This is a genomic window from uncultured Metabacillus sp., assembly GCF_947503125.1.
Taxonomy (GTDB): Bacteria; Bacillota; Bacilli; order Bacillales; family Bacillaceae; genus Metabacillus.
The window spans coordinates 1-57,671 of sequence record NZ_CANNCR010000021.1; the positions used below are offsets into that span (position 1 = coordinate 1).

Here is a 57,671-nt window from a genome sequence, read left to right on the forward strand (position 1 = left end):
TGAGATTACTATTTGGTGTTAGTGAAATTTGGAGAATACACGAGTATTAGCGAGAAAATTAAACTTTATTGAGGGAGGAGATAGAAATGATGTATTTAGACCGAAAAAACTTGCCGCCAACTTTCGGTGAATTGATCAAATTAGAAAGAGAAGAAGGATTAAAAGAAGGACTAAAAAATGGCCTGAGAAAAATCGCAAAAAACATGCTTAAAGAGGGGTTCCCAATTGAAATGATAGCGAGGTTGACGGAGCTATCAGAAGAAGAGATTCGGAAGTTGTGAGGAGAGGGTGCGGGGAGAGAACCGATTTCATGATCAAGTAAAAATAACTTCTACAATCAAGCAACCCATTCGCCAACACCGCGTTATACACTAGAAATATTCTTATGTCACTGTACATCATCTACAATTTCAATTTTCCTAAAGCTCCTATTACTTTACATATAGACACCTCTAACTTTACCTTATTCACTATAAAAATAGTTCACTCAACCCCTAAACATTCCCAAACAAAAACCGATAAAAAAAGTAGACAACTACCCAATAGGAGTGTTACCCATGACTGTTGAAAACCTTTCTTCACAGCCTACACTTCATCGTAAAGACAAAAACCATAAAATCGGCTCCATGGAGACCTTAAACAAACGTTTAATTGAAAATCAACAAGCAGCAAATCAGCCGTCTAAAGAAGAACTTGAAAAGGTAGTTAAAAGCTTAAACGACTTTATCGATTCCTCAAGGACACATATTCAATTCAAATTACATGAAAAGCTAAACGAATACTATGTCACAATTGTAGACGACCAAACGCAGGAAGTTGTCCGCGAAATTCCATCAAAGAAGCTTCTTGATGTCTATGCAGCGGTGACAGAGTTTATCACAATCTTAACGGGCAGTAAAGCCCCCACGTCAAGATTCAAGAGAAGCTCAAAGAAGATAAGTGGAGGCTAACTGCCCGTAAAGATCTGATAAGTCTCGCTAACCATCAGTGGGAGATGGAGAAACCCCCCTGATGGAAGTCTCGCTTTATCGGATTAATCGTAGATAAAAAAATATAGGAGGTGCTTGCGGACATGGCAATTCGAATCGGCGGTTTAGCCAGTGGCATGGACATTGACACCATTGTGAGTGATTTAATGAAAGCGGAGCGTATGCCATTGGATAAGCTCACCCAAAGAAAACAGATTTTAGAATGGCAGCGAGATGATTACAGAGACATGAATAAGCTGTTAAAAGAGCTGGATGACATGCTGTTCATTAATCAAAACAGTGTTGGCAGGGAAGCGACTTTTTTAAAGAAGTCTGTTACAAGCTCTGATGAATCAAAGGTAACGGCAAAAGCAGTTAATGCGCAAACCAATGTTTCTGCCACGATTGACGTCTTAAGTTTGGCCAGTTCTTCTACATGGAAAACATCAGGCGATATTAACTACACCGCACAGGACATTGAATTAAAGTTTAAGGTAAAAGATCCTGGTGCGAATGAATATCGTTATACCTCGGTCAAACTTTCAGCAACCGATACATTAGATAATGTGATCAATAAAATTAATGCTTCGGGTCTTGGCGTAACCGCGATGAAGGAAAACATCAAAGTACCGAATACAGACCCTGCAGTCTACCAAGATACCATTGTTTTTACGAATAATAAAACAGGGGCTGGAGTAGAAATTGCAGTAGATGAACGTGATGCAGCTTTTGCGACCGCGACGAAAGACTTTATGAGCAGTCTTGGTTTTTCTTGGGGAGGAACCTCAGGCAATTTGTTAATAACCGACCAAAATGGACAAGACGCTACGATCAAAGTAAACGGCTACGAAATGCAAAAAAGCTTAAATACCTTTACCATCAATGGCATTGAATACACTGCTAAAGGAGTCACAACACAAACAGTGGATGGTGTAACGACTTCAAGCCCTGTATCCGTCTCATCATCCACTGATGTCGATAGTATTTTTGATTCCATTGTCCAATTTGTTAATAAATACAATGAAGTCATTGAAAAAATAAACAATGAGCTATCGGAAGAACGCTATCGCGATTATCATCCCCTTACCGATGAACAAAGGGAGGCAATGGATGAGAAAACCATTGAGCTTTGGGAAGAAAAAGCCAAAAGTGGTTTGTTGAAAAATGATTCCATCCTTTCCAGCGGGTTAAATCAAATGCGAATGGACTTTTATACACCAGTTACCAATTCAACCAATATCGAAGGATTCACACAGTTAGCCGAAATCGGAATCAGTACGTCCTCTAACTATTTAGAAAAAGGGAAATTAATCATCGATGAAGCCAAATTGCGGGAGAAGATTCAGGAAAACCCTTCTGCCATTTATCAATTATTCAATGCGGCTGGAGGGACAGAAGAGACGACCGGAATTGCTAAACGACTCCGTGAAACAATTGATGGAACGATCAAAAACATTGAAGAAAAAGCGGGTAATTCGTTAAAAGTGAACAACCAGTTTACCATCGGACGAACTCTTAACTCGATCGAAGACCAAATCGACCGTTTCGAAGACCGTCTCATCCAAATCGAAGACCGTTACTGGCGTCAATTCACTGCAATGGAAAAGGCGATACAGCAATCAAACTCGCAAATGTCATATCTGATGCAGCAATTCTCAATGTAGGAAAAAGGAGTGTCAACTATGGCCATGAATAACCCATACGCAGCCTACCAGCAAAATGCCGTCACAACCGCTTCTCCAGGTGAGGTAACACTCATGCTGTACAATGGCTGTCTAAAATTTATTAAGCTTGCGGGTCAAGCGATGGAACATAAACAAATTGAAGTGAAAAACACAAATATCCAAAAGGCGCAAAAAATTATTACAGAACTGATGGTCACGTTAAATATGGATCTTGAAATCTCGAAAAATATGCAATTGATGTATGATTACATCAATTACCGTTTAACCGAAGCGAATGTAAAGAATGATCTGTCCATCCTGCAAGAGGTTGAGGGGCTTGTTGTTGAGTTCCGTGATACGTGGAAGCAGGTTATTCAATTGGCGCGTGCGCAGCAGCATGCTCAAGGTGGACAAGCGTAGTGAGCTCTATAGAAAAGGTATACGGCATAACCAAACAGTTATTTGAACTCATGTCTCATCCGGTCATAAAAGATACAAGAGATGACGTGATTCAACGGATCACATCCATGCTTGATCACCGTGAAGAGCTTTTAAAAGAGGTTCAACCTCCTTTTACAGAAAACGATAAGCGAGCTTTCGAGCAAATCGTAGCGTGGAATAAAGTGATCAACACCAAATTTACCGATCTTAAACAGCAAATTCAGCTCGACATGGTGCAATTAAAAAGGGCAAAGTCATCGAAGCAGCAATATGTTAATCCATATCAGCATGTCTCCACATCTGACGGCATGTTCTATGATAAGCGAAAATAGGTGAAAACCCATGGTATCCTTAACAAATGATCAATATGAAATGCTTCACTACTATTACACTCTATTGAATACCATTGAAGAAGGCTTTGATTATGTCATTGAAAGCTTTACGAATTTAGAGTTAACAGAGGGTGATAGTCTATTTAAAGATATCCTATCGGCCTTTTATCATATCGACTTATCACACCTGACATTATATGCTTTTTTAGAGGAAGAAACCGGGATGATTGAGGAAATGCAGAAGTTCGATCAGGTGATTTTAACATTAGATCGGGAGGCTGCCATCTTTACAACGATTGAACAGCACCATGATTTTGTAAAAAATCAATTATTTCCTGCATTTTTAGCCTGGAAGGAAATGGTCCAAGCCAAGCTGCAGCCATATATTGTTCATTAAAAAACTCGTCATTACCGTGGCGAGTTTTTTCATATCCATTCATGTAGGCGCATATATTATTACACTTAATCCTGTATTTACAAAAATTAAACAAATCTCAACAATTTTCACAAAAAAAATATGAAAATTTTACGTTTAAGCAGGAGACGAGCAAGGGAATATAGAATTAAGTATACATAGCTTTATCATAAAGGAGGAGTTCAATCATGAGATATAACGTCAGAGGGGAAAACATTGAAATAACTCCAGCATTACGAGAGTATGCAGAAAAGAAAATTGGTAAGCTTGAGAAATACTTTGAAGAGTCAGTTGAGGCAAATGTGAATGTCAATCTTAAATTTTATAATGATCAAGAGTCTAAAATAGAGGTAACGATCCCTATGACAGATCTTGTGCTACGTGCAGAGGAGCACCATGAGGATATGTACGCAGCCATCGATCTTGTTGTCAATAAATTAGAACGTCAAATTCGTAAGCATAAAACAAAGGTCAACCGCAAGCTGCGCGAGCAAGGTGCTCCAAAGTTTGTGTTTAGCAATAATCAATCAGAGGAAGAAAGTGCAGCTGTCTTAGACTTGGAAGAGCCACAAGAGGTTGTCCGGACAAAGCGATTTAACTTAAAGCCGATGGACAGTGAGGAAGCGATTCTGCAAATGGACATGCTTGGACATAACTTCTTCGTCTATACAGACTCAAAAACAAATAAAACAAATGTAGTTTATAAACGAAAAGACGGGAAATACGGCTTAATTGAGCCTTACGTATAAAAAGCGACAGCGCCTAACGGGCGCTGTTCTTCGTTTAGAAAGGAGAAAAGATGAACAAACCAAAAATTACCGTTATCGGAAGCATCAATATGGATTTGGTAACGAAAACAAATAAGATTCCAAAGATCGGGGAGACCGTTATAGGCGACTCCTTTTTCACCATACCAGGCGGGAAAGGTGCGAACCAGGCAGTCGCCGCAGCAAGACTGGGTGCTGAGGTTACGATGCTTGGATATGTAGGAGAGGACGCCTTTGGCCAAGAATTAAAGCAGCATCTTTCTGCCGAAGGAATCAATAGCGAGCATATCCAAACTATCCCTGCCACCTCAACAGGCATTGCCGCGATCACATTATCAGAAGGGGATAACAGCATAATCGTCGTTCCCGGTGCTAATTCTCACGTAACATCTGAATTCGTTCGCCAGTCTGAAAGTCTAATTGCCAAAAGTGATATCATCATCCTCCAGCTTGAAATTCCTTTGACATCAGTTATCGAGGCTATAACAATCGCGAAAAAACATCATGTGTCCGTGATCTTAAACCCAGCACCGATTCAACAACTGCCGAAAAGCCTTGTGCTACAAGCTGACTACATAACCCCTAATGAGCATGAAGAAGAGCAGCTTTTATCAGCCAATGATTTAACGAAAGAAGAGATAAGGGAACTCAAGCAAAAATGCATCGTCACAAAGGGTGCAAAAGGCGTCCAGCTTTATCAGGATGGTAAAGAACTAATCCCGGGCTTTCAAGTAAATGCAATTGACTCAACTGGCGCCGGCGACTGCTTCAACGGAGCATTAGCCGTTTCCATCAGCAAAGGTGCAACTCTAAAAGCAGCCTGCCAATTTGCCAATGCCGCCGCAGCACTTTCCGTAACAAAGCTCGGCGCACAATCAGGCTTGCCAACTTTAGAAGAAGTTGAGTCGTTTTTGGGTGAAAGTCTCCGACAGGTTTAATAGCTGAAAATAAGAAGGTTCGGTAAATGACGGACAGCCTCAAAAAATTGGGGACTGTCCCCATCTATAGATGTCCTCCTCCTTAGACACTTGCCATTGTTGTACCTCCCCATAAATAGTGCTAAAATAAAGAAGAGTTTATTTTAATTAACGTAGGAAATGAATTATTCACTCTACACACAGAGGAGCGTTATGAATGCTTGGAATTTTAAATAAGGTGTTTGATTTTAACAAACGAGTGTTAAATCGTTATGAAAAGATGGCTGATCAGATTGATGCCTTAAGCGGTAAGATGAGCAGCTTATCAGATGAAGAGCTTAAAGCAAAAACAGAAGAATTTAAAGGTCGTTTAGCGAAAGGCGAAACGCTTGATGATCTATTAATAGAGGCTTTTGCTGTTGTGCGTGAAGCAGCGAAGCGTGTGCTAGGCTTATATCCTTACAAGGTTCAGCTTATGGGGGGAATTTCCCTTCATGAAGGAAATATATCGGAGATGAAAACAGGGGAAGGGAAAACCTTAACTTCTACAATGCCTGTTTATTTAAACGCGCTTTCTGGCGAAGGTGTGCATGTTGTAACTGTCAATGAATACTTAGCAGGCCGTGATGCACGTGAAATGGGACAAATTTTTGAATTCCTTGGCATTACTGTTGGTCTTAACTTAAATTCCTTAAACAAGGATGAAAAGCGTGAAGCCTATGCAGCAGATGTTACCTACTCAACAAATAATGAGCTTGGCTTCGATTATCTTCGTGACAATATGGTGCTTTACCGTGAGCAAATGGTACAGCGTCCGCTCAACTTCGCCATCATTGATGAGGTTGACTCGATCTTAGTCGATGAAGCGAGAACACCGCTTATCATTTCGGGACAAGCTGCAAAATCCACTAAGCTTTATCTTCAAGCAAATGGATTTGTCCGTCAACTTAAGCAAGAAGAGGACTATACGTACGATGTAAAAACAAAGGCCGTTCAGCTGACAGAGGACGGAATTACAAAGGCTGAAAAGGCGTTTGGCATTGATAATCTATTTGATATTTCTCATGTAGCATTAAATCACCATATCAACCAAGCATTAAAAGCCCACTTCGTTATGCAGCGCGACGTGGATTATGTTGTGGAAGAAGAGCAGGTTGTCATCGTTGATTCCTTTACGGGTCGTCTCATGAAGGGCCGCCGCTACAGTGATGGTCTCCACCAAGCGATTGAAGCAAAAGAGGGTCTTGAAATTCAAAACGAAAGCATGACACTTGCAACAATTACATTCCAAAACTACTTCCGGATGTATAAAAAGCTTGCCGGTATGACCGGTACAGCGAAAACAGAGGAAGAAGAGTTCCGCAATATTTATAATATGCAGGTTGTTGCAATCCCGACGAACAAGCCGGTTACCCGTGATGACCGACCTGATTTAGTTTACCGTACAATGGAAGGGAAATTCCGTGCGGTTGTTGAGGATGTTAAGCAGCGACATGACCTTGGTCAGCCTGTATTAGTTGGTACGGTTGCTGTTGAAACCTCTGAATTAATTTCCCAGCTTCTGAAGAAAAAGGGTGTACCGCATCATGTATTGAATGCGAAAAACCATGAAAAAGAAGCGGAGATCATCGAAAATGCCGGTCAGCTTGGTGCTGTAACTATTGCTACCAATATGGCAGGCCGTGGTACTGATATTAAGCTTGGCGACGGTGTTCGTGAAAAAGGCGGTCTTGCCGTTATCGGGACAGAGCGCCATGAATCACGCCGGATTGACAACCAGCTCCGCGGACGTTCTGGACGTCAAGGAGATCCTGGTGTGACGCAATTCTACCTTTCAATGGAAGATGAGCTGATGCGCCGCTTCGGTTCAGAAAATATGATGAATATGATGGACCGTCTTGGCATGGATGATACTCAGCCAATTCAAAGCAAAATCGTTTCACGTGCGGTTGAATCTGCGCAAAAACGTGTTGAAGGAAACAACTTTGATGCCCGTAAGCAGCTTCTCCAATATGACGATGTCTTGCGTCAGCAGCGTGAGGTTATTTATAAGCAGCGCTTTGAGGTTCTTGACTCTGAAAACCTGCGTGATATTGTCGAAAAAATGCTTGTGTCAACAATTGAGCGTACCGTAGCTTCCTATATGCCGCAGGATGAGGATGAGGAAAACTGGAACTTAGATGGCATTGTTGATTATATGAATGCTAATATTCTTCAAGAGGGCGACCTTGAGTTAAATGACCTTCGCGGCCAGGACCCTGAAGAAATCATTGAGATGATCACCAAAAAGGCAAAAGACTATTACGATCAAAAAGAAGAGGATTTTGGTCCTGAGCAAATGCGTGAGTTTGAAAAGGTTATTCTTCTTCGCGCGGTTGATTCAAAATGGATGGATCACATCGATGCGATGGATCAGCTTCGCCAAGGGATTCATTTACGTGCTTACGGGCAGACTGATCCGTTGCGTGAATACCAAATGGAAGGATTTGCGATGTTTGAAAACATGATTGCCGCAATTGAGGAAGATGTGGCGAAATACATCATGAAGGCGCAAATCCGCAATAACCTTGAGCGTCAAGAAGTGGCAAAAGGCCAGACAGCCGTCCATCCAAAAGAAGGCGATGAAAAGCCAAAGAAAAAGCCGGCTCGCAAGGTCGTTGAAATTGGCCGAAATGAGCCATGCATCTGCGGCAGCGGCAAAAAATACAAAAACTGCTGCGGCCAATAAAAGCAAATAGAGATGAAAAAATGAGAGAGGTGACCACCGCCTCTCTCTTGTTTGCGAAATATAAGAATAAAAAGTAGTCGGTGCTCATCGGTCGCACCGATTCTGGCATCTGACCTCTGACTTCAGCACGAGAGTTATCTCAAAGTGAGAGGTTATGTTGATGCGAAATAAATTATACAATTTAATCCTGAGGTGACGGAAATGGAATTAGTAGAAATTCGACAAGAGTTAGAAAAAACAGCTAAACGTTTAGCGGACTTTAGGGGGTCTCTTTGACCTCGATATTAAGGAAGCACGCATTCAGCAGCTTGAAGGACAAATGACTGCCCCGGATTTCTGGGACAACCAAAATGCCGCACAAGCTGTGATTAATGAAACAAATGCGTTAAAAGAGATGGTAGATCAGTTCCATAACTTAAATGAAACCTATGAAAACCTGCAATTAACCTATGACCTGGTAAAAGAAGAGCAAGATGAGGACCTGCAAGCAGAGCTTGTTTCTGAATTAAAGGACCTGGTCGATCAGTTAAATGACTTTGAGCTTCAGCTTTTACTAAGTGAGCCATATGATAAAAATAATGCGATTTTAGAGCTGCATCCAGGTGCCGGCGGTACGGAATCTCAAGATTGGGGCTCCATGCTGCTTCGCATGTACACACGCTGGGCTGAGAAAAAAGGCTTCAAGGTTGAGACCCTTGATTACTTGCCAGGTGACGAAGCAGGGATAAAGAGCGTTACCCTTTTGATCAAAGGGCATAATGCTTACGGCTATTTAAAGGCAGAAAAAGGTGTTCACCGTCTCGTCCGGATCTCACCGTTCGACTCATCAGGCCGCCGTCATACTTCATTCGTATCATGTGAGGTTATGCCGGAATTTAATGAAGAAATCGATATTGAGATCCGCACAGAGGATTTAAAAATTGATACGTACCGTGCAAGCGGAGCTGGCGGCCAGCATATTAACACAACCGACTCGGCCGTACGGATTACTCACATCCCAACGAATATCGTGGTAACGTGTCAAACAGAGCGCTCACAAATTAAAAACCGTGAACGTGCGATGAAAATGCTTCAAGCAAAGCTATATCAAAAACGAATTGAAGAACAAGAAGCAGAGCTTGCCGAAATCCGAGGCGAACAAAAGGACATTGGCTGGGGAAGCCAAATCCGTTCCTACGTGTTCCACCCATATTCAATGGTAAAGGACCACCGCACAAACACCGAAATCGGCAACGTTCATGCCGTCATGGATGGCGAATTAGACCCATTCATCGACGCCTTCCTACGTTCAAAATTATCATAAAATCAAAAAAACAACCTGAGATGGGTTGTTTTTTTGTGCTGCAAAATAAATATCTAAAAGAAGTTGCTAGAAAATCACTTAAAGTTGCAAAATAACGGTCATAAGTCTCGAATTACGTAAGAAGTGAAAAGACACTTGCAATAATTCTTCCCAACAAGCAAACACTAAACAAAAAAACATTTACTTTACCTCATTACCACGTTATTTTGCTGTTATTCACAGATGAAATAACGAATGCTATACTCATTTTTGGCATCTTGAGAAATCATATAAATAGCACAAATGGAGGTACACATATTTATGAATGTTAGAAGGAAAAATCATCTCTCCCATCTTAAACAGGGACATCTGATTGAATACATATATATCTTGATCGGCTCATCATTCGTTGCCCTCGGTTTCAATTTATTTTTGCTGCCGAATCGGATTGCTTCAGGAGGGGTGAGTGGGATCAGCACGATTTTTGCTGTACTCTTTGGTTTTGAACCCGCCTATGTGCAGTGGTCTTTTAATATTCCATTGTTTATCGCTGGAGTGATTTTATTGGGCAAACAATTTGGCATCAAAACCCTAATTGGCACGATTTTTGTTCCGTTTGTTGTGTTCTTAACGAGAAATTGGGAGCCGGCGACAATGGATCCATTGCTGGGCTCATTATTTGGCGGAATTGCGATTGGGCTTGGATTAGGGATCGTGTTTAGAGGCAAGGCGTCAACAGGGGGAACAGATCTGGCTGCGCAAATTATTCATAAGTTTACAGGACTTTCCCTTGGGACATGCGTTGCCTTAATTGACGGATTAATTGTGTTTGCAGCAGCGTTTGTATTTGATGTGGAACGTGCCCTTTATGCACTGATAGGTTTGTATGTGACAAGCAAAACCATTGATATTGTCCAAATTGGCTTGGGACGGTCGAAGATGACAATGATCATTACAAATAAACAGCAGGAGATCCAAGAAGCAATTCTTCAAGAAATCGATCGCGGAGTAACAAGATTAACCGCACATGGAGGCTTTACAAACAATGAACGACCTGTATTAATGTGTGTGGTCGATCAAACAGAATTCACAAAGTTGAAACAACTAGTTAGAGGCATTGATCCACAAGCATTTGTTACGGTAACTGACACATCAGAAGTTCTTGGAGAAGGTTTCAAACGGGCGTAGTTAGGTTATAATATCCTTGACTTTAGAAATTTGGCCTACATAATCGATTAAAAGGAGGATGTTCATCGTGAAGGGAAAATTACTTGCACTATTACTTGGAACATCAGTAATTCTCGGAGCCTGCGGCGGTGCAGAGGAGCCGCAAGATGATGCTGCAAATACAAATCAAGGTGCGGAAGGTGAAACAGCTGCCGGTGATGCAGAACAAATCGTCCAGCAAAACTGCATCAGCTGCCATGGTGAAAACCTTGAAGGCGGAGCAGGTCCTAATTTAACAGAGGTTGGGGCAAAGTACGATAAAGAAGAAATTAAAAATATCATTATTAATGGACAAGGAACCATGCCAAAGGGCATTTTAAATGAATCAGATGCTGATGTCGTTGCAACATGGCTTGCAGAGAAAAAATAACGGCTGTACTTCGTAAACTTATTTAAGCAGCAATGAAAACGAGGCTGTCTCAAAAGTACTGAGATAACCTCGTTTATTATTTTAAGTGCATGACATTTGTCTTTAATTTATCTTGCAAATTTAGTCAGAAAGTTCTAAAATTTTCATAGATAAGTAAAGCGCTTTCAAAAAATGTATACAATTTTGTCACATTATGCCAAGATCCTTCTTAAAACCCTTTTTAAAACAGGGCTTTTCCTCCACTTAATATTACTGAAATAAAATTGTAATATAAATTTAGTCACCTTTTGCCGAAATTTGATGGTATAATGAGTTTTGTAATTTAGAAGATACGGTATTTTTCTGTCTGTTCTGTCGACAATTTACGACAACGACTGACAATTTTTCGAAAAAACACAACTATTAGGTGGGTTTTTATGATTGAAATGTCCGAAGTATATAAAACATACCCAAATGGTGTATTAGCCATAAATGGGATTGATATTAAAATAGAGCAAGGTGAGTTTGTCTATGTCGTTGGACCTAGTGGCGCCGGTAAATCAACCTTTATTAAAATGATGTACCGCGAGGAAAAACCTTCAAGCGGTAAAATCATTATAAATGGTGTTGACTTATCTACTTTAAAGGAATCGAAAGTGCCTATGTTAAGACGTAATATTGGCGTTGTATTCCAGGATTTCAAGTTGCTGTCAAAGCTAACAGTGTTTGAAAATGTGGCATTTGCCTTAGAAGTTATTGGTGAAAATCCAAAAAATATAAAAAAGAGAGTACTAGACGTACTAGATTTAGTTCAGCTCAAACATAAAGCACGTTTCTTCCCTGATGAGCTTTCAGGCGGGGAGCAGCAGCGTGTTTCTATTGCACGTTCAATTGTGAACAATCCCGCGGTTATGATTGCTGATGAGCCGACAGGTAACCTTGACCCTGATACATCTTGGGAAATTATGAACCTATTTGAGGAAATTAATAATCGCGGAACAACGATCGTTATGGCAACACATAATAAGGAAATCGTCAATACGTTGAAAAAGCGTGTCATCGCAGTCGAGGATGGAAAGATTGTACGTGACGAAGCAAGAGGGGAGTACGGTTTATATGATTAATACTCTTGCTCGTCATTTTCGTGAAAGCTTAAAAAGTTTAGCTAGAAATACGTGGATGACGTTTGCATCAATTAGTGCAGTAACTGTGACTTTGATTTTAGTTGGTACATTTTTAGTTATCATGATGAACTTGAACAATGTAGCGGATAATCTAGAAAACGATGTAGAAATCCGCGTTCTGATCGATGTAACGGCAAATGAGGATGCACAAGCAAAGCTTAAGAGCGAGATACAAAAAATAGAAGAGGTCGATTCGATCACCTATTCGTCTAAGGAACAAGAGCTTGATAATTTAATAGAGAGTTTAGGAGAAGAAGGTGAATCCTTCGAGCTCTTTGAACAGAACAATCCATTAAACGATGTATTTATTGTAAAAGCAGCGGACCCGCAAGATACAAAAGTCGTTGCAGATAAAATTGCCAAGCTTGAAAATGCATCAAAAGTAAAATATGGACAAGAAGAAGTAGAGAAGCTATTTGATGTCATCTCTATTTCAAGAAACATTGGAATTGCTCTTATTATTGGACTTCTCTTTACAGCGATGTTCTTAATTTCCAATACGATTAAAATTACGATTTTTGCTCGTCGACGTGAAATTGAGATCATGAAGCTTGTCGGAGCTACAAATGGGTTTATCCGCTGGCCGTTCTTCCTTGAAGGATTATTCCTTGGAGTTCTTGGAGCGGTGATTCCGATTACGCTCATTATCTCCGTCTACCAATCACTATATAAATGGGCATTGCCAAAGCTTCAAGGCTCGTTTGTCGAGTTCCTGCCATTCAACCCATTTGTTTTCCAAGTATCAGCGATCCTTCTATTGATCGGTGCATTAATCGGTGTATGGGGAAGCTTAATGTCTGTCCGTAAATTCTTAAAAGTGTAAACTAGCAATCTTTTGATTGCTAGTTTGCTAGCTTTTTTTACATATAAACAAGAGTCTGGCTCAGGCTCCTTATCAAAAAGAAAAATGCTTACATAATGTATGGGAGGAGACATGATGAAAAGAAGATTAGTATCGTATAGCCTGGCCGCAGTCATTGGGACAAGCGGGTTGTTGCTTCCGTATAACAATCTTGTCTCTGCTGAATCGTTAGAGGAGAAGAAGCAGGAGATTCAAGAAAAGCAATCAAGCGTTTCGTCAAGTATTGAGAAAAAAGAAGGTGAAATTGCGAATTTAGAAGCGGAAAAAGCAAAGCTTGATGAAGAAATCAAAAATTTGGACTTCAAGGTTTCGGATACGAACGAAAAAATTAGCGAAAAGGAAGCCAGCATTGAAGAAACAAAGAAAAACATTGAAGAGTTAAAGGCAAAGATTGAAGAAGTAAAAGCTAGAATTGAAGAGAGAATGAAATTACTAGAAGAACGTGCCCGTTCCTTGCAGGAGAGCGGAGGAATGGTCAGCTATTTAGATGTGCTTCTAGGTGCTCAGGATTTTGGTGACTTAGTGAGTCGCGTAAGTGCCGTTACAACGATTGTTGAGGCTGACCAAGAGATTATGAGAGCCCATGAAGAAGATAAAAAACTGCTAGAGCAAGCAGAGGCAGATCTAAAAAGCGAGCTTAAAAAGCTGGAGGACTCTTTATCTGAATTAGAAACGCTCAAGCAGCAGTTGAATGTCCAAGTTAAACAAAAGCAAGATCTCTTGAAGGAAGTAGAGGGCAATCATAATGAAGCTGTTCACGAAATGCATGAGCTTGAAGATGAACAAGCATTTTTGGCTGAACAGAAAAAGGCGATTGAACTAGAAGAACAACGACAAAAGGAGGCAGCAGCAAGAGCGGCAGCAGAAGCAGCAGAGGCTGCAAAAAGAAAAGCTGAAGCGGCTGCAAGTTCATCGAGTTCATCAAGTTCGTCAAGCTCATCTAGCTCTTCAGACTCATCAAGCTCTACTAGCGCTGCTTCATCAGAAACACCAGCTGTTACAAGCGGAGGCTTCATGTGGCCTGCATCAGGTACCTTTACATCTGGATATGGTACTCGTGTCCACCCTGTTACAGGACAAACAAAGCTGCATGCAGGTATAGATATTGCCAATAGTACAGGTACTCCAATTGTTGCGGCAGCAAGCGGAACAGTCATTCGTTCTTCTTATTCAAGCAGCTATGGAAATGTAGTGTACATTTCTCATAAAATTGATGGACAAGTTTATACCACGGTATATGCACATATGAATTCTCGTCTTGTAGGTTCAGGTCAATCAGTGTCTAAAGGCCAGCAAATAGGAACTTTGGGGACTACTGGCCGTTCGACAGGTCCGCATTTGCATTTTGAAATTCACAAAGGTGGATGGAATGGTTCAGCAAATGCAGTGAATCCTTTAAACTATTTACCATAACGATACCCATTAAAAAACCTCTGAAACATTTGTTTTTAGGGGTTTTTTGACGTTTTTTATATATCTTCTTAGTACCGTTCTAGCCCAGACGCTTTCGCTTTTACTTTTTTACATGATTTGTACAAGCTCCGCATATACTAAAAAAAGTCGAATCTGTTTTTGCATAAACCTGGCTACGCTGGAAAGAGGAGGTACATGATGAATCAGAAATTAACCGCATTGTTAGTCGCACTAGGCTTAGTAGTTGGCGCAGGTGGAATGTATGTAGGGATGGAGTACATAGAAATTGGTCATGATGCTCCTCAACAACAAGCTGAAGCCGTCCCGACAATGGGCGATATGTTCCGTGTAGAGGATGATGCTTCCGAAATTGAGGGGTTTGATAAATTTAAGCAGGCGCTCGAGCTGATTTCTACCAAGTATGTCGAAGAGGTTGATGAGAAAGAGCTGTTAGAAGGTGCGATTCAAGGGATGCTATCAACCTTGGATGATCCATATTCTGTGTATATGGACAAAGAAACCGCACAGCAATTCTCCCAGTCCCTTGATTCTTCCTTTGAGGGAATCGGGGCAGAGGTTGGGATGAAAAACGATCACGTCACCATTGTTGCTCCATTTAAAGGCTCTCCTGCTGAAAAGGCAGGGCTTCAACCGAATGATCAGATTGTCAGCATAAATGGTGAAAGTGTTGAAGGTCTTGATCTGCATCAAACTGTGTTAAAAATCCGCGGCAAAAAAGGTACAAAAGTCGCGATCGAGGTTGTTCGTCCGAATTCCCGTGAAAAGCTCACCTTTACTGTCGTTCGTGATGAAATTCCGCTTGAAACGGTTTTTGGCTCGATGAAGGAGTATAAAGGGAAAAAGGTCGGGTATATTCAAATCACCTCGTTTTCTGAAAACACTGCAAAGGACTTTGAAAAGACTTTAGTAAAGCTTGAAAACGATGAAATGGATGGTCTCGTTTTAGATGTCCGGGGAAATCCCGGGGGGTATCTCCAAAGTGTTGAGGAGATCCTCAAGCAATTTGTGACAAAGGATCATCCATATATTCAAATTGAAGAGCGCAGCGGTGATAAAAAGCGTTATTTTTCCACTTTATCGAAGAAAAAAAACTATCCAGTATCTGTGCTAATCGATAAAGGCAGCGCATCTGCTTCGGAAATCCTTGCTGGCGCTTTAAAAGAGGCTTCCGGCTATGATATTGTCGGTGTGACCTCATTTGGTAAAGGAACTGTTCAGCAGGCGGTGCCAATGGGTGATGGCAGCAACATTAAATTAACACTTTACAAATGGTTAACACCAGATGGGAATTGGATCCACAAAAAAGGTGTTGAGCCGACCGTAAAAGTAGAGCAGCCAGAGGTCTTTCAGGCAAGCCCGGTTCAAGTGAAGGAAAGCCTTGAGCCTGATATGAATAACGAACAGGTGAAAACTGCTCAAGTTATCTTAAAGGGGCTTGGCTTTGAGCCTGGCCGAGAAGATGGCTATTATAGCAAGGAGACAGCAGCCGCGATAAAGGAATTCCAAGAAGAAAATGAACTGCCGATAAGCGGAAAAATCGATCTGCAAACAGCAGATACACTCAATCAAAAAATCAAAGAATACAAAGAAAACGAAAAAAATGATCTTCAATTAAAAACGGCCATAAAGGCATTGTTTACTAAATGAAATGATGGGAAAGTCCCTCACTGTTATTAAGCGGTGGGTGACTTTCCTTATTTTGTTTTGTGTTAGGGACGTAAAATCCCACACAATTCCGAATTAGTATAATGGTAAGAGATATGAGATGACGTACTGCCTGGAATGATGATAGGTAGAGAGGCCTAAGTAAATAGAAGAAACATATACAGATTAGAGGAGAAGAACGGGGGGTTACAGCATGAAAAAGTCCAGTTACCAAAAGGAACAGGTTTATCAAGGCTTACTATCTGAATTGAGCGAAAAACATCTAGAAGCTCAATCCTATGCAAGCTTTAGCAAATGGATTCGATTATTCTGTATGTACCTGGCAAATTATACATCCATAAAAGAAATTGACCAGGTCGATGAAGCATGTGTTCAAGAGTACTTTTCCTATTTAATTAATAATCATAAGCGGTTGTCGCTTAGTTTAACAGATATAAAGAAGTCGATGCAAATGATCGAAGAGCTTTTACAAATAGAAGTAGACAGTTCATTAAGTGATTTTTCTCTATCAAATACGAGTCTATGGAACAACTTAAAATAAGCATACTCAATTCCTCATTGAGATGGTAAAATATGAGTAACTTATAGATATGCGTAGAAACAGTAAGGTGGGGTTCTGTTTTGATTGATAATTGGTTGCTTGAGTTGCTTTGGGCTGTTGGACGCTTCTTTATTCATCCACTCTTTTATTTGTTCTTCCTCTTAACACTAGCATACGGTTCGATTCGTATAAAACGGGAAAGGAAGTCTTTTCATATACGTGTTCATGACATCTATGATGAAATGAAATTCACCTATACAAAGGGTTTGATTGCAGGGGGCATCGCATCACTCGTCCTGTTTGGGATCGGCTTAATCTTGCCCTTTGGCACCATAGTTTTATTAACGATTGTGACAGCTGTTTTAGGGTTAACGTGTCGGATGCGGTGGCTTTCCCCTGCATTTTCAATCGGTATCACCCTTTTTGCAGTCGCGATCATCACAAGTGGACAAGTTGATACGCTTGAAGCGTTTTTTGTAGGAATAGCGGAAACAAACTATGCTTCACTAAGCCTATTAGCAGGTCTTATGATCATTGCAGAAGGCATTTTAATTCAGCGTACGGCACATAAACATACATCACCATTTATAAAAACAAGTACAAGGGGTTTACCAATAGGTACCCATGAAGCAAATCGCACATGGATGTTGCCGTTGCTATTTCTTGTACCAGGTGGCCAGCTTACCTCATCATTGCCATGGTGGCCTGTCCTAACGATAAATGGAGAAACATTCCTATTAATGTTTGTTCCATTTTTCATCGGCTTTCAACAGCGAGTACAAGGTTCGCTTCCACAGGAAAGTATTCAAGTTACGGGAAAACGTGTGATTTGGCTCGGAGTTGTAACATTAGTTGTTTCGGTTATCAGCATTTGGTTTACAGTTGCTGCTTTTCTTGCACTCATTATGGCCATCGCCGGGCGTGAATTTATTACCATTCGTCAACGGATCAATGACGATTCCGCTGCATTTTTCTTTTCAAAACGAGATAAAGGCTTAATGATCCTGGGAATCCTTCCACAATCTCCGGCAGAAAAAATGAATCTTCAGGTCGGTGAAATGGTAATGAAGGTAAATGGCGATAGTGTAAAAACTGTTGAGGAATTTTACCAATCTCTTCAAAAAAATGGCGCGTATTGCAAGCTTGAAGTCATCGCCCTTAACGGAGAAATCCGCTTTGTGCAACGGGCACTTTATGAGGATGAGCATCATGAGCTTGGGATTCTGTTTGTTCAGGATGAGAAGAAATGGGAGACGGAAGCGGTTTAGTTTGTAAATTTTCAAAATCCCGTGGAATATGTTCATCATTTTCCGGAATGAATTTTCATAATCCTACAGAATGGTAAATTATATAAAAGAAAAAGTCTAACTGAATAATTTTTAGAGAAACGATTTATTCGTTTCTCTATTTTTATATAGAATGGAATAAAAAATTAGCCTCTAAGATGTTTTTTGAAATCAAAGGCTGCTGAAGGTGGCTCATACTTATTGAACTCTAGCAACCCATTAGTTCAAATCCGACGACTATTCAAGTATTAATTTCTATTGTACTTTTTATAATCTTTAAAGACTTTTTCGGGATTTCCCATCATGATAGTCTTCCCATAGTGGGCCGATGTATTTTTCTAATGTTTTAACAATAACATCTCTTTGGCTCTCTTCGATATTTCCAATATCGTTTGCAATATCATTTCTGACTCGTATGAGCACATATAAAGGGGGGAAGTCAGTCTCACGGAAAGCCTTAATCAGTGATTCTTCTTGTGGTGTAATATACATTAAGCATTCTCTTCCTTTCCAGTTAGATTATAAACAACTCTTAGATCATTAGGAACCGGCTGCAGCATGTATCGATCGATACACTTCCGAATACTTTAGCGATCCAGACGTTCTCGAGATAATCTCATTCCGTTAGGGTCAAGTGAAAATAAGTGATGACTAATGTAGCACTAAATGATCTACTTAATTCGTCTGGAAATTGGATGATCTTCATTAAACTCCAGAAGGTCCCACAAATTACCGTATAAATCTTTAAATACAGCAACCATTCCATATGATTGCTTTTTGGGTTCTCTAACAAATTCTATTCCTCTTGAGACCATTTCATTATAATCTCTCCAAAAGTCATCGGTACTTAGAAAGAGAAACACCCTACCACCCGTTTGGTTACCAATAAATGGTTCTTGTTCAGGTTTCGATGCTCTTGCAAGTAAAATTGTAGTGCCAGCCGAGCCTGGAGGAGATACTACTACCCATCGTTTATCTTGCTCGGGCTGGTATGTATCTTCAACTAAAGAAAAATTTAGCTTTTTTGTATAAAACTCTAATGCCTCATCATAATCTCTTACAACTATAGCAATATGAACAATGGATTGAATCAAAAGGAAATCAGCTTGTTCTTTTTTTTGCGGGGTATTAGAATTTATTGACTCCCATTCTTTAGGATTCGTATCATCTGGGACTACACCATTGATAATATCAAGGTAGTGATTTGCTTTTTCTTCCATATATTTAGCTCTTTGTTTTGCCTCCTCTAACTGAGTCAGAGCGATGGCTTTTTGTTTCATAATGATATCATAGCGTTCATGAATGGTAGAACGTCCTTCCAAACACAGGTCTACATAGGATTTAATGTCTTCCACTGACATACCACATTGTTTTAGATATTTAACACCTATAAGCCAACTGATTGATTCTTCATCAAAAAGTCGATTATTGTTTTTGTCTCGCTGTACACTTGGAACTAATCCTTTATCCGTATAGAAACGAACGGTATGTTCAGTCAGATCAAGTAGCTTGGACACTTCCTTCACAGTACGCATTTTAACCACTTCCTAAAAATTTTTCATTAAAACTTTTTAAAATCCCTTGCCTTCGTGTTGCTCGAAGGTGATAGGATTATCATAGTTCAAGTTACTGAAATTGTAAATCACCATAGAGGCCTAAATGGGATAAAATCAGTAATTTAAAATATTACATTTAAAATACAGGAGGAATTATATATGCATAAAGTAATTTTAAACAACGGTGTTGAGATGCCTATTCTTGGCTTTGGTGTATATCAAATTGAAGATCCAAACCTATGTGAACAGGCAGTTTATGATGCCCTTATGGCAGGTTATCGCTTGATTGACACAGCAGCAGCTTATATGAATGAAGTAGCAGTAGGCAGAGCTATCAAGCGAAGTGGTGTCCCAAGAGAAGAAATATTTATTACGACAAAACTTTGGATACAAGATGCAGGTTATGAGAATGCCAAGAAAGGATTCGCAAAATCACTGGAACGATTACAAGTAGATTATATCGATTTGTATTTAATCCATCAGCCATTTGGGGATGTATATGGTTCTTGGCGTGCGATGGAGGAATTGTATCGTGAAGGTAAGATTAGGGCGATTGGAGTCAGCAACTTCTATCCAGACCGTCTGGTGGATTTGATTGATCATAATGAAGTAGTTCCAGCAGTAAACCAGGTTGAAACTCATCCTTTTTGCCAACAAATAGAAAGTCATAACCTTATGAAAGAGAACAATGTTCAGATTATGTCCTGGGGTCCGTTTGCCGAAGGAAAAAATAACATGTTCCAAAATGAAGTATTAGCATCAATATCTGAAAAATACAATAAATCTGTTGCCCAAGTGATTTTACGCTGGTTAACACAAAGAGAAGTAGTCGTGATTCCAAAGTCAGTTCATAAAGAAAGAATCATTGAAAACTTTAATATCTTTGACTTTGAATTAAGTCAAGAAGATATGGAGACTATTGCTACTTTAGATACGAAAGAGAGTGTGTTCTTTTCACATAGAGATCCTGAATTTGTAAGATGGCTTGGTAACGTTAAATTTGATGTTTAATGTTATTTATTACTGAAAAACCGAATTTCCAAATTTGGAAATTCGGTTTTTCCTTTTTGAAGACATTAATATTAAGGGGGAAAAACGCAATGAGAAAGAATTTCAGGAACAAATCAATCAATGATACTTTTATAAAAGAAGCTAACTGCTCTGCGGTTGTAGTTGGTGCGTCGCTTTCTGGACTAATGACAGGGATTGCTCTTTCACGAGCTGGACTGAAGGTTACTATTTTAGAGAGAGCTGGGGCGAAACCACGTAGTGGTGCTGTTCTTCAAGTTGACAGTGGGGAAATTGATCGAACAAAAACAGCTAAATTCTTGAGAAAACTTGCTTCTGGTGGAATTAGGTCGGCTGAGGCTTGGTCATCTATACAGTTTCGATTACGCACAGAAGCCGAAGCTGATTCCAGAATTGACTTATGTTATGATAACCGTGTTCAAATTGTTAATCAGGATGACAACTCTGCTTGGGTTGTGACGGATAAGGGTGAAACATTCCACGGAGATATTTTGATTGGTGCTGATGGTCACCGTAGTATTGTGTGACGTTATGTTTCACCGCATAAACCGAACGTCACTTTTGCGGGATACTTGATATGGGTAGCTATTGTAGATGAGAAAGACATACCTGAAAAACACCGACCTAGCCTCAATGCCCCGAAGTTTACTATGCCAGATGGTATCGGTGACTTTTTACTGGGTTCCATTATTGCTGGAGCAGACGGTTCTACAGCTCTAGGAGATCGACGACTGGGATGGGCCTGGTACGATAACACTCAAAATGATTTGTTACGTCGTCTTGGATGTGTTGAAGGAGACGTTGTGCAATATTCGCTTCATGCACCTGACATCCCTGAACAGACATTGATTGAGCTAGCTGAAAAGGCTTCTGATAGATGGGCTCAACCTTGGTTGGACGCAATCCTCCATAGTATTCAAACACGTAATCTTATCGGAACACCGATTGCTGAGTACGTTCCTGAAAATCTAGTGAAAGGACGTATAGCAATCGTTGGAGATGCTGCACATCTACCTACACCACTAACTGCGTCAGGATTTAATGCTTCCTTACAAGATGCTTCTACCTTAGCTGAATGTGTTGCAAAGGGGATACAAGGAACTGGAGCATCTGAGGCTCTTCTGGAATATGAGTCTTTCCGTCTAAAAAATGCACGTCAAATTGTGCAATCTGGACAATCTTTTAGTCAATCATTTGGACGATAAATGTGGAGTATACAGCATACGATAATTTGTGAAGCATTACACTTAAACTATCTGGCTTTAGTTCAATAATGATCTTCAACAATCAAGCGCGATTGTGGCATAATGATTGTTTTTTTAAACGACTTTATTGTTACTTCCATGAGTTCTTATTCGGCAATTGTACCAAAAATTAAACGGCTTTATTTTTACACCGTCCATTTGCGGACGGTGTAATTGCAGCTTTGAAATAAAGTTGCACCGTTTTAAACAAAGTTTAACCGTTTATAAAAAAGTTTGATCAAAAATCCTGTATTGCAGGATTTTTTTCTATACAACAAAGGGCCAGATTGTCGTATAACGGATGATGAATATTTTGCTAAAGTAGAAAGGGTTTTTGAAGGCGTGTTAATAACCTTTAGGGTAGCTCAATAAAAAACTAATTAGGTGTAATGATAATGTAAATTGGTGTATAGTAAAAAGAAAAATTTCCCTTTTTATCTAAGGGGTTGGAGGATGCTATGGAAAAGATAGAATATGAATGGGTAAAACAAACACGTCAGATTTTATTAGACCAGTGTAGAGAATTGGATGAAGATGATTTTACTAAAGAGTTTGAATTTGGTTTTCAGAGTATTAGAGATTCTTTAGTTCATGTGGCAGGTTGCTATCATGCTTGGTTAGGTTCTTTTGTACTTTCAGAAACATCATCCCCATTATTTACGAAGGAAGTAATTAATAATATGAAAATAGATGATATTCAACGCTATTTTCAACAAGCTGATGTATATGTAGAGAGTGTATTTGAACAATTCACAAACAAATTTGATGAGTTTATTGAAAAAGAGCCTTCTTGGAGAGCAGGCAGTGGGCTTATAAGAAAAACGCCACATCAATTACTAATCCATTCAATTACTCATGAATCACATCATAAAGGGCAAATTGTCGCAATGCTACGTCTACTTGGTAATATACCTAAAAATACAGACATATTGGGGTTGCCTGAAAAGGAATTCGCTAAATAATAAGGAAGTCTTCCACATTCGGGCGAGATTGTTTAACAAGAAGGAAATGATCCTACATATTTACATTTAATTTAATATGTACTAAAAATGGGGAAGTATTTTTTCTGGAAGTTTATGAATAATTGTGGAACAATTGATGATTTTTTCAAGTCATTCCGGGGAATTATCAAAAAAGTTCAAAATTACACATTAATATTACCATGTTCCATTCCGAAAGATTATGAAAAATTACATAGTTGTAAATTTTCATATCCTGAAGCAAGTTAATAGGATGGCTTTTTGTTTTAGGAAGGTTTGCCTCATACTCAGGCTCCTGATTAAATATTTAGGAAAAAAGATATTGGGGGTTTTTTCTGCTTTAGTTATTTTTTTGAATCGCCTCCTTGTTACCAGCGATATAGAGAACATAATGAAAACCTGAATGGTTTGAAACAGAATAGGTGAAATTAAGCTATATATGAAAAGGAGGGGTTTTTGAACATGTACAATCGAATTGAAGCATTGAGAAACAACCTTCCAGAAGGACACAAAGATATTGCTGTATTAACCCGGCATATATTTGAGGCGTTTGATAAGTTAATTGAAGAACACAGAAGATTGATGGGGATCAGTTCTACTGCAAAAATTAAGCCAGATCCAATTGAAGAAAGAACGTTCTTTGAAACGATAAATGAAGTAAAGAAAATCATCCTTTCAGAATTAGAAAAAACAACCGCAGACATTGAACATCTTGGTGATAAGCATTGGGAGAAAAATTATAAAGACGGCATCGAATAGCTGTCTCAAAAGGGCACAGTTCCTTTTGAGACAGTCCTTTAAGCTGTTTGGATGTAGAGCAGAATCAATTTTCATAAAAAACGATAAGAAATATTATTGACAATGAAGAATAATTGTAATATTATTATCTCGTATTAAAGATATTTTATATCGAGATTATTGGATTTAATCAATTTTGGAGGTGGTTCATTAAGAAGTTGACTGTTGAAGCTTTGTTGTAAAGATGGGTTAGGTACTTTGCTTAGTTGAAATAATAAATCATTTTTATTAAACATATATCTCGAATTCAAGATAAAACCAAATAGGAGGAATGAAAATGTTGAATATTGGATTATTAATTATTAGACTTGTTATTGGAGTATTATTCATTGGTCACGGTGCACAAAAATTGTTTGGCTGGTTTGGCGGTTATGGATTAAAAGGAACTGGCGGCTGGTTTGAATCAATTGGTATGAAACCAGGAGTAACGATGGCTCTTTTCGCAGGCTTAGCAGAACTTATTGGCGGACTATTGTTTGCTTTAGGATTCTTAACTCCACTTGCAGGAATTATCATAGCAGGAACGATGGTGATGGCAATTGTGAAAGTACATGGCCAAAACGGATTATGGGCAACAGCAAATGGTTATGAATATAATTTAACCTTGCTGGCGGTTGCAATAGGAATCGCTTTAATAGGTGCTGGTCAGTACAGTGTAGATGCTTTTCTATGATAAAGTATCTCGAATTCGAGATACTTTATCAACTATGAAACTGAATGTTAGAGAGGCTGCAAATGGGCAATATACTTTTTGAATAGCGACAGACACTCAAGGCTTTGTTCATGATGAATGCTACCTGTACAATATGAACAGTTTAGATGACAGATTGAACAAAGTTTACTACCATTTGAGGTAAGAGAATTAAATAATACGTAAAGGAATGATTACGTTGCTATCAATTGACCCTGCCAAAAATACTGAAAGAGAAAATTATAAATTTCTAACCGGCAGCATCATCCCTAGACCGATTGCTTTTGTCACAACAAGTTCAAAGGATGGCGTTTTAAATGGGGCACCATTCAGCTATTTTAATATTGTTTCCTCAAATCCTCCGATGATTTCCATATCCATTCAGCGATCGGAAGGAAGGCAGAAGGATACAGCAAGAAACATCATCGATTCAAAAGAATTTGTGATTCATATCGTTGATGAACAAAATGTAGAAAAAATAAATAAAACAGCTGCTAGTCTTCCTCCTGATCAAAGTGAAATCGAGTTAGCAAAATTAACACCGGTTGAAAGCGAGAAAATTTCGGTGCCAGGTGTAAAAGAAGCAAAAATCCGCATAGAATGCATCCTGGAGCAATCTTTAGAATTGGGTGGTTTGGATGCACCTGGGTGTGATCTTATCATTGGAAAAGTTGTTCAATTTCATATTGAAGAGAACCTTTATGAAAAAGGAAGAATTGATCCAAAGGGCTTAGCAGCTGTTAGTCGGTTAGCTGGTACCAATTATGCGAAAATAGGTGAAATTTTTTCGATTGAACGCCCTAATTAATGTTATAAACAGAAGCATGAAAAGTATGGAGAAGTACGCAGCACAGGGTATCTACAATTGTAATTAAATTAATTTTCCTCAACTTAGAGATTAAGAAATGGATTGTTTAATAGGTGATTAGAAAAAACACACCACAGTCAATGATATGGTGTGTTTTTTCAAAGTTTAAAAAAGTATAACTTTTTGTACTTAGTTTTTGTGTCTAGCTCCAGCGCCTAGCCCCTCTAGGGTCTAGACGATTTAGAATTGAAAGCAAAGAACGCCTTCTATTCTAAATCGTCTTATTTGCCCTAGGCTGATCAAGGCGCTTGCGCTTTTCTAATAATATCAGAATTTATATATTTTCTTAACATAGCTTGCGTTTCTGAATCTAGCTCCAGGCGCCATCGGCTCGAGGTCATAAGTCAAACAGGAATTGAAGGTAAAGTACACCTTCTATTCCTGTTCGCCTTATGCTTGTCGCCGATAGGCAGGCGCCTTGCGCTTTTTTTATTACATTAGTAATATTTATTCATTTGAAGTATCATTCATAAAACTACCTTCAAAAAGAGATTCATTCAATGGGCGGCGGTCGCTCGGCTGTTCACGCTCCTGAAGATTCTCTGGAAGAACCTCTTTTTCCCCTTGATAGCCAATGGCGATGACAGCATGAAGGTCATAATCTACAGGTACGTTTAAGACTTCGCGGGCTTTTTCTTTTTCAAATCCTCCCATAGCATGGGTGACTAAACCTTTGCGATGCGCTTCTAAAGCAAGATATCCCCAAGCTGTACCTGTATCAAAAGCATGCCAAGCGTTAAATCCGCGTTCAGTGGTTGTTTTCGAGATAATGACAGCTAATACAGGAGCCTTTTTACACCATATCAGGTTCCCCGGCATGATGAAGGAATGAAATTTTTCACGGTCTTCTTGCGTGCGTGCGATAATAAAACGCCATGGTTGCTGATTTGAAGCGGATGGAGCCCAACGTGCTGCTTCAAAAACACCGAAAAGGACCTCTTCAGGTACCTCTTTTTCCAAGAAAGACCTAGGGGACCAGCGATTTAAAAATTGAGAGTCTATTTCGAAATCAGGTTTACGTATATCTGCGACATTCACCATTTTTTTATCCTCCATAATTGAGATAGCAATAGTTTAACATTTTTTACCTTAAATGAAAAATGTTAAACACGAGTGGGATTCAAACGTTCTTGGTTACGCTGTTAAACAACGGCATTCAGCAGTCCTTTTCTATCATTTACAGAAAAATCCTATCTACCCTTGACATTTAGAGAAAAATAAGTAAAAATATTAGTAAAATATTTTACTTATGCAGATTCGTTGAAAAGTAAAGGATATAACTAATGGAGGTGGGGAGAATGGCGACCATTAAAGATGTTGCAGAGGCATCGGGGTTTTCAATTTCTACAGTATCTCGTGTTTTAAATAATGATCTTAGCCTTTCTGTTCCAGATGAGACAAGGGACAAAATCTATGAGGTAGCAGATAAACTCAATTATAGAAAAAAGATGATCAGGCATTTAGTGAAAAATATTGCGTTTTTATACTGGCTGACAGATAAAGAAGAGTTAGAAGATGTCTATTTTAAAACAATGCGGCTAGAACTCGAAAAGCTGGCAGGAGAATGTAATGTAGAGCTAACAACCTATAAAATTACGGAAGGGATTTCAAAAATTCCTGACAATATAGAAGGATTTATTGCAGTAGGTTCGTTTTCGGATAAAGAATTAGCTTATCTTAGAGGAATAACGACAAATGGTGTCTTCATTGATACGACGCCGGACCCGGATCATTTTGATTCTGTAAGGCCAAATCTTTCGCAAATTACGAAAAGAACAATCGACTTTTTAATTGAAAAAGGACATCGTGAAATCGGATTTGTTGGGGGGACTTATCACAACCCTAACACCGATAAAGATGAAATGGATATTCGTGAACAAACCTTCCGTCAATATATGATGGAAAAGGATTTATTAAACGAAAACTATCTTTTTATCCATAGAGGATTTTCTGTGGAGAATGGCTATCAGCTGATGCAAAAGGCGATTAAAGACTTAGGGGAGGATTTGCCAACTGCTTTCTTTATAGCGGCTGATCCAATTGCTGTTGGCTGTCTTCAGGCCTTGAATGAGAATGGCATCGCAATCCCGAATCGAGTAAGTATTGTTAGCATCAATAATATTAGTGTTGCAAAATATGTATCACCGCCGTTAACAACCTTCCACATTGATCTGCATGAAATCTGCAAAAATGCGATCGAGTTATTGCTGGAACGGGTAGTAAAAAAACGTAAAATCGTGAAAACATTATACCTCGGATCAGAATTAGTTGTTCGAAAGAGTACAAACTAAAAAAAGTGAAAGAAAAATAACTTAGGTTTCCTAGGTTATTTTTTTGCGTTTAAATGAATGATGAATCATAGTTTTCGCAGTTTTCGTAAAAAGTTTTACTCAAACTAGTAAAATAGTTGTTTACAAATTTTCTTCAAGATGCTATATTATTTTTAGTAAAACGCTTGCAATTATTTTATTTGAAAGGATGTATTTCCATGAAGAGCTATAAAAAAATATTTGGAGTAGTAAGTGGTTTTGCATTAAGTTTAGCTTTAGTTGGCTGCGGACCTCAGGAAGACAGTGGACAAGGTTCGGCAAACAATGAAGCAACGGAAACGAAAGAATTAATTGTTTGGGAAGATATAGAGAAATCAGCTGGTATTGAAGAGGCGATTTCAAAATTTGAAGAAGAGCATGATGTAACGGTTAAGGTTGTTGAAAAGCCTTATGCGAAACAAATTGAAGACTTGCGTCTAGATGGACCTGCCGGAACAGGACCTGATGTGCTGACAATGCCTGGCGACCAAATTGGAACCGCTGTTACAGAAGGGTTAATTAAAGAATTAAATGTCAGCGAAGAAGTTCAAGGTCTTTATACAGAAGCTGCGATGCAATCTCAAAAGGTCGATAACAAAGTGTATGGATTACCAAAAGCTGTTGAAACAACAATGCTTTACTATAATAAAGACATTATTTCCGAGGATCAATTACCTAAAACATTGGATGAATGGTATGAGCTTTCTAAGGAATTAACAAACGGTGAAAATTATGGATTATTAGCGTTATTTGATCAAATCTATTATGCACAAAGCGTTATGAGCGGTTATGGCGGTTATATTTTTGGAACAGATGAGAATGGCAGCTATAATCCGGCAGATATCGGATTAAATAATGAAGGTGCGATTGAAGGCGCAACATCGATTCAAAAGTTTTATAAAGAAGGATTGTTCCCAGCAGGGATCATTGGGGAACAAGGAATTAACGTACTAGAATCACTCTTTACAGAAGGAAAAGCTGCTGCTGTCATTTCAGGTCCGTGGAATATTGAGCCATTCAAAAAAGCAGGAGTGAATTATGGGGTAACCAAATTACCAGAGCTATCTAATGGTAAAAACATGAGCTCATTTATTGGGGTAAAAAGCTATAATGTCAGCGCTTATTCTAAAAATGCTGAGTTAGCAGAAGAATTAGTTGTTTTCTTAGCGAACGAAGAAAACTCGAAAAAGAGATATGAAATTACTCAAGAAGTTCCAGCTGTACAAGCTTTAGCTAATGATCCAGTTGTTACGGAAAGTGAAGCAGCAAAAGCGGTTGCGGAGCAATCTCAGTTCTCCGTATTAACGCCAAATATTCCTGAGATGAATGAAGTGTGGCTGCCAACTGATGCAGCATTACAAACCATTGCAACAGGAAAAGCAGAACCGAAGCAAGCTTTAGACCAGGCAGTTGAGACCATTAAGGGTCAAATTCAAGCGAAACATGGCGGTAAATAAGTTAATTTTGCAGCCTTTAAAAAGAATATATTGCCGTAAATAAAAATGGATAATGGTGTCAGCCGTTAGTTAGGCTTGACACCATTATTATAAGGGCGAAAGAAACGTATCGACAAAGAGGTGAAAAAGATGCAACATCGTAAAATTGCCTTACTTTTATCAATCATTCCCGGGCTCGGCCAATTTTACAATAAGCAATGGGTCAAGGGGCTGATGTTTATCATTCTTGGTGCTGCGTTTTTTATCGTGTTTGGAGATCTCTTAAATATGGGCTTTTGGGGACTCTTTACACTTGGAACAGAAGTACCGCGGGATAATTCCATCTTTTTATTGGCTGAGGGGATTATTGCCGTTATTGTGACATGCTTTGGACTTGCTGTTTATTATTTGAATTTAAAGGATGCCTATAAAACTGGGGAACTGCGTGACGAAAAGAAAGAGTTAAGCTCTCTCAAGGAGCAGTATCATAATTTAATTTCTCAGGGCTATCCATATGTTGTGAGTGGTCCATCATTATTCATATTAATTTTTGCAGTTATTTTTCCAATCTTATTCAGTTTTGCCTTAGCGTTTACCAATTATGATTTATACCATTCTCCGCCTGCTAATTTAACAGATTGGGTTGGTTTCGATACATTTTTGCAAATTTTCACAGTGGATATTTGGCGTTCTACCTTTTTCGATGTATTAGGGTGGACGGTTATTTGGACACTTGTCGCATCTTCGCTTCAAGTTGCCCTTGGTATTTTATTGGCTGTTGTGGTCAATCAAAAAGAGATTCGGTTTAAAAAGTTCTTCCGTACCATCCTTGTGTTGCCATGGGCTGTACCAGGGTTTGTGACGATCTTAATTTTTGCAGGGCTATTTAATGATAGTTTTGGGGCGATTAACAATGATATTTTAGCCGCATTTGGGATTGATCCGATCCCGTGGATGACAGATGCAGGCTGGACAAAATTAGCCCTGATTCTGATGCAGGGGTGGTTGGGATTCCCTTATATCTTCCTTGTAACAACAGGTGTTCTGCAATCGATTCCTGAGGATCTCTATGAAGCCGCGACCATTGATGGCGCCTCGTTTTTTGCGAAATTTAAGCATATTACGATGCCGATGATTTTAATTGCGATGGCTCCGATCATCATTACTCAGTTTACCTTTAACTTTAATAACTTCAATATTATTTATCTTTTCAATGGCGGTGGTCCTGCTGTTCCTGGATCGACAGCTGGCGGAACCGATATTTTAGTTTCGTGGATTTATAAATTGACGATGCAATCAAGTCAATATTCTTTAGCAGCAGCATTAACGATTTTGTTATCTGTCTTTGTTATTGCCATCGCATTATGGCAGTTCAGACGGACAAATTCTTTTAAAGAGGGGGCTTAAGCGATGCTGACAGATATGAAGAGAGCGAAATTTATTCGGCTTACTTTCTCGTATTTATTATTGCTATTCATGACGGTCATCATCATTTACCCCTTACTTTGGACCGTTGGAGCAAGCTTTAATCCTGGTAACAGTTTAATCAGTACGTCGATTATTCCTAAAAATCCAACATTGGATCATTATAAAGAATTATTTGCAGGGAAGGAAAGTTTGCAATATGGCCAGTGGTATGTAAACTCTCTAAAAATCAGTTTGTTTACGATGCTTGGGACAATCTTGAGCGTTTCCTTTACCGCGTATGCTTTTTCTCGGTTTCGTTTTAAAGGGAGAAAAAATGCGCTAACGCTATTTTTATTGCTGCAAATGATTCCGCAATTTTCAGCGTTAATCGCCCTTTTTGTTCTAGCACAAATTCTAGGGCTTATGAATAGTCATTGGCTGTTAATCCTCCTGTATATCGGCGGACAAATTCCAATGAACACCTATTTGATGAAAGGCTATATGGATTCGATTCCGATTGCTTTAGATGAAAGTGCCAAGATCGATGGTGCAAGCAATAACCGTATCTTTTGGCAGATCATTATGCCATTATCAAAGCCGATGATCGCCGTTGTTGCGATGAATGGCTTTACCGGCCCGCTTGGAGATTTCGTGTTGTCATCGACCATCTTGAGAACGCCGGAATCATATACATTGCCAATCGGATTATACAATCTCGTAAATGAGGTAATGGGAGCAAGCTACACGACCTTTGCGGCTGGTGCGATTTTAATCAGTATTCCAATTGCGATTATCTTTATCTTGTTACAAAAGAACTTTGTTTCTGGATTAACGTCAGGTGGAACGAAGGGGTAAAAAAGTTGCTAGATTACATGAAGTTAGAAGGAGAGTATTATGTCAAAACATGAAAAGTCTTATCTCACAAAAGCGAAATTTATGCTCCACGGAGGAGACTATAATCCTGATCAATGGTTAGACAGACCTGATATTTTAGCAGATGATCTTAAATTGATGAAGCTTTCCCATACCAATGCGTTTTCCGTTGGCATCTTTGCTTGGAGTGCGCTTGAACCCGAAGAAGGAGTCTATACCTTTGAATGGCTGGATGAAATCTTTAACAATATCTATAAAAATGATGGCCGCATTATTTTAGCAACACCAAGCGGCGCCCGTCCTGCATGGTTGTCGCAAAAGTATCCAGAGGTTTTACGTGTCAATCAAAACAGGGTAAAGCAATTACACGGCGGAAGACATAACCATTGCTTTACTTCAAAGGTTTATCGTGAAAAAACTCAGAAGATTAACCGATTGTTAGCGGAACGATACGGAAACCACCCAGCTTTAATCATGTGGCATATTTCCAACGAATTTAGCGGTGAATGTCATTGTGATCAATGTCAGGATGCGTTCAGAGACTGGCTGAAAGTAAAATATAATCACGATTTAAACGCATTAAATGAAGCATGGTGGACTCCATTTTGGAGCCATACGTACAGTGATTGGTCACAGGTTGAATCTCCTTCACCAATAGGAGAAAGCGGTGTGCATGGCTTAAATCTGGATTGGCGTCGCTTTGTTACCGATCAAACGATTTCTTTCTATGAAAATGAAATTGTTCCGTTACGGGAAGTAACACCAGATATCCCGATTACAACAAATTTCATGGCGGATACCCATGATTTAATCCCATTTCAATCACTTGATTACAGCAAATTTGCGAAGCATTTGGATGTGATCAGCTGGGATGCGTATCCTGCTTGGCATAATGATTGGGAAAGCACCGATGATTTAGCGATGAAGGTCGGCTTTATTAATGATTTATACCGAAGCTTGAAGCAGCAGCCGTTTTTATTAATGGAATCAACACCAAGCGGCGTCAATTGGCATGATATCAATAAAGCAAAACGTCCAGGAATGCACCTGCTTTCATCGATGCAAATGATTGCCCATGGCTCGGACAGTGTCCTTTATTTCCAATGGAGAAAATCGCGCGGTTCCTCGGAGAAATTCCATGGTGCGGTTGTCGATCATGATAATAGCCCTGAAAACCGTGTGTTTAAGGAAGTAGCAAAGGTTGGGGAAACGTTGGAAAAGCTGTCTGATGTAGTAGGGACAAATCGTCCAGCAGATGTCGCGATTCTTTATGATTGGGAAAACAATTGGGCGATCAATGATGCACAAGGGTTTGGCATGAAAACGAAGCGTTACCCGCAAACGTTGCAGCAGCATTATCGCACCTTCTGGGAACAGGATATTCCAGTTGATGTCATCACGAAGGAGCAGGATTTTTCAGCCTATAAATTATTGATCGTTCCAATGCTTTATTTAGTAAGTGAAGAAACAATTGCTCGCTTAAAGTCATTTGTTGCAAACGGCGGTACATTGGTGATGACCTATATTTGCGGAATTGTGAATGAGCATGATTTAACGTATACCGGCGGCTGGCATCAGGATCTGCAAGAGATCTTTGGTATGAAGCCTGTTGAAACCGATACATTATATCCGAACGACAAAAACTATGTACGCTACAAAAATGAAACCTATCAATTGAAGGATTATGCAACGGTGATTGATGTGGGTTCAGCAATGGTTGAAGGAATCTATCAAGAAGACTTTTATGCCAACACACCAGCCGTGACAAGCCATCCATATCAACTAGGTAAAACCTATTATATTGGAGCGCGATTGGATGATTCCTTCCATCGCCATTTCTATCATGAATTAATCAAAGAGTTATCGTTACAAGCAAATGTACCGGTAAGGCACTGTCAAGGTGTATCTGTTCAGGTTAGACGTGATGCGGAAAAGGACTATCTATTTGTAATGAATTTTACCGAAGAAAAACAGCCGGTCGTTTTTGAATCAGCCGTTACAGATTTGGTGACCGGAGAGCAATTGAAGGGTGAGGTCACCTTGGATAAGTATGAAGTTCGAATCGTGGCGAAACAAACGGTTTAATTAGTAAAGAAGAATGCATCCATTCTAGCAAGCAGAGTGGATGTCTTCTTTATCAATAATTGACAGCGCTTACTGTTCTTTATTGCTAGATTCAAAGATAACGAGGAAAGGTGAGGAGAGTATGAGAAGAAAAGGAGCTTTCATCCTATTGGCATTTTTCATGATCCTTAGTTCATTTAATATAAATAGCAAAACCGGATTTGCAGCAAATCAAGAAGGTGGTAGGAATGTGTCTGAACCAGTAGAAGCTGATATTTTTGTAAAAAGAATAGATGCGATTAGTGAAGAGTTTATTAAAGGTGTAGATGTATCAAGCATCCTTGCCTTAGAAGACAGCGGTGTTAAATTTTACAATGAATCAGGAAAAAAGCAGGACATTTTTCAAACATTGAGTGAAGCAGGAGTCAATTATGTTCGCGTACGTGTGTGGAATGATCCGTATGACGCAGAAGGCAATGGCTATGGCGGAGGCAATAATGATTTGCAAAAAGCAATTGAAATTGGAAAAAGAGCGACTGCGAACGGAATGAAGCTGCTAGTAGACTTCCATTATTCAGATTTTTGGGCAGATCCGGCTAAACAGCAGGCGCCAAAGGCATGGGCGAACTCGAGCTTTGAAGACAAGAAACAGGCGTTGTATACATATACACGTGAAAGCCTGCAAGCGATGTTAAATGAGGGAATTGATATCGGCATGGTCCAGGTTGGAAATGAAACGACAGGTGGATTCGTTGGGGAAACCGATTGGGCAAAAATGAGTGAGTTATTTAGTGCCGGCAGTAAAGCAATAAGAGAGGTAGATCCGACTATTCTCGTCGCCTTACATTTTACAAACCCTGAGAAAGCTGGAAGATATGAGACGATTGCTGAAACACTGCATAAAAATCAAGTTGATTATGATGTGTTTGCCAGCTCATATTATCCATTTTGGCATGGCACACTGGAAAATTTAACGTCCGTTTTAAAGAATGTCGCAGATACTTATGGAAAAAAAGTGATGGTGGCTGAAACCTCGTATACGTATACGGAGGAAGATGGAGATGGGCATGGAAATACTGCACCAAAAGAAACGGGACAAACATTAAATTACCCGATTACGGTACAAGGACAAGCAACTGCTGTCAGGGATGTCATCGAAGCGGTTGTGAATGTAGGGGAAGCGGGAATTGGTGTATTCTATTGGGAACCTGCCTGGATTCCTGTAGGACCGTCAAATAAAATGAAGCAAAACATGAAGAAGTGGGAAAAGGATGGCTCAGGATGGGCAACCAGTTTTGCCGCTGAATATGATCCTGAGGACGCTGGACATTGGTATGGCGGAAGTGCTGTCGACAACCAAGCTCTATTTGATTTTAATGGTAACCCATTGCCTTCCTTAAATGTTTTTAAATATGTTGATACAGGGGCAGATGCTCCATTAAAAATTGATGACGTCAAAGATTTGTCCATAAGCAGGATTGCAGGGGAGGACATTACATTACCTAAAAACGTAACCGTTATTTATAATAATGGAGCTGAAGGAACTGCTGCGGTTACATGGGATCACGATGCTCTGCAACAGGCAATCAGCAGTGGGGTTGGCAGTTATGTGATTGAAGGAGTCGTTGAAGGCAGCATGGTCGTAAAAGCGAATCTTCAAATAAACCCAAAAAACGATGTGGCCAATCCAAGTTTTGAGGCTTCTGACCGAAGCATGTGGGAAATAACCTATAAAAATGGGACCTACCCTCATACCAGCTATCAACAAAAGGCTTCAGATGCTAAATCAGGTAACTATTCGCTGCATTTTTACTCAGCTGATGCTGTCGATTTTCAAGTAGAACAAACGATTACTGGATTAGAGCCGGGATCCTACAAGCTTTCCATGTTTCTGCAAGGCGGGGATGCAGGGAACTCTGACATGTATCTCTATGCATCTACCGGTGGTAAAAAATATAGGGTGGATACGTCGGTAAATGGCTGGGTAAATTGGAGCCATCCTGAAATCGGCGAGATCTTAGTCTTAGATGGTACCGTCACAATTGGAGCAAGCATAAAAGCTTCTGCAGGGGCATGGGGAAGTTTAGATGATTTTGCTTTATACCGAGTAAGAGATGTTGAGTAAGTGAAAGAAAAGAGGAGTGAAAATGATTCACTTCTCTTTTTTTATAAGTAAAGAAAGCCATAAAATTTGAACTTAGTTTTAGTGTCTAGCTCCAGCGCCTAGCCCCTCTAGGGTCTAGCCAAATTGGAATTGAAGGCAAAGGACGCCTTCTATTCCAATTCGTCTTATTTGCCCTAGGCTGAGCAAGGCGCTTGCGCTTTTCTTATAATATCAGAATTTATATATTTTCTTAACATAGCTTGCGTTTCTGAATCTAGCTCCAGGCGCCATCGGCTCTAGGGTCTAGTCAAACAGGAATTGAAGGTAAAGTACACCTTCTATTCCTGTTCGCCTTATGCTTGTCGCCGATAGGCAGGCGCCTTGCGCTTTTTTTATTTGAAGGGATTTATAAATTGACAGTGAAGCGCTATCACAAATATAATTGACCGGTCAGTATAGGAAAACAATTTTTTACAGATAGATCATGGTAAATAAGAGAGGAGAATGTGTGTGAATGCAAGTGCAACCGTATCTGCACCGAAAAGTGCGGATAAAGAGTATAAGGTTATTCCGATTTTGGCTGCATTTTTAATCAGTGGGTTTATTGGCTTATTTAGTGAAACTGCCTTAAACATTGCGTTAACTCAGCTTATTGAAGTGTTTAACACGACTGCAGCTACTGTTCAATGGTTAACAACCGGTTACTTATTAACATTAGGGATTTTGGTTCCTGTTTCAGGACTTTTGCTGCAATGGTTTACGACAAGGCAGCTGTTTATCACCTCGTTAGTTCTATCGATTATCGGCACGTTTATTGCTGCGGTGGCGCCAAGCTTTGAGGTGTTAATGGTAGCGCGTGTTTTTCAAGCGATGGGTACAGCATTGCTTTTGCCGTTAATGTTTAACACGATCTTGTTGATCATTCCTCCAGAAAAGCGTGGAGGTGCGATGGGAATGATCGGGCTGGTCATCATGTTTGCGCCAGCTGTTGGTCCGACGTTTTCTGGATTAGTACTTGAAAACTTATCTTGGCACTGGATTTTTTGGTTATCCCTGCCGTTTTTAGGCATTGGTTTATTAGCTGGTATTCTTTATATGGAAAATGTATCTGAAGTGACAAAGCCAAAAATTGATGTGCTCTCTGTTGTGCTATCAACAATCGGTTTTGGCGGTGTTGTCTTTGGCTTTAGTAGTGCTGGAGAGGGAACTGAAGGCTGGAGCAGTCCGAAAGTGATCGGCTTTTTAATCGCGGGAATTGTTGCATTGATTCTATTTTGTTGGCGCCAATTAAAAATGGAGCAGCCGATGATTAATCTGCGCGCCTTCCGCTATCCAATGTTCACATTGGGCGTAGTCCTTATTTTTATTTGTATGATGGTCATTTTGTCATCAATGCTTCTTTTACCATTGTATTTACAAGGCGGCATGATGCTGACTGCGTTTGTAGCTGGCCTTACTCTTCTTCCAGGCGGTGTAATTAATGGGTTATTGTCGCCTGTTATGGGAAGATTGTTCGATCAATACGGTCCGAAGTGGCTTGTCATTCCGGGATTAATTATGACAGCGGCTGTCCTTTGGTTTTTATCAAATGTTACAGCAACATCAACAATTGCTGTTATCGTACTGCTTCATATTTTCTTGATGATCGGGATTGCAATGGTAATGATGCCAGCTCAAACAAATGGATTGAATCAATTGCCGAAGCAATATTATCCAGATGGTACGGCAATCATGAATACACTTCAGCAGGTGGCTGGTGCGATTGGAACAGCAATTGCAGTAAGTATTATGTCGGCAGGCCAGAAGGATTATTTAGCAACCGTACAAGATCCAACAGATCCGAGTAATATCGCTCCTTCCCTCACTGCGGGAATTCAGGACGGCTTTATTTTTGCATTGATTGCTGCTGTCCTCGCGTTAGTTTGTGCATTCTTTATTAAACGAGTAAAAGTTGAGCATTAAAATACGGAGTTAAAGCCGATGTGCTTTAGCTCTTTTTTTATACTATCAGAATTTATATATTTTCTTAACCATAGCTTGCGTTTCTGAATCTAGCTCCAGGCGCCATCGGCTCGAGGTCATAAGTCAAACAGGAATTGAAGGTAAAGAACACCTTCTATTCCTGTTCGCCTTATGCTTGTCGCCGATAGGCAGGCGCCTTGCGCTTTTTTATAAAGAAACAGGGAGCGGAATTTGTCGAATGCAAGAATAAATCGGAAAGTTGCCATATTGATTGAGAGTTGCAATATTCCTCATTAAAGCTGCTCAATTTAGTCTTACCCTCAACCTAAGTCCGAATTAGTTTACGTATAAAACCCCTACTTCTTTCCAAAATTAATCCTGTCAACATTTCATTCGACAAAATCGCATTTTCTTTAAATTGTTTCTTAGCTGAAACCGTTTTATCATAAAGGCATGATAGAAAAAGGGGTGACTCAAATGGAAGAAACACAAAACAAATCTGACTTTCGCGTGAAGATTCAACGCTTTGGAAGTTATTTAAGCGGCATGATTATGCCAAATATAGGTGCATTTATCGCATGGGGTATTATTACAGCATTATTCATTCCAACAGGCTGGACGCCGAATGAACAATTGGCATCATTAGTTGATCCAATGATTAAGTACTTATTGCCATTATTAATTGGTTATACAGGCGGAAAAATGATCTATGATGTCCGCGGTGGTGTCGTTGGAGCAACCGCGACAATGGGGGTTATCGTTGGTGCGGAAATCCCGATGTTCTTAGGTGCCATGATTATGGGTCCGCTTGGCGGATATTTAATTAAAAAGCTTGATGGTTTATTAAAGGATAAAGTAAGATCAGGCTTTGAAATGCTTGTCAATAACTTTTCAGCAGGTATTTTAGGTGCACTGTTAACAATAGCAGCACTTCTAGGAATTGGTCCTGTTGTCGAAGGATTAAACAAAATATTAGCAGGTGCGGTTCAAGCGATTTTTAACGCGGGCTTACTTCCACTTGCAAGTATTTTCATTGAACCAGCAAAGGTTTTATTCTTGAACAATGCTATCAACCACGGAATTTTAAGTCCGATCGGAATTGAACAGGCATCAAATGCAGGGAAGTCTGTTTTATTCTTATTAGAATCAAATCCAGGACCAGGTCTTGGTATTTTATTAGCATATATGTTCTTTGGAAGAGGAACAGCAAAGCAAACAGCACCTGGAGCAGTGATCATCCACTTCTTAGGTGGTATTCATGAAATCTATTTCCCATATATCTTAATGAAGCCAATGCTGATCCTTGCTGCGATTGCCGGTGGAATTAGCGGTGTGTTTACTTTTACTGTTTTCAATGCGGGTCTTGTTGCTAGTCCATCACCAGGAAGTATCATTGCTTTACTTGCAATGACACCAAAAGGTAATTATACCGGTGTGATTTTAGGTGTTCTTGTCGCTGCGGCTGTTTCTTTTGCAGTTGCTTCCCTCATTCTAAAAACAAGCAAGCAAAAAGAAGAGGATATCACAGCTGCAACTGAAAAAATGGAATCATTAAAAGGAAAGAAAAGCGCTGTAAGCAGTACATTAACTGCTCAACCTGCAACAGAAACTGTAGAAACAACAACTGCTGCAGAGGAATTTGATTTTAAAAATGTGAAAAAGGTTATCTTTTCATGTGACGCAGGAATGGGTTCAAGTGCTATGGGTGCTTCCATCCTTCGAAATAAAGTTCAAAAAGCAGACATAAAGGATGTCGAGGTAACAAATACTTCAATTAATAACATCCCGAATGATGCTGATATCGTGATTACTCATAAGGACTTAACTGATCGGGCGAAAGCGAAGCTGCCAAATGCCCATCATGTGTCTGTTGATAATTTCCTTAACAGCCCGAAATATGACGAGATCGTAAATAAGTTAAAATAAACAGAAAAGGGGGATGCTGCTTAAATGCATCCCTTTTTGGTTGCTTAGCAAAAATTATTAAATTTTTGAACTGTGGTTAGGCGCTTTGACATCCAGCTCCGAAGCACAGGATGTGCAAGTGCAGTCAGTGCGACAGGACGTCGCGTTTTTGACTGCCAGCGCCTAGCCCCTCTAGGGTTTAGCCAATTTAGAATTGAAGGCAAAGAGCGCCTTCTATTCTAAATCGTCTTATTTGCCCTAGGCTGAACGAGGCGCTTACGCTTTTATTCTATTAATTAAAAAATGTCAGGAACTCTTTTGAAAAAAACGCGTTTTCATTGTTTTGATTCATAGATTCTCTCACCCTTATAATTAAAGTATGTCAATAACTCATTTGAAACGAGTTGATCATTATGATTGTTTCGGCTAGGGAACGTCTTATTCTGCAATTTTTATTGGATGAGGCAAACCAGGAAGTGACAATTAAAGAACTCGCTGATCACATTGATGTCAGCGAACGTACGATTCATCGCGATTTAAAAAATATCGAGCCGCTGCTAGACGATTTTCAGCTAAAGCTTGTAAAGCGAGCCGGCATTGGCATAAAAATCGTTGGCAGTGAGAAGGATTTACATGAGCTGAGAATTGCGATTCAAAAGCTGGATTACAAAGAATATACACCTGATGAGCGGATGATGATTGCTCTTTGCACACTATTAGATCAGCATGAGCCAATAAAGCTGCAAACCCTGGCAAGTGATTTAGGTGTAACAACGGCAACCATCAGTCATGATTTAGATCGAATGGAGCCGTTTGTTCAAGAATATGGCTTAACACTTATTAGAAGAAGAGGCTATGGAATTGAATTGATAGGCTCTGAGGAAGCAAAGCGCAGAGCGATTCGCAGTCTGATTTCCAATCAGTTTGATGTGCCTGACTTTTTAAAGATGGTCAAGGAAAATATTGAAAGGAAATCATCCAATAAAATTGATTCGATCTCAGAGCGGCTTTTAGGTCTTGTGCAAAAAGAAAAGCTGTTGATAATTGAGAATCTGATTAATCAAATGAATTCCCGGCTTCCCTATCCTTTAGCTGATAGCTCATATGTCGGATTGGTTGTTCATCTTGCGTTAGCAATGGAACGGATCCAGCGCGGTGAGAACATTACAATTAAAACAGAATATTTAACACAGCTTAGGGCTTCAAAAGAATTTCACTTTGCCGAAGAAATCGCGAAAATGCTTGAAGAAACCTTTCAAATAGCGATACCGGAAGAAGAGGTCGGTTATATCACAATGCATTTGCGGGGAGCTAAGCTGCGCTTCGAAGGTAAAGTGGATATCGAGGATGAAAATGTAGAAATTGCCTATTTGGTCAGACGATTAATCGAGCAGGTTGAACAACTCTCGGGAATGAGCTTGTCGCACAATTCATCCTTGTTTCAAGGCTTATTAGCCCATCTCCAGCCTGCCGTTTATCGGTTGAAGCAAGGGATGAAAATTACAAATCCGCTTCTTGCTGAGATTAAAAGGGATTATAAAGAGTTGTTTCAGATTATTACTGAAGCGGCAGCTGCTGTGTTTCCGTTTAAGTCTGTACCTGAAGAAGAAATCGGTTATCTCGTTTTGCACTTCGGGGCCGCGATCAATGAGCAGCAGGTAAGAACGAAATTAAAGGCATTAATTATTTGCTCAAGCGGGATCGGAACCTCGAAGATGCTGGCAACACAGATTAAAAATCAATTCCCGGACATTGCCGAGCTTAAAAATGTTTCAGCCTTTGAGCTGCAGGATATGGACGTTAATGACTATGATATGATTCTCTCGACAATCCCGATAGAAGACATATCAGCAGATTATTTGCTTGTCAGCCCGATTTTAACCGCTAATGAGATGGATTTGATAAAAGAGTATATTCATAAAAAGGGATTGATTTTAGCAAATGCGAAGCAAGATGCACAGCCTGACTATAATACGGAAATCGATATAAGCTTTGAGCAGTATAAAACATTTATTGGTCAATCAGCACTTTTAGTTGATTTACTAGAGAAGATGGAAACTTTTCAGATTGATGAATCAGCAACGACAAAGGAAATTCTGCATATTGTTTGTGACAAACTGTTAAGTAAAGGACTTATTACAAATCGTGCTGAGCTAGTTAAAGCATTGCTGCAACGCGAGCAAATCGGGGGATTAGCGATTCCCGGCACAAAGCTCGCTCTGTTTCATACAAGAAGCGCGGTGATCACTCAGCCAAGCTTTCATACCATTGATTTGAAAACACCTATGACATTAAAAGCAATGGATAATGAAATGATCACCGTCAGCCGGATTTTATTGTTGCTGGCACCAGAACAGGCACCGCCTGATCAGCTTGAGCTTATGAGCTTTATTAGTGCAAGCATTATTGAATCCCAAGCAAGTATTGAAATGTTTGAAACAGCGTCTAAAAGCAGCTTAATTCAAGCAATCAGTCAACATTATTTTAAAAACTTTGTTCAACAATTAAGGAGTGTATAAACGATGAGTATTTTAAATGAAGCGAATATCCTATTAAATCAAAAATTAGCAAATAAAACAGAAGCGATTAAAGCAACAGGCCAAATTCTTGTTGACCGCGGCTATGTAAAAGCAGAATATATTGAGGCTATGCTTCAAAGAGAAGAAATGTCATCTACTTATATGGGGAACTTCATCGCGATTCCTCACGGTACTGAAGAAGCAAAAGCAGCGGTTCTGGAATCAGGTCTTTCCGTTATCCAAGCTCCAGAAGGTGTTGATTTTGGCGGCGGCAATATTGTCAAAATCTTAATCGGTATTGCGGGTAAAGGCAATGAGCACTTAGATATTCTTTCGAAAATCGCGATTGTTTGCTCAGAGGAAGAAAATGTTGAGAAATTAGTCCAAGCTGGATCAAAAGAGGAAATTCTTCAACTCCTTAGCGAGGTGAACTAAGGTGAAAGCAACGCATTTCGGAGCCGGAAATATCGGCAGAGGCTTCATCGGTCTTTTGCTGCAGCAATCTGGCTATGATGTAGCTTTTGTTGATGTTAATGCAGAGCTTATTAATGAAATCAATAAGGAAAAAGCATATCGCGTCATTCTAGCTAATGAACAAAAACAAGAGTTTCAGGTTAACGGGGTTTCAGGGATTAACAGCCAGCAACACCCAGAGGCTGTGATTGAAGCTATTGCAACTGCTGACCTTGTGACAACAGCGGTAGGACCGCATATTTTAAAATTTATTGCTCCACTTATTGCTGAAGGGCTAAAAAAACGAATGCAAGCAGCTAGTCAGCCTGTTAATATCATTGCTTGTGAAAACATGGTTGGCGGAAGCAGCGAGCTGAAAAAACATGTTCTTGAAGCATTAACTGAAGAGGAAGCAGCATGGGTACAGGAGCATGTTGGTTTTCCAAATTCAGCGGTAGACCGGATTGTACCGAATCAGCAAAATGAAAGCCCGCTTGACGTGTTAGTTGAGCCATTCCACGAATGGGTCATTGACTCCACTGCACTGAAAGGGGCAAAGCCTGAAATGAAGGGAGCACTTTTTGTCGATAATCTGCAGGCGTATATTGAGCGAAAACTATTTACTGTTAATACAGGCCACGCATCAACCGCCTATCTTGGAAATGCAGCAGGGTATGAAACCATTGCTGAAGCAATCAGTGATGAATCGATCAAGCAAAACGTGTTAGGCACACTTGAAGAAACGGGCAAGGTTCTAATAGCCAAATATGGTTTTGATCAAAGTGAACACGAGAAATACATTGAAAAAATCATCGGCCGTTTTTCCAACCCGTATATCGTTGACGACGTGAAACGTGTCGGCCGGGCCCCGCTTCGCAAGCTTGGCGCGAAAGATCGTTTGGTATCACCAGCACTTGAATACATGAAGCAATTCGATCAAGTGCCACAGCATTTAGTGAATGTGATCGTAGCAGCCCTTAAATTTGTTTCTGAGGAAGATCAGGAATCACTGACACTTAAAGAAATGGTTGAAGAAAAGGGAGCAGCCGCAGCATTTAGCGAAATCGCAGACTTAGCACCAGATCACCCGTTAGTTGTGAAGGTTGCTGAACAATCGTAAAAATATTGATCCACCGTATAGGTGGATTATTTTTATGAAAAAGAAAACCCTAGGCTTGGCCTAGGGTTCCAAAAAGATTGGTATAGTAGCATTCCTATTTGTCATGAAGTTTGTTCCAGAAACAAAAGGTAAAACATTAGAGGAAATTGAAGAAGAAATAACATCGAAAAAATCAAAAGTTCCAAAAGTATCATAGTGGTCTTTGGAGTATAGTATTTCTACAAATAAGAAGGAGTAAAAAGAGATGTTCGAGCATAACAAAATACATTTAGGAATTGCACCACTCGGGTGGAGCAATGATGATATGCCTGAACTTGGCCGTGATAATACGTTTGAACAGTGTATTAGTGAAATAGCACTTGCTGGTTTTGAGGGAACGGAAGTCGGCGTTAAATTTCCTGAAGATTCTGATATATTAAAGAGATATTTAGGAGTAAGGGGACTTCGTATAGCAAGTCAATGGTTTAGTTCGTATCTTTGTTCATCTTCATATGAAGAAAATGAAAAAGAGTTTTTGAAAACGCTAGACTTTTTAGAAAAGGTTGGCGCGAATAGAATTAATGTTTGTGAATTAACTCATTGTTTATTTGCTTCAGAACAATCAATGTTTGGGAAGAATAAGCCAATGGCAACAGATGAAGAATGGGATATGTTATGCACAGGTCTAGAACGACTCGGAAAAATAGCGAAAAATAGAGGTTTTACTTTATGTTATCACCATCATATGGCTACCATTGTTCAAACTATAGATGAAACGAAACGATTATTGGACCACACAAATCCCGAGTATGTTTCCCTTTGTTTTGATACCGGACATTTTGCATTTTCGAATGAAGATCCGAGAGAAGCTGCGAAGATGTTTGGAAAACGTATTGGTCATGTTCACTTAAAGGATATTCGCAAAGAAAAAATTGAAGAGGCAATAGAAGCCGGCTTTGGATTCAGAAAATCAGTTTTAGAAGGGTGTTTCACGATACCAGGAGACGGAAAGGTCGATTTTAAAAGCGTATTAAAGATAGTGGACGATTATGGGTATGAAGGATGGCTTATTGTAGAAGCAGAACAAAATCCAGCAATTGCTAACCCGTTTGAAAACGCTCTAAGAGCAAGACAGTTTATAAAGAAACTCATTCATATATAAATTGATTTAATTAAATAAGAGATCATTAGTTGGGAGGAAATTAAATGAGCAGAGATTATGGTTTATGTTTATGGCCGTTTGGGGATATTTCTGTTGAAGACAAATGTAAAATAGCGAAAGAGATTGGTGTAGATGGCGTAGAGGTTCAAGGAGATTTAACACAGGATCCGAAAGAACTAGCAAATATATTGTCCAGATATGAGTTAAAGGTCTTATCTGTTACGCCTGATAATGTGGATATTTCTTGTGCGAATGAAGATACGAGATTAAAAGCAGTACAATACTTTTTAGACTTATTAGATTGGGCGAGCGATTTAGGTGCAAATAGAATCTGTTTACATGGAGATGTAGGTAAAACAGCTGGATGTGGAGACCTTGATAAGGATTGGCAGCTTCTTGTAGAGAGTTCTAAAACAGTGATGGAGAAAGCAGAAGCTTTAAACATTGAAGTAGTATTTGAGGTGTTAAATCGCTATGAAAACCATCAAATTGTAACCAATCAAGAAGCTTTATGCTTAATCGATGCTGTAAATAGCCCGAATTTATTTGTTCTATTAGATGCCTATCATATGAATATAGAAGAAGCGGATCCGATTGACGCATTAAGAGAAGCAGGAAGTAAGTTGGGTGTTTATCATGTAGCAGATTCCAATCGTCAAGGCATAGGAAATGGCCATGCCAATATAAAAGCCCAGATAGAGGCATTACATGAAATAAATTATACTGGGCCAATCATTATGGAGATGATGGCAGAAGGTCCAAATCCTTTTACAGCAGTTAAAGGAGAAGATTATCTTCAGGTTCTCACCAATTATTACAAAACTTCTTTAGAAAAACTAAAAGCATGGGATCATTCAAAAATAGTAAGTTAATAGATTACTGAAAAAGATAAAAATACTTAGATTTTAAAACGACTTATTGCTAAATTTTTATAGTGTAGTGAAAGATCTTTCTTCCAAAATAAAACAACTATATTTTTAACCCCGTCCTAAATTTAGAACGGGGTTATTCACTTTACATTTTGAAGATAAAATCTCGATTACGAAGATAAATCGTCAAAAACTTACACTAATCCTGGTTGTAAAGCACTAAATTAAAAATAGCAATCTTTTGAAAATAGCTATGTTAATATTCATTGTTGATTAAAGCGGAACTCAACAGGCTTGTTTAACCGAGTAATTATTCATTCATTTTAGCACAATGGCATCCTAAGTTACACTGTGTTACGTCTAAGAAACAAATCACTTCCGTTGTTACGATTAACTAGATATACCTGAATTATTTACGATTCATTTTCTGACCGGTAAGATGTCTAATATAGTCTCTTTGAAAGAAAAAATGGTTATAAATTTACACAACAAACAAATGCTAATCATTATTAGTTGAAGATATTGGGAGGTAATTTAATGAAACCATTTCAATTCCCGAAAGGCTTTTTATGGGGAGGAGCAACAGCTGCCAATCAAATTGAAGGCGGCTTTGGTGAAGGAAATAAAGGATTAAATATTGCTGATGTTCTTCCAGGCGGAAAAGAAAGACTTGCCGTTTTACAAACTCCTGGCTTTAATTTTGAAATCGACCGTGAAAAATACAGCTATCCAAACCATGAAGCGATTGATTTCTATCATCGTTATAAGGAAGATATTGCTCTATTTGCAGAAATGGGATTCAAGGTTTTCCGTATGTCGATTGCTTGGACGAGAATTTTCCCGAATGGCAATGAGCTTGAAGCAAATGAAGAAGGCTTAGCCTTTTATGACCGTGTATTTGATGAATTGCATAAATATGGAATTGAACCAGTTGTCACCATATCTCACTATGAAATGCCGTTAAATCTTGTAAAAGAGTACGGCGGCTGGAGAAGCCGCGAAGTTGTTACCTTCTTTGAACGATATGTGAATGCGATCTTCAATCGATATAAAAACAAAGTGAAATATTGGATGACCTTTAATGAAATCAATAGCGGGTTTGTGATGCCGATACAGGGGCTTGGGTTCGCGATTCAAAAGGAGGAAGACAAATACCAGCCAACATTTCAGGCATTCCACCACCAATTTGTTGCCAGTGCGATTGCGGTAAAAGCGTGTCATGAAATCATTCCCGACGCGAAAATTGGCTGTATGATTTTATATGCACCTGTTTATTCTTTTGATTCAAACCCGGAAAATGTCATGTATGCACTCCAAGAGGAACGCCTATTTAATTATTTCTGTGCAGATGTTCAAGTAAGAGGAGAATATCCAGCGTTCATTAACCGTTATTTTGAAGAGCACCAAATTGAATTAGATATTCAAGAAGGTGATCTGGAATTAATAAAAGAGGGAACGGTTGACTATATCGGATTTAGCTATTATATGTCCAGAACCGAGAAAAAAGAGAAGACAGAGCTTGAAAAATCACAAGGGAATCTCATCGGAGGCGTGAAGAATCCGTTCCTAAAAGCAAGTGATTGGGGCTGGGAAATCGACCCAATGGGACTGCGCATCAGCTTAAACCAATTATATGACCGCTACAGAGTACCGCTATTCGTTGTCGAAAATGGCTTAGGAGCCTACGACAAAGTCGAAGAAGACGGCTCAATCAATGATGATTATCGCATTGATTTCCTTCGTGAACACATTAAAGCCATGGGTGAAGCCATCAAAGACGGTGTGAACTTAATGGGCTATACAAGCTGGGGCTGCATTGACCTTGTCAGTGCTTCATCAGGCGAGTTTTCAAAACGGTACGGATACATTTACGTGGACAAACATGATGACGGCAGCGGGACATTGGAACGCAAAAAGAAAAAATCGTTCTTCTGGTATAAAGATGTGATTGCGTCAAATGGGGAGAAGTTATAAGAAAAAGGTTAGTGTTGTGATTTTTAAATAACATATCAGGACTCTTAGGATTCTACTAGAACCTCTACCTTTCTTAATATAAACCTAAATGAAAACATCCTTCGGGGTGTTTTTTGTTTTTATGAGAGGAGAAAAATGGTGTTTCATTCAACAAAAGGGCCAGATGGAACTTAAATTGGATATTTATACAAAAAATAGATATAGTGAAGGGGTATACTTTGGAATAGCACTGCTCTGAAATGATCTCTTTTGATGCAATAAAAATTACAAAGGGATATACTATTGAATTTAATTTCATTATACTCGAGTTGAGCATTTGTAGGGAAATTCCCAATGACTCTGTCACAATCTGCTGAACAGTTACTTAAGGAGTGGAGTGATTATAATGGCACGCGTTTTATTTATTAATGGTGGTGCAGAAGGACATATCAATCCAACGATTGGAGTTGTGCAAGAGCTTATTTCGCGTGGAGAAGAGGTCGTGTACTTTACGACAGAAGCTTTTCGAGAACGTATTGAGAAGACAGGAGCTACTGTACGAACATTTGACGGTGAAAAATTTATCCAAGCTTTTATCTCAGGTGGAAGAAATTATTTAATCGAAAGAATCAATGGTCTTTTGCGTACGGCAGATATCATGATACCTAGTGTCCTGGAGCAAATCAAGGGGGAATATTTTGATTATATCATTCATGATTCCATGTTTGGGTGCGGACGTTTACTTGCCCAAATACTTAAACTTCCGGCCATTAATTCATGTACCTCATTTGCACAGACAGAAGCATTATTTGATAAAATGCTGAAACATCTTTCACAAAATATCCCAACAGAAATTGAAAAAAAGATAAATGATGATTATCAAAACCTGAAAACAACTATTGAAGAAAAATATGATGTTGAAATCCGGTCTCCCTTTGACGTTTTTTGTAATCCTGCAGCGCTCACAATTATTTATACAACTAGGGAGTTTCAACCCTCTGGAGAAACATTTGATCAAACATACAAATTTGTAGGTCCATCCATCTCTTTACGATCATCGCAAGCAAACTTCGACCTTGCAGCAATCAAGGGAAAAAGCTTAATTTACATTTCTCTGGGTACTGTCTTTAACCAAGCAATTGATTTCTATAAGCTTTGTTTTAAGGCATTTGGGAGTACTGAACATACCGTTGTCATGTCAATTGGGAATCAAACCCAAATAGTTGAATTGGGAGAGATCCCCTCAAACTTCATTGTGGAAAATTACGTTCCACAAACCGAAGTACTAAAATACACTAAATTATTTATCACACATGGAGGAATGAACAGTACCAATGAAGGTTTCTATTATGGGGTACCGCTAATTGTTATCCCGCAAAGTGCGGATCAGCCGATCATCGCCGGGCAAGTTGCCAAAATCGGAGCAGGTATTCAATTACAAATGCAAAATTTGACGGCAAATCAATTATATGAAGCTGCAGATCATGTGTTAAACCACCCATCTTTCTATAAAGCTGTTGCAAATATGAGGGAATCCTTTCAAAAATCGGGTGGATATCTCCAAGCTGTTGATGAGATTTTCAAATTTAAAAATGAATATGATATCTAAAGACTAATCGTTCAATAGGCGAGTCCTCTTGTATTGAGCCATAAAAAAATTGAACAGTTTTGTTTTTTAGTACTGCCTTTTTGCGATTGATCCGTGAAACTGAATCACAAATCTTAACAATTGTATTATTTTCTTAAAATGGTAGTCGGAACCCCCTTGAAAAATGAAAGTAAAGGGAATAAAATGGAAGAGAATAATCATGAACGGAGGTGGGGAAGGATGTTAAATCAAGCTGTTTTAGTGCACGGTTTCTGGACGGAATTTTTATATCTTAACCGTGCAAAATTTGCTGCATCAATTGTTAACGGGATACGTATGCCCTTTTTTAGCAATTGAATAGCAAATCTAAAACGGTGAAAACATCTCTTAACCCACATTATATCAGGACAGGTAAAGGAGAGCTTTTTCATGCTCTCTTTTTTCATGCCATCATAAGTCCTAATTCTTTGAGCCATGGGAGGTTGTGTCTTCCCATGGTTTTTTGTGTACTTTTTTATTCAAGGAGGAAAATGAACATGATCGCATGCAGTGTATACCAAGCAGGTAAAATGTGTGGTGGGACTTCCATTTTTGAAAATATATCATTTGAAATTCACGAAAAGGATCGGGTTGGTTTAGTCGGGAAAAATGGAAGTGGGAAAACAACGTTATTTCGTTTACTAGCTGGTGAAGAAAAACCTGAATCGGGCCAAATACATTGGAAAAAAGGAATTGAAATTGGCTATCTTGAGCAAATTCCAAACTTTCCTGGAGAATCAACGACTAAGGATGTTTTGAAAACAGCTTTTTCAGAACTTTTCCAAATAGAAGAAAAAATGAAGAAACTTGAGGTTGAAATGGGGAAGGAAACAAACGGAGAGAAACTACAAAAATTAATCGATGATTATGGGAATCTCCAGGACCATTTTGCATTAAAAGGGGGATATGAAATCGAGGCAAATATTGAGAAAATTGTTAACGGTCTAAACATTCATGATCTACTTGATAATTTATTTGGCAAATTAAGCGGCGGAGAAAAAACGAAGGTTGGCTTAGCCCTTATGCTTCTCAAAAAACCAGACTTTTTATTATTGGATGAACCGACCAATCATTTAGATTTAATGGCGGTGGAATGGCTTGGCGGCTTTTTGCAAGATTATAGTGGAACGGTTGTCGTCATTTCTCATGATCGCTATTTTCTTGATGAGGTTGTAAATAAAATATTGAATTTGGAGGATGGAGAAATTGAATGCTATCCTACAGATTTTTCTGGCTTTGTGAAAGAAAAAGAGGAACGGCTTCTAAGAGAATTCCAAGCATATGAAGAGCAGCAAAAGAAAATAAAGAAAATGAAGGAAGCTATTAAACGGCTAAGAGAGTGGGCGAACAGAGCCAATCCACCTAATGAAGGTCTTCATAAACGTGCGAGAAATATGGAAAGAGCATTAGAAAGAATGGAAAAACTGAATCGTCCCAAATTAAATCGAAAGAAAATGAATCTTGAGATGGATGCTTCTGATCGAAGTGGAAATGACGTCATTATGCTTACTGGTATATCAAAATGTTTTGGAGAAAAACCATTGTTTGAAAAAGTCCAAATGCATGTGACTTATCAAGAACGAGTTGCTATTGTCGGAGAGAATGGAACGGGAAAATCAACTTTAATCAAACTTATTATGGGGCACCTGCAAGCTGATGGAGGAGAAGTAAGGTTAGGTAGTAACGTAAAGATTGGTTACTTATCTCAAAACATTTTTTCTGATATTGAAAATGAAACAATCATTGAGGCATTTCGCAATGAGGTCAGGGTGACAGAGGGGGAAGCAAGACATATCTTGGCTAGGTTTTTATTTTATGGCCATATGGTTTTTCGAAAAGTTTCTCAGCTCAGTGGAGGGGAAAAAATGAGGCTACGCTTAGCCCAACTTATGTATCAAGACATTAATTTGCTCATTTTAGATGAGCCAACTAACCATTTAGATATTGAATCTCAAGAAGTTTTAGAAGAAACTCTTGAAGATTATAACGGAACGATATTAGCCGTCTCTCACGATCGTTATTTCCTGAATAAGTTATTTGAGAAGATTTATTGGATTGACTCAAATGAAGTTCATTGTTTCAAAGGGAACTACAATTGGGCTAAGGAGAAGATGGTCTTGAGAAAAAGCAGGACGAGACATGTAACAGTAGAAAAAAATAAAAAGAAAGCACCTGCTTTGAAGAACACGATAGATCAAAAGAATGTCAAGTATGAATACGTGGAAAAGGATTTAGAAAGGGTAGAACAAAAGATTTCAGAGTTGGATAGAAGGTTAGAGGAAATTCAAGAATTGGAGCATTTACAACAACTATATAAAGAAAAGGAGGAACTTGAGAGGCAGTGGGAAGAACTTTATGAACAACTTGATAAATAACTAACCAAATTGATTTAACAAAAATGGCAGAAGCAGAAAAGCGTTTGACATCCAGCATCGACTCCTAGCCCTCGGGAATAGAAGGTAAAGAATACCTTCTATTCCGAGCGCCTTATTTGCCCTTGGCCTGAGCAAGGTGCTTGCGCTTTTCTTGATGAAGGAATCTCTAAAATCTTTGTACTTTGGAGGGGGACTGGTGCTACTCTTCATATCCTATGTAAATGAAATAAAGAACAGTTATTTGTATATGGTTGTAAATTATTTCAATTAGTTGTATTTTATTGTTATAAGGTGATAGGAGTGGGGCTATGTTTGCACAGCAACGGTATAATGATATTTTAGATCTCCTGAATGAAAACGGGTCAGTGAAAGTTTCGGCCTTAATAAAACGTTTTGGAGTTTCGTTTGAAACAGTAAGAAGAGACTTAGAATATCTTGAAAAAGAAGGATATTTAAAACGGGTTCACGGCGGTGCCGTCTTAGATGAGGTAAACAGTGTTGAGTTGACCTTTACAACGCGTGAAACGAAATATACTGCAGAAAAGAAGGAGATTGCGGAGATCGCTACAAGGTTTGTTTCGGAAGGCCAATCGATTGCAATGGATGTTAGTACAACGAACACTGAGATTGCTAAAGCTTTCAAAAAAAAGTTCGAACGATTGACCATATTAACGAATTCATTACCCATTGCGAATGAGTTGGCAGAGATGCCGAATTATACAATCATTCTCCCTGGAGGAGTTTTAAGAAACCAAGAGCTTTGTCTAGTAGGAGATATGGCTGAAAAATTTATTTCTCAATTTTTTATTGATACGTTTTTTATGAGTATGAGCGGTGTTTCTTTGACACAAGGACTAACAGATTATGGTATAGGTGAAATCCAATTAAAAAGTCAAATGTTAAAACAGGCTCAAAAAGCAATTGTTGTTGCAGACAGCAGCAAGTTTGATGTTGTTTCGCTAATGAAAGTATGTGACATTGACCAAGTTGATTCCATCATAACGGATTCAAATTTAAGTGAGAAAATCCGAGATAAGTATATAAATAATGGAATCCAAATCATAAATAAGTAAAAATAGCAGAATGATAAGCCTCCCAACAATGGCGGGAGGCTGTTTTTTATATGCAAATGTTGAATTGGTTGTGTTTAATTGAAATTTAATGTTTATTTAGAATAAATTTACATAGAATTCACAATAAATGCACATTCTTTCGATAATATGTACTTAATTAATAGATTAACTAATTAGGTGGGTGTTGCTCCTTAAAGATTGATAAGGTATTAGATCCATTCTTTTTTAAAGAGATTTATCATAAGAAAAATTTTTGATAGGGGATTTTAAAAAGTGGCAAATGAATTTGAATTTCAAGATGAACAGATCGAATCAAAAGAAAAGAAATTTACCAGGCGAAAATTTTTAGAGGGAACAACAAAGGTTGCAGGGCTTTCTTTAGGAATGGCGTTGGTTAATCCAATGAGCAATTTAACCGTTTTTGCTGCTGATGATAAAGAGAAGGGTGATCATCGCAATAAGCCTATTCTTGTGTTTCCTGTCATAAGTGATGTACATATTAAAAAGACTGGTACGAAGGATATACAGAAGTTTAGCAATACCCTTCAGCAGTTGAATGAAGTTGTACCTAAGCAAGATGCTTTCGTTGTTGTCGGTGATTTAACTGACAATGGATTTACAGAAGAATACGATCGATTTATGTCTGTATATAATGCCGGAAAACAACCACAAGCAGTTTCTTTAATGGCCATTGGAAACCACGATTACTGGAATGGATTATCCGTAGCTGATGCGCAAAAGCTTTTCTTTAAGAAAACAGGGATGGAATCGATTTATTTCCATAAAGTGATTAAAGGATATCATTTTATTATTCTCGGAACTGAGGATGGAAATACAGAGGGGACTTTTTCCGTAAAGCAAATTAACTGGCTCGGTGAAAAATTAAAGCAAGCAAAAGCCGAGGATCCTAAAAAACCAATTTTTGTTTTCCATCACCAGCCAATTAAAGATACGATTTATGGTAGTGAGTGGGGCTTCTCAGAAAATAGAGATCTTTTTTACAACACATTAAAGGAATATCCGCAGGCGATCACGTTTTCTGGTCACACCCATTATCCATTAGATGATCCAAGAATTATTCATCAAAAAGATTTTACAACTGTAGGTACTTCTACAGGCTCTTATATATGGCTTGATGCTGGAAGAATTCAAGGGGAAGTGCCTGAGGGTGCTGATTTTCTTAATCAAGCTCTCATTGTAGAGGTATATTATAACAAAGTCATCATTAAACGTCGTGATATCCATAACAATGACTGGACAGGTGAGCCGTTTGTTATTAGCTCTCCTGCCGATAAGAATAAGTTCCTTTATACTGAAAAAAGAGCGGATAAAACGGCTCCCTACTTTGAAAAAGATGCAAAGCTTACGATCGTCCAACCAACTTTAACGGGATTAACGATCGCTTTTAGCCAAGCGAAAGACAATCTTCTTGTCCATGATTATAAAATCGTAGCCAGAAACTTGGGGACTGGAAAAGCAGAGAAGGAATTCCTTGCCTTTTCAGAATTCTATAAAGATTTTGTGCCAAATCCGTTAGTGCTAAATCTTGAAGGATTAAAACCTAATACTAAATATGAGCTTGAAGTACAAGCACTTGATGCCTATGGAAATGGAAGTAAGACTTCATTAAAAGCAACAGGTAAAACCCTGCAAGGAGAAGTGGAGGAAGTATCGATCACCTTATCAAAAGACTCATTAAATGGAACAGCGGATACAGTAGAAGTCACGGTAGAAAATGCTCGAGTTCCTCAAAGTGACTGGATCGGATTATATGAAGTAAATGAAGAGCCGGGAGGTCCAGCTTCCATCTGGTGGATGTATACAAAAGTAGAAAATGGAACCTTTAAAGTAACGTATAATCCAAAAGATAATAAATATCCAGACCGATACAAGGAAGGTTCAACCTATAAATTCGTTTATTTCTATGGCAGTGGTTATGATGCTGTTGCTTCAGCCACATTTACTGTTGGCAGCAAAGGATAGGAGGAATATGTCTTTATTTAAAGAAGACTATGAAAATAAGAATGGAAAGCCTGCTCGAAAAAAATATTTGAGGGTTGAATAAAAGGATAAAACAACCAGTCATCTGAACGTGGGCAGAGCAACTTGAAAAGGCTGGTATAAATTAAGATGAACAAAATAAAAGGAATCTTATTCGATAAAGATGGAACTCTCATTGATTTTCATTCAATATGGGTACCCGTTGCATTAGACCTAGTTGATCAGTTATTAGTTAAAGTTGCAGCGGATAAGAACGATGATTTGAAAAGGGACTTATTAAAATCGATCGGGGTTGAAGAGGAGCTCATTTCCGCTGATGGTATTTTAGCTTCAGGTACAACTCGCGACATCACTCATGCATTTGAGGCTATTCTTCAAAAACATGGTTTTGTTTTCCGTTCTTCTCAGTCATTATACGAGTGGACAACGGAAAGATTGTTGGCTTCAACAAGGAATCACGTTGAAAACATTCAACCGGCTGCAGACTTAAAATCATTACTACAAGGACTTACTGATCGAGGGGTTGCAATAGGAATTGCAACAGCAGATGATTATGAAACAACAAAAATCTGCTTAGAGAAGCTTCAAGTTGAACAATACTTTGGGTTTATTGGAACATCAGATCGATATGAGAAAAAACCTAATCCATTCATGTTAGAGGCATTTTGCAGCCAATTTCAGTTGATGCCGGAGGAAGTGGTGATGGTTGGTGATACAATCGTAGATATATTGTTCGCAAAAAATGCGGCTGCAGGACTGGCAATTGGCGTTTTATCAGGAGCAAGCAAGAAGGAGCACCTTGAGCCTGAGGCAGACATGATTCTTCCATCTGTACGTGACCTTATTACTGTAGATGGCCGGCTTGTCTGGGATACGCTAACAAGTGAATCGATCTCGGTCAAGAACTCGTAAATTGAAATGGGGCTGACCAATTGGGTCAGCCTCATTCTATTTATTGCAGGTCTGCTGCACCTTTTGCAATTAGATCAAATAATTCCTCAATATCAGATTCCTCTACACAAGAGAAGGCGATGCGAAGATCTGTAGAGTTGATTGAGATTGTTCCAACACCGTATTTGTCTAAAAGGTGGACACGAAGCTCTTCAGCATCAATGTTGTGAAGCTTTAAGCACATAAAGTAGCCTGAATTGAATGGATAATAAGTCCAGTATTTTTTGTAATCCTCTTTTGCAAGAACCTCTTTTGTTTTATCGGCTCTGCTTTTCATTAGCTCAAACTTTTGTTGTTTTTCATTTTGGAACTCATTGGATTGCAATGATTGCAGAATAATTGTTTGTGAAGGGTGTGAACCGCTTGAAATCGTTCCGCGAATAATTCCTTTTGTTTTTTGCTCCAATGCGTTCAGAATCGCAGCGCTTTTGCTTGCATAAGTGATAAAGCCTACACGGAAGCCCCATACGTAGTTTTCCTTTGTCGCCCCATCTACTTTAACCGCGAGAATGCGCGGGTGAGCATCTGCTAATAAGCTAAAGATCGATTCCTTCATTGAATCCTCGTAAAATAATCCGAAATACGCATCATCAATCAGTGTAATAATGTTTAAGCCATCTTCTGCCGCTTCTTTAAGAACAGCTGCAATTTCCTGTGCTTCTGATTCAAGAGGTGTATAGCCAGTTGGGTTGTTCGGGAAGTTTAATAACACGACAACTTTCCCAGCTGCCTTTTGCGCTTGAATCGCTTCTTTTAAGCCGGCCACATTAAAGCCTTCCGCTTCATTAAATAGAGGGAATGTATTCATTGTTCCGCCGCGGCGAACTTTGAACGTAATATTATAGTTTCCCCAATATTTGTCCGGTACGATAACAGGAGTGCCTTCATCAACAAATAAGTCAGCAACAATACTTAAACCATGTGTTAGAGCATTTGTAACAATCGGTGTTCCCATTACTTCTTCATTCAAGCTTGGATTGTCAGCGAGAATTTTTTTCTTCCATGCGCTTCTGAGGTCCTCTTTTCCTTGCGGAGCAGCGTAAGGAAAAAGATCTTTAGGCGCTACTTTATCACCGAACATGTCTTGAATGTGTTTAAAATGCATCGGCTGATTGTTTTCCGTTGCGATCCCGATCGTTGCATTAAAACGATGAGCTTTTTTACCTGCTTCCGCAGATTGGCTCAAAATTCCCTTTGGATAAAATAATTCTTTCCCAAGCTGGGACAGCATATCATAGACGTATTCGTTATCTTCTTTAATTGCATTATTTAATGCTTGTGCTAACTCATTCATTCCTTGTTTTCACCTCTATGGAAAATTAAATGTTTTGAAAATTCATTAAGAGATATTTTATCATACTAAAGATTGTTCTCACAGTGTATTCAAAAAAATTTAATACGGAAAGTTTTGTTGGATTCACATTAACATTTAATGGCAAGTCTAGTTACCTTAACTTTTATTTCACGTTATACTAATAGGGGGAAACTATAAGTGAATATTCCTTAGTATACTCCTATTGAGTACAGAGTGGGATATACTAGAGATCATTTTTATGAAACAATTTTGAACATGGGGCAGTTTCCTACCCCTTAATTCAGACGCAAATGAGGAATAGACATGCATATTATCTCAATTTTACTAGGAATTATTATCTTTCTTAACATCGCTTTTGCCGTTGTCATGATTTTTCGTGAACGAAGAGATGCATCCTCATCATGGGCATGGCTGCTCGTGCTATTTTTTATCCCGTTGCTGGGCTTCGTCCTCTATCTCCTATTCGGGCAAAATTTAAGCCGCTACCACATGTTCCAGTGGGAGGACCGGAAAAAGCTTGGAATCGAACGGTTGTTAAGCAGTCAATTGGAGCAAATTCGCAATGATACATTTGAGTTCCGCAATGAAACCGAGCGAGATTACAAGCAGCTTATTTATATGCATTTAATGAATAATGATGCGGTGTTAACAAAAGACAATCTTGTTGATGTCTTTACTGATGGGAATAAAAAGTTTGCGAAGCTGCTGGAGGATATTGAACAGGCAAAGGATCATATCCATCTGCAATATTATATTTTTAAAAAGGATCAGCTTGGCAAGCAGCTTCTGGAGGCATTAACGAAAAAGGCGAAGCAGGGTGTGAAGGTACGAATTTTATATGATGATTTGGGTTCGAGAGGATTGCGGCGCTCCTTTTTTGCTAAGCTAAGAGCGGCTGGCGGAGAGGTTGAAGTGTTTTTTCCATCAAAGCTAAGGTGGATCAACCTGCGCCTTAACTATCGTAATCATCGGAAATTGGTCATCAT

At 39.1% G+C, this 57,671-nt stretch carries 51 protein-coding genes and 1 pseudogene (1 of these 52 running past the window's edge); 47 read left to right on the plus strand and 5 right to left on the minus strand.

Annotation, left to right across the window (positions count from 1 at the left end):
* Nucleotides 1-86: 86 nt before the first annotated feature.
* From Q1B07_RS14565 to Q1B07_RS14650, 18 genes are all read left to right on the plus strand, one after another.
* Nucleotides 87-281 (plus strand): hypothetical protein, encoded by a 195-nt coding sequence (locus tag Q1B07_RS14565; RefSeq protein ID WP_299093521.1) that lies wholly within the window; start codon nucleotides 87-89, stop codon nucleotides 279-281.
* Between the two features lie 276 nt (nucleotides 282-557).
* Complete coding sequence (gene flaG / locus Q1B07_RS14570) at nucleotides 558-950, plus strand: flagellar protein FlaG (RefSeq protein WP_299093523.1); 393 nt, start codon at nucleotides 558-560, stop codon at nucleotides 948-950.
* Between the two features lie 122 nt (nucleotides 951-1,072).
* Nucleotides 1,073-2,632 carry a flagellar hook-associated protein 2 gene (locus Q1B07_RS14575; RefSeq protein WP_299093524.1) on the plus strand — a complete coding sequence of 520 codons (1,560 nt, stop codon included), beginning with the start codon at nucleotides 1,073-1,075 and terminating at the stop codon, nucleotides 2,630-2,632.
* An 18-nt stretch (nucleotides 2,633-2,650) separates the two neighbouring features.
* Complete coding sequence (fliS, locus tag Q1B07_RS14580) at nucleotides 2,651-3,052, plus strand: flagellar export chaperone FliS (protein ID WP_299093526.1); 402 nt, start codon at nucleotides 2,651-2,653, stop codon at nucleotides 3,050-3,052.
* Nucleotides 3,052-3,405 carry a flagellar protein FliT gene (locus Q1B07_RS14585; RefSeq protein WP_299093528.1) on the plus strand — a complete coding sequence of 118 codons (354 nt, stop codon included), beginning with the start codon at nucleotides 3,052-3,054 and terminating at the stop codon, nucleotides 3,403-3,405. The genes fliS and Q1B07_RS14585 overlap by 1 nt, the downstream gene beginning before the upstream one ends.
* A 10-nt stretch (nucleotides 3,406-3,415) precedes the next feature.
* Entirely contained in the window at nucleotides 3,416-3,802 is a 387-nt protein-coding gene (locus Q1B07_RS14590) for a hypothetical protein (RefSeq protein ID WP_299093530.1), read from the plus strand.
* 206 nt (nucleotides 3,803-4,008) lie between these two features.
* Nucleotides 4,009-4,569, plus strand: coding sequence for a ribosome-associated translation inhibitor RaiA (gene raiA, locus Q1B07_RS14595; protein WP_299093532.1), 561 nt, complete (start codon nucleotides 4,009-4,011; stop codon nucleotides 4,567-4,569).
* A gap of 50 nt (nucleotides 4,570-4,619) precedes the next feature.
* Nucleotides 4,620-5,525: a ribokinase gene (gene rbsK / locus Q1B07_RS14600; protein WP_299093534.1), complete on the plus strand. Its 906-nt coding sequence runs from the start codon at nucleotides 4,620-4,622 to the stop codon at nucleotides 5,523-5,525.
* 196 nt (nucleotides 5,526-5,721) lie between these two features.
* Nucleotides 5,722-8,232 (plus strand): preprotein translocase subunit SecA, encoded by a 2,511-nt coding sequence (gene secA, locus Q1B07_RS14605; RefSeq protein WP_299093535.1) that lies wholly within the window; start codon nucleotides 5,722-5,724, stop codon nucleotides 8,230-8,232.
* A 201-nt stretch (nucleotides 8,233-8,433) separates the two neighbouring features.
* Nucleotides 8,434-9,535 (plus strand): peptide chain release factor 2 gene (gene prfB / locus Q1B07_RS14610; RefSeq protein WP_299093536.1). Its coding sequence is split into 2 segments (ribosomal slippage): nucleotides 8,434-8,505 and nucleotides 8,507-9,535, totalling 1,101 coding nucleotides; the frame shifts between segments, so codons are not numbered across the junction.
* 300 nt (nucleotides 9,536-9,835) lie between these two features.
* The gene (locus Q1B07_RS14615; RefSeq protein ID WP_299093538.1) at nucleotides 9,836-10,702 is read left to right on the plus strand and encodes a YitT family protein; all 867 of its coding nucleotides are present in this window, start codon (nucleotides 9,836-9,838) and stop codon (nucleotides 10,700-10,702) included.
* Nucleotides 10,703-10,769: 67 nt separating this feature from the next.
* Complete coding sequence (cccB, locus tag Q1B07_RS14620; RefSeq protein WP_299093540.1) at nucleotides 10,770-11,111, plus strand: cytochrome c551; 342 nt, start codon at nucleotides 10,770-10,772, stop codon at nucleotides 11,109-11,111.
* Nucleotides 11,112-11,527: 416 nt separating this feature from the next.
* Nucleotides 11,528-12,214 carry a cell division ATP-binding protein FtsE gene (gene ftsE / locus Q1B07_RS14625; RefSeq protein WP_299093542.1) on the plus strand — a complete coding sequence of 229 codons (687 nt, stop codon included), beginning with the start codon at nucleotides 11,528-11,530 and terminating at the stop codon, nucleotides 12,212-12,214.
* Nucleotides 12,207-13,097 carry a permease-like cell division protein FtsX gene (gene ftsX, locus Q1B07_RS14630; protein WP_299093567.1) on the plus strand — a complete coding sequence of 297 codons (891 nt, stop codon included), beginning with the start codon at nucleotides 12,207-12,209 and terminating at the stop codon, nucleotides 13,095-13,097. The genes ftsE and ftsX overlap by 8 nt, the downstream gene beginning before the upstream one ends.
* A gap of 111 nt (nucleotides 13,098-13,208) precedes the next feature.
* The gene (locus Q1B07_RS14635) at nucleotides 13,209-14,549 is read left to right on the plus strand and encodes a peptidoglycan DD-metalloendopeptidase family protein (protein ID WP_366945199.1); all 1,341 of its coding nucleotides are present in this window, start codon (nucleotides 13,209-13,211) and stop codon (nucleotides 14,547-14,549) included.
* Nucleotides 14,550-14,747: 198 nt separating this feature from the next.
* A complete protein-coding gene (locus Q1B07_RS14640; RefSeq protein WP_299093546.1) occupies nucleotides 14,748-16,217 on the plus strand; it encodes a S41 family peptidase in 1,470 nt (489 codons plus the stop codon).
* Between the two features lie 211 nt (nucleotides 16,218-16,428).
* Nucleotides 16,429-16,776, plus strand: coding sequence for a swarming motility protein SwrAA (locus Q1B07_RS14645; RefSeq protein WP_299093548.1), 348 nt, complete (start codon nucleotides 16,429-16,431; stop codon nucleotides 16,774-16,776).
* 80 nt (nucleotides 16,777-16,856) lie between these two features.
* Nucleotides 16,857-18,044 (plus strand): PDZ domain-containing protein, encoded by a 1,188-nt coding sequence (locus tag Q1B07_RS14650; RefSeq protein ID WP_299093549.1) that lies wholly within the window; start codon nucleotides 16,857-16,859, stop codon nucleotides 18,042-18,044.
* Between the two features lie 294 nt (nucleotides 18,045-18,338).
* Here Q1B07_RS14650 and Q1B07_RS14655 read toward each other — a convergent pair whose 3' ends face one another.
* The 3 genes and pseudogenes from Q1B07_RS14655 to Q1B07_RS14665 form a co-directional block, all read right to left on the minus strand.
* Nucleotides 18,339-18,554, minus strand: coding sequence for a hypothetical protein (locus tag Q1B07_RS14655; protein ID WP_299093550.1), 216 nt, complete (start codon nucleotides 18,552-18,554; stop codon nucleotides 18,339-18,341).
* 179 nt (nucleotides 18,555-18,733) lie between these two features.
* On the minus strand, nucleotides 18,734-19,156 hold the full coding sequence (locus tag Q1B07_RS14660) for a VOC family protein (RefSeq protein ID WP_299093568.1): 423 nt from the start codon (nucleotides 19,154-19,156) through the stop codon (nucleotides 18,734-18,736).
* 60 nt (nucleotides 19,157-19,216) lie between these two features.
* Nucleotides 19,217-19,597 (minus strand): annotated as a pseudogene (locus tag Q1B07_RS14665) (MerR family transcriptional regulator); the annotation flags it as partial.
* Nucleotides 19,598-19,777: 180 nt separating this feature from the next.
* Here Q1B07_RS14665 and Q1B07_RS14670 point away from each other — a divergent pair.
* The 7 genes from Q1B07_RS14670 to Q1B07_RS14700 all read left to right on the plus strand — a co-directional run bounded on the left by Q1B07_RS14670 (nucleotide 19,778) and on the right by Q1B07_RS14700 (nucleotide 25,168).
* A complete protein-coding gene (locus tag Q1B07_RS14670) occupies nucleotides 19,778-20,629 on the plus strand; it encodes an aldo/keto reductase (RefSeq protein WP_299093551.1) in 852 nt (283 codons plus the stop codon).
* Nucleotides 20,630-20,718: 89 nt separating this feature from the next.
* Complete coding sequence (locus Q1B07_RS14675; protein WP_299093553.1) at nucleotides 20,719-21,174, plus strand: FAD-dependent monooxygenase; 456 nt, start codon at nucleotides 20,719-20,721, stop codon at nucleotides 21,172-21,174.
* 45 nt (nucleotides 21,175-21,219) lie between these two features.
* Entirely contained in the window at nucleotides 21,220-21,852 is a 633-nt protein-coding gene (locus Q1B07_RS14680; RefSeq protein WP_299093555.1) for an FAD-dependent monooxygenase, read from the plus strand.
* A 497-nt stretch (nucleotides 21,853-22,349) separates the two neighbouring features.
* On the plus strand, nucleotides 22,350-22,853 hold the full coding sequence (locus Q1B07_RS14685; protein WP_299093557.1) for a DinB family protein: 504 nt from the start codon (nucleotides 22,350-22,352) through the stop codon (nucleotides 22,851-22,853).
* Between the two features lie 480 nt (nucleotides 22,854-23,333).
* Nucleotides 23,334-23,630, plus strand: a complete 297-nt coding sequence (locus tag Q1B07_RS14690; protein WP_299093558.1) for a hypothetical protein — start codon at nucleotides 23,334-23,336, stop codon at nucleotides 23,628-23,630.
* 316 nt (nucleotides 23,631-23,946) lie between these two features.
* Nucleotides 23,947-24,342 (plus strand): DoxX family protein, encoded by a 396-nt coding sequence (locus tag Q1B07_RS14695; protein WP_299093559.1) that lies wholly within the window; start codon nucleotides 23,947-23,949, stop codon nucleotides 24,340-24,342.
* A gap of 217 nt (nucleotides 24,343-24,559) precedes the next feature.
* Nucleotides 24,560-25,168, plus strand: coding sequence for a flavin reductase family protein (locus Q1B07_RS14700; protein ID WP_299093560.1), 609 nt, complete (start codon nucleotides 24,560-24,562; stop codon nucleotides 25,166-25,168).
* A gap of 507 nt (nucleotides 25,169-25,675) precedes the next feature.
* Here Q1B07_RS14700 and Q1B07_RS14705 read toward each other — a convergent pair.
* Nucleotides 25,676-26,269, minus strand: coding sequence for a nitroreductase family protein (locus tag Q1B07_RS14705; RefSeq protein ID WP_299093561.1), 594 nt, complete (start codon nucleotides 26,267-26,269; stop codon nucleotides 25,676-25,678).
* 257 nt (nucleotides 26,270-26,526) lie between these two features.
* On the opposite strand from Q1B07_RS14705, the gene Q1B07_RS14710 reads away from it, so the two are divergent.
* The 21 genes from Q1B07_RS14710 (at nucleotide 26,527) to Q1B07_RS14810 (ending at nucleotide 55,331) form a co-directional block, all read left to right on the plus strand.
* Nucleotides 26,527-27,519: a LacI family DNA-binding transcriptional regulator gene (locus tag Q1B07_RS14710; protein ID WP_299093562.1), complete on the plus strand. Its 993-nt coding sequence runs from the start codon at nucleotides 26,527-26,529 to the stop codon at nucleotides 27,517-27,519.
* A gap of 197 nt (nucleotides 27,520-27,716) precedes the next feature.
* A complete protein-coding gene (locus Q1B07_RS14715) occupies nucleotides 27,717-28,994 on the plus strand; it encodes an extracellular solute-binding protein (protein WP_299093563.1) in 1,278 nt (425 codons plus the stop codon).
* A gap of 129 nt (nucleotides 28,995-29,123) precedes the next feature.
* Entirely contained in the window at nucleotides 29,124-30,380 is a 1,257-nt protein-coding gene (locus Q1B07_RS14720) for a sugar ABC transporter permease (protein ID WP_299093564.1), read from the plus strand.
* Nucleotides 30,381-30,383: 3 nt separating this feature from the next.
* Nucleotides 30,384-31,235 (plus strand): sugar ABC transporter permease, encoded by an 852-nt coding sequence (locus Q1B07_RS14725; protein ID WP_299093565.1) that lies wholly within the window; start codon nucleotides 30,384-30,386, stop codon nucleotides 31,233-31,235.
* Between the two features lie 36 nt (nucleotides 31,236-31,271).
* On the plus strand, nucleotides 31,272-33,338 hold the full coding sequence (locus Q1B07_RS14730) for a beta-galactosidase (protein WP_299093570.1): 2,067 nt from the start codon (nucleotides 31,272-31,274) through the stop codon (nucleotides 33,336-33,338).
* A gap of 121 nt (nucleotides 33,339-33,459) precedes the next feature.
* Nucleotides 33,460-35,442, plus strand: a complete 1,983-nt coding sequence (locus tag Q1B07_RS14735) for a glycosyl hydrolase 53 family protein (RefSeq protein WP_299093566.1) — start codon at nucleotides 33,460-33,462, stop codon at nucleotides 35,440-35,442.
* A 489-nt stretch (nucleotides 35,443-35,931) separates the two neighbouring features.
* Entirely contained in the window at nucleotides 35,932-37,383 is a 1,452-nt protein-coding gene (locus Q1B07_RS14740) for a DHA2 family efflux MFS transporter permease subunit (RefSeq protein ID WP_299093646.1), read from the plus strand.
* A gap of 477 nt (nucleotides 37,384-37,860) precedes the next feature.
* Nucleotides 37,861-39,309 carry a PTS mannitol transporter subunit IICB gene (locus tag Q1B07_RS14745; protein ID WP_299093648.1) on the plus strand — a complete coding sequence of 483 codons (1,449 nt, stop codon included), beginning with the start codon at nucleotides 37,861-37,863 and terminating at the stop codon, nucleotides 39,307-39,309.
* A 392-nt stretch (nucleotides 39,310-39,701) separates the two neighbouring features.
* Complete coding sequence (locus Q1B07_RS14750; protein ID WP_299093650.1) at nucleotides 39,702-41,807, plus strand: BglG family transcription antiterminator; 2,106 nt, start codon at nucleotides 39,702-39,704, stop codon at nucleotides 41,805-41,807.
* Nucleotides 41,808-41,810: 3 nt separating this feature from the next.
* Nucleotides 41,811-42,242: a PTS sugar transporter subunit IIA gene (locus Q1B07_RS14755; RefSeq protein WP_299093651.1), complete on the plus strand. Its 432-nt coding sequence runs from the start codon at nucleotides 41,811-41,813 to the stop codon at nucleotides 42,240-42,242.
* Nucleotide 42,243: 1 nt separating this feature from the next.
* A complete protein-coding gene (locus Q1B07_RS14760) occupies nucleotides 42,244-43,380 on the plus strand; it encodes a mannitol-1-phosphate 5-dehydrogenase (protein WP_299093653.1) in 1,137 nt (378 codons plus the stop codon).
* A gap of 82 nt (nucleotides 43,381-43,462) precedes the next feature.
* Entirely contained in the window at nucleotides 43,463-43,576 is a 114-nt protein-coding gene (locus Q1B07_RS14765; RefSeq protein ID WP_299093684.1) for a hypothetical protein, read from the plus strand.
* Between the two features lie 48 nt (nucleotides 43,577-43,624).
* On the plus strand, nucleotides 43,625-44,521 hold the full coding sequence (iolE, locus tag Q1B07_RS14770) for a myo-inosose-2 dehydratase (RefSeq protein ID WP_299093655.1): 897 nt from the start codon (nucleotides 43,625-43,627) through the stop codon (nucleotides 44,519-44,521).
* Between the two features lie 44 nt (nucleotides 44,522-44,565).
* Nucleotides 44,566-45,393 carry a sugar phosphate isomerase/epimerase gene (locus Q1B07_RS14775; protein WP_299093658.1) on the plus strand — a complete coding sequence of 276 codons (828 nt, stop codon included), beginning with the start codon at nucleotides 44,566-44,568 and terminating at the stop codon, nucleotides 45,391-45,393.
* 534 nt (nucleotides 45,394-45,927) lie between these two features.
* Nucleotides 45,928-47,364: a glycoside hydrolase family 1 protein gene (locus Q1B07_RS14780; RefSeq protein WP_299093660.1), complete on the plus strand. Its 1,437-nt coding sequence runs from the start codon at nucleotides 45,928-45,930 to the stop codon at nucleotides 47,362-47,364.
* Nucleotides 47,365-47,749: 385 nt separating this feature from the next.
* Nucleotides 47,750-48,952, plus strand: coding sequence for a macrolide family glycosyltransferase (locus Q1B07_RS14785; RefSeq protein ID WP_299093662.1), 1,203 nt, complete (start codon nucleotides 47,750-47,752; stop codon nucleotides 48,950-48,952).
* A 219-nt stretch (nucleotides 48,953-49,171) separates the two neighbouring features.
* Nucleotides 49,172-49,288: an RAxF-45 family protein gene (locus Q1B07_RS14790; RefSeq protein ID WP_299093685.1), complete on the plus strand. Its 117-nt coding sequence runs from the start codon at nucleotides 49,172-49,174 to the stop codon at nucleotides 49,286-49,288.
* A gap of 179 nt (nucleotides 49,289-49,467) precedes the next feature.
* Entirely contained in the window at nucleotides 49,468-51,345 is a 1,878-nt protein-coding gene (gene abc-f / locus Q1B07_RS14795; RefSeq protein ID WP_299093664.1) for a ribosomal protection-like ABC-F family protein, read from the plus strand.
* A gap of 308 nt (nucleotides 51,346-51,653) precedes the next feature.
* Nucleotides 51,654-52,418: a DeoR/GlpR family DNA-binding transcription regulator gene (locus tag Q1B07_RS14800; RefSeq protein WP_299093665.1), complete on the plus strand. Its 765-nt coding sequence runs from the start codon at nucleotides 51,654-51,656 to the stop codon at nucleotides 52,416-52,418.
* Between the two features lie 273 nt (nucleotides 52,419-52,691).
* Nucleotides 52,692-54,401 (plus strand): metallophosphoesterase, encoded by a 1,710-nt coding sequence (locus Q1B07_RS14805; RefSeq protein WP_299093666.1) that lies wholly within the window; start codon nucleotides 52,692-52,694, stop codon nucleotides 54,399-54,401.
* A 147-nt stretch (nucleotides 54,402-54,548) separates the two neighbouring features.
* Nucleotides 54,549-55,331: an HAD family hydrolase gene (locus tag Q1B07_RS14810; protein WP_299093668.1), complete on the plus strand. Its 783-nt coding sequence runs from the start codon at nucleotides 54,549-54,551 to the stop codon at nucleotides 55,329-55,331.
* Nucleotides 55,332-55,371: 40 nt separating this feature from the next.
* Here Q1B07_RS14810 and Q1B07_RS14815 read toward each other — a convergent pair whose 3' ends face one another.
* Nucleotides 55,372-56,664 (minus strand): aminotransferase class I/II-fold pyridoxal phosphate-dependent enzyme, encoded by a 1,293-nt coding sequence (locus tag Q1B07_RS14815; protein WP_299093669.1) that lies wholly within the window; start codon nucleotides 56,662-56,664, stop codon nucleotides 55,372-55,374.
* A gap of 324 nt (nucleotides 56,665-56,988) precedes the next feature.
* Between Q1B07_RS14815 and cls the strand changes: the two genes are divergently transcribed.
* Nucleotides 56,989-57,671: the start of a cardiolipin synthase gene (gene cls / locus Q1B07_RS14820; RefSeq protein WP_299093671.1), read on the plus strand. It continues 766 nt past the right edge of the window; only the first 683 of its 1,449 coding nucleotides appear in the window; its start codon is at nucleotides 56,989-56,991; its stop codon lies off the right edge, out of view.

Bases quoted from the DNA above. Each gene is read 5' to 3' on its own strand.
- Q1B07_RS14695 (WP_299093559.1), top strand. From the start codon at position 23,947: ATGTTGAATATTGGATTATTAATTATTAGACTTGTTATTGGAGTATTA.
- Q1B07_RS14685 (WP_299093557.1), top strand. From the start codon at position 22,350: ATGGAAAAGATAGAATATGAATGGGTAAAACAAACACGTCAGATTTTA.
- Q1B07_RS14720 (WP_299093564.1), top strand. From the start codon at position 29,124: ATGCAACATCGTAAAATTGCCTTACTTTTATCAATCATTCCCGGGCTC.
- fliS (WP_299093526.1), top strand. From the start codon at position 2,651: ATGGCCATGAATAACCCATACGCAGCCTACCAGCAAAATGCCGTCACA.
- Q1B07_RS14725 (WP_299093565.1), top strand. From the start codon at position 30,384: ATGCTGACAGATATGAAGAGAGCGAAATTTATTCGGCTTACTTTCTCG.
- Q1B07_RS14715 (WP_299093563.1), top strand. From the start codon at position 27,717: ATGAAGAGCTATAAAAAAATATTTGGAGTAGTAAGTGGTTTTGCATTA.
- Q1B07_RS14775 (WP_299093658.1), top strand. From the start codon at position 44,566: ATGAGCAGAGATTATGGTTTATGTTTATGGCCGTTTGGGGATATTTCT.
- iolE (WP_299093655.1), top strand. From the start codon at position 43,625: ATGTTCGAGCATAACAAAATACATTTAGGAATTGCACCACTCGGGTGG.
- Q1B07_RS14670 (WP_299093551.1), top strand. From the start codon at position 19,778: ATGCATAAAGTAATTTTAAACAACGGTGTTGAGATGCCTATTCTTGGC.
- ftsE (WP_299093542.1), top strand. From the start codon at position 11,528: ATGATTGAAATGTCCGAAGTATATAAAACATACCCAAATGGTGTATTA.
- flaG (WP_299093523.1), top strand. From the start codon at position 558: ATGACTGTTGAAAACCTTTCTTCACAGCCTACACTTCATCGTAAAGAC.
- Q1B07_RS14800 (WP_299093665.1), top strand. From the start codon at position 51,654: ATGTTTGCACAGCAACGGTATAATGATATTTTAGATCTCCTGAATGAA.
- Q1B07_RS14745 (WP_299093648.1), top strand. From the start codon at position 37,861: ATGGAAGAAACACAAAACAAATCTGACTTTCGCGTGAAGATTCAACGC.
- secA (WP_299093535.1), top strand. From the start codon at position 5,722: ATGCTTGGAATTTTAAATAAGGTGTTTGATTTTAACAAACGAGTGTTA.
- Q1B07_RS14590 (WP_299093530.1), top strand. From the start codon at position 3,416: ATGGTATCCTTAACAAATGATCAATATGAAATGCTTCACTACTATTAC.
- Q1B07_RS14790 (WP_299093685.1), top strand. From the start codon at position 49,172: ATGTTAAATCAAGCTGTTTTAGTGCACGGTTTCTGGACGGAATTTTTA.
- Q1B07_RS14735 (WP_299093566.1), top strand. From the start codon at position 33,460: ATGAGAAGAAAAGGAGCTTTCATCCTATTGGCATTTTTCATGATCCTT.
- Q1B07_RS14640 (WP_299093546.1), top strand. From the start codon at position 14,748: ATGAATCAGAAATTAACCGCATTGTTAGTCGCACTAGGCTTAGTAGTT.
- rbsK (WP_299093534.1), top strand. From the start codon at position 4,620: ATGAACAAACCAAAAATTACCGTTATCGGAAGCATCAATATGGATTTG.
- Q1B07_RS14710 (WP_299093562.1), top strand. From the start codon at position 26,527: ATGGCGACCATTAAAGATGTTGCAGAGGCATCGGGGTTTTCAATTTCT.
- Q1B07_RS14565 (WP_299093521.1), top strand. From the start codon at position 87: ATGATGTATTTAGACCGAAAAAACTTGCCGCCAACTTTCGGTGAATTG.
- Q1B07_RS14815 (WP_299093669.1), bottom strand. From the start codon at position 56,664: ATGAATGAGTTAGCACAAGCATTAAATAATGCAATTAAAGAAGATAAC.
- Q1B07_RS14635 (WP_366945199.1), top strand. From the start codon at position 13,209: ATGATGAAAAGAAGATTAGTATCGTATAGCCTGGCCGCAGTCATTGGG.
- Q1B07_RS14575 (WP_299093524.1), top strand. From the start codon at position 1,073: ATGGCAATTCGAATCGGCGGTTTAGCCAGTGGCATGGACATTGACACC.
- Q1B07_RS14615 (WP_299093538.1), top strand. From the start codon at position 9,836: ATGAATGTTAGAAGGAAAAATCATCTCTCCCATCTTAAACAGGGACAT.
- Q1B07_RS14705 (WP_299093561.1), bottom strand. From the start codon at position 26,269: ATGGTGAATGTCGCAGATATACGTAAACCTGATTTCGAAATAGACTCT.
- Q1B07_RS14675 (WP_299093553.1), top strand. From the start codon at position 20,719: ATGAGAAAGAATTTCAGGAACAAATCAATCAATGATACTTTTATAAAA.
- Q1B07_RS14785 (WP_299093662.1), top strand. From the start codon at position 47,750: ATGGCACGCGTTTTATTTATTAATGGTGGTGCAGAAGGACATATCAAT.
- Q1B07_RS14810 (WP_299093668.1), top strand. From the start codon at position 54,549: ATGAACAAAATAAAAGGAATCTTATTCGATAAAGATGGAACTCTCATT.
- abc-f (WP_299093664.1), top strand. From the start codon at position 49,468: ATGATCGCATGCAGTGTATACCAAGCAGGTAAAATGTGTGGTGGGACT.
- ftsX (WP_299093567.1), top strand. From the start codon at position 12,207: ATGATTAATACTCTTGCTCGTCATTTTCGTGAAAGCTTAAAAAGTTTA.
- Q1B07_RS14755 (WP_299093651.1), top strand. From the start codon at position 41,811: ATGAGTATTTTAAATGAAGCGAATATCCTATTAAATCAAAAATTAGCA.
- Q1B07_RS14655 (WP_299093550.1), bottom strand. From the start codon at position 18,554: ATGTATATTACACCACAAGAAGAATCACTGATTAAGGCTTTCCGTGAG.
- Q1B07_RS14645 (WP_299093548.1), top strand. From the start codon at position 16,429: ATGAAAAAGTCCAGTTACCAAAAGGAACAGGTTTATCAAGGCTTACTA.
- Q1B07_RS14690 (WP_299093558.1), top strand. From the start codon at position 23,334: ATGTACAATCGAATTGAAGCATTGAGAAACAACCTTCCAGAAGGACAC.
- raiA (WP_299093532.1), top strand. From the start codon at position 4,009: ATGAGATATAACGTCAGAGGGGAAAACATTGAAATAACTCCAGCATTA.
- Q1B07_RS14780 (WP_299093660.1), top strand. From the start codon at position 45,928: ATGAAACCATTTCAATTCCCGAAAGGCTTTTTATGGGGAGGAGCAACA.
- Q1B07_RS14750 (WP_299093650.1), top strand. From the start codon at position 39,702: ATGATTGTTTCGGCTAGGGAACGTCTTATTCTGCAATTTTTATTGGAT.